This is a genomic window from Burkholderia sp. BC1 (assembly GCF_052683555.1).
The window spans coordinates 1-57671 of the sequence record NZ_JBQYLP010000008.1 but is presented as its reverse complement, the minus strand read 5'-3'; the positions used below and the strand labels follow the sequence as shown (position 1 = coordinate 57671).

Genomic DNA, 57671 nt, shown 5'->3' with positions numbered 1-57671 from the left:
GCGAAAGCGCGCCGTCTGCGCGACGAGCGCCGGCAGATCGGCGACGGTCGCCGCGGTGAAGCGCTCGAACGTCAACGCTTCGCCGAGCGCCTGCTGCGCATCGCCGGCAAGTTCCGCGAAGATCGCCTTGCCGATCGAGTTCGCATGCAGCGGACGCAATTCGCCGGGCTGGCTCGTATAGCGGATCGCCTGCTCCGATTCGACGACGTCGAGATAGGCGATCGACGCGCGCTGAATCTTGCCGAGCACGGCCGTTTCGCGGCTCGCGTCGCGCAGCGCGACGAGATACGGATGGACGATGTCGACGACGGGATCGGTCGCGTCGATCGCGGCCGCGATCGTCTGCAGACGCCGCGTCGGATAGTAGCCGCCGCGCTTGCGCACTTCGTACAGATAGCCGCGGCTCACGAGCGTGCGCGCCATCGCGAGACAGCTCGACGCCGGCACGTTCAGCAGGCGCGCGAGTTCGGTAAGCGACAGCGGCCGCCGTTCGGCGGCGAACAGTTCGAACAGGTCGAGCGTGCGGGCAACGAGTTTGACGTCCATGACGAGCGCTTGAAACGGAACGGGAAAACGCGCGCCGGACGGCCGCCGCGCATCAGTACGATTTCGGCAGCCCGAGCACCTTCTCCGCGATGTAGCACAGGATCAGTTGCGGACTCACGGGCGCGAGCCTCGGAATCATACACTCGCGCAGGTAGCGCTCGACGTGGTATTCCTTGGCGTAACCCATCCCGCCGTGCGTCGCCACCGCCGTCTGGCACGCGTGGAACGCGGCTTCCGCGCCGAGATATTTCGCGGCGTTGGCCTCCGCGCCGCACGGCTGCCCCGCGTCGTAGCGCGTCGCGGCCTTCATCACCATCAGCCACGCGGCCTCGAGCTGCATCCACGCGAGCGCGAGCGGATGCTGGATCGCCTGGTTCTGCCCGATCGGCCGGCCGAACACCACGCGTTCGTTCGCATACTGCGTCGCGCGGCGCAGCGCCGCCTGCCCGAGGCCGATCGCTTCGGCCGCAATCAGGATGCGCTCGGGATTGAGCCCGTGCAGCAGATAGCGGAAGCCTTCGCCTTCGGCGCCGATCAGGTCGTCGCGCGGCACGCGCAAGTTGTCGATGAACAGCATGTTCGAGTCGACCGCCTTGCGGCCCATCTTGTCGATCTCGCGCACTTCGACGCGCGAACGGTCGAGATCGGTATAGAACAGGCTGAGCCCGTCGGTCGGCTTCGCGATCTGTTCGAGCGGTGTCGTGCGCGCGATGATCAACATCTTGTTCGCGACCTGCGCGGTCGAGATCCAGATCTTGCGGCCGCTCAGCACGTAATGATCGCCGTCGCGACGCGCCTGCGTGGTCAGATGCGTGGTGTCGAGCCCGGCGTCGGGCTCGGTCACCGCGAAGCAGGCCTTGTCGCGGCCCGCGATCAGCGGCGGCAGGAAGCGCGCCTTCTGCGCGTCGCTGCCGAACACCTGCACGGGATTCAGCCCGAAGATGTTCATGTGCACGGCCGACGCGCCCGACAATCCTGCGCCCGACGCGCTGATCGCGCGCATCATCAGCGCCGCTTCCGTCATTCCGAGGCCGGCGCCGCCGTAGGCCGGATCCATCGCGATGCCGAGCCAGCCGGCCTCCGCAAGCGCCGCGTGAAAATCGTGCGGGAAGCCGCCGGCGCGATCGCGTTCGAGCCAGTAGTCGTCGCCGAAGCGCGCGCAGATTTTGTCGATCGCGCGCTCGATCGCGCGCTGGTCGTCGGTCAGGTCGAACTGCATGGACTGCTCTCCCGGAAAACGTGAACGGCCGCGCCGCTCATAACGGAAACACGCCCGTCGCGACCGCGGCGAACACCATCAGCACGGTGGCGGCGAACAGGAACGGAATCGTGAATTTCTGATGCTCGGCAAGGTCGACGCCGGTCAGGCCGACGATCAGGAATGTCGCGGGCGTAAGCGGACTGACCGGGAAACCGGTCGTCATCTGGCCGAGCAGCGCGGCCTGCGCCATCTGGATCGGCGGCACGCCGAGCAGCTTGCCGCTTTCGGCGAGCACCGGCAGCACGCCGAAATAGAACGAATCGGGATCGAATAGCAGGCTGAGCGGCATTGACAGCAGCCCGAGCACGAACGGCATGTGCCGCGCATGCTCGACCGGCACGTGCGCGACGACGACCTCCGCCATCGCCTTCAGCATTCCGGTGCCGGTCATGATCCCCGTGAACGCGCCCGCCGCGAGCAGCACGCTCGCCATCATCAGCGCGGCCTTCGCATGCGCGTCGATGCGCTCGCGCTGCGCACGGACGTCCGGATAGTTGATCACGAGCGCGGCGACGGTGCCGAGCATGAACATCGCCATCGGATCGACGATGCCCGACACGAGCGTGCCGAGCACGACGAGCGTCAGCACGAGATTGACGGCGAACCGGTCGGGCCGGCGCAGCGCACGCTCGGCGTCGGTCAGCTCGCGCGGTGCGACGGCGATCGCCGCTGCGCCGGCGCGGTCGAGCCCGAGCCGCTTCGCCTCGCGCACGCCGAGCACCCAGGCGGTGCCGAACACGAACGCGAGCCCGACGAGCTGCACCGGAATCATCGGCATGAAGATCGCCGTGCCGGGAATGTGCAGCGCGGCCGAGGCGCGCAGCATCGGGCCGACCCACGGCAGGAAGTTGACGCCGGCCGCCATCGACGCGACGCACGCGAGAATCCGGCGATCCATGCCGAGCCGCGTATAGAGCGGCATCATCGCGGGCAGCGTGACGAGAAACGTCACCGCGCCCGATCCGTCCAGATGAATCAGCAGCGCGAGCAGCGCGGAGCCGACGACGATGCGCGGCGGATGACAGCCGATCACGCGCAGCACGCCGGCGATGATCGGATCGAGCATGCCGGCGTCGGTCAACACGCCGAAGAAGAGGATCGCGAACACGAACATGCCGGCGATCGGCCCGATGTTCTGCACGCCGTGCACGATGAACTTGCCGGTCGTCAAGCCGAACCCGGCAGCAAGCGATGCGGCGACCGGCACGACGATCAGCGCGACGAGCGGCGACAGCCGCTTCGTGATGATCAGGCCGAACAGCGCGACGATGGCGATCGCGCCGATCCATGCAAGCATGATGTGTCTCCTGTCGATGCGGCGCATCGCGGGTGCGCCGTTCTGGTCGAATGCGATGGGCGGCCTCGCCCGTGCGGGATGCGCGCGTCAGTCGGTGCGGTCGTCGTCGGCGCCGAACAGCTGCGCCGCATGCTCGTTCAGCGCGGGCGGCGCGCGCCGGTACGTGGCCGGCGTGCGGCCGAGCTTGATCGGCGAGGCAATGCCGCGATGCGCGCCGAGCGCCACTTTCATCGCGCGATGCGCGACGTGCGGATGCGCGAGCGCCGCATCGAGCCCGAGCACCGGCGCGCACGGCACGCCGCTGCGCATCAGCCGCTCGGCGAGCGCCGCGCCGTCGTGGGCCGCAAGCGCCGTTTCGAGCAGCGCGCGCAGCGCCGTGCGGTTCGCGCTGCGCGCGCGGTTGTCCGCGAAGCGCGGATCGTCGAGCCAGTCGCGCGTGCCCAGCACGTCGCAGAGCGCCGCGAACTGGCCGTTGTTGCCGACGGCCAGAAAGATGTCGACGGTCGCCGTCGGAAAGCTGTCGTACGGCGTGATGTTCGGATGCGCGTTGCCGGTGCGCACCGGCGCGCGGCCGGAATGGAAGAAGTTCGGCGTATGCGGATGCAGGATCGACAGCGCGCAGTCGAACAGCGTCGTCTCGACGAACTGCCCGCGGCCGCTCGCGTCGCGTTCGCGCAGCGCCATCAGCACACCGAGCGCCGCGTTCAGCCCCGTGACGAGATCGACGATCGGCACGCCGACGCGCAGCGGCGCACCGCCCGCTTCGCCGTTTACGCTCATCAGCCCCGTCATCGCCTGCACGGCCGCGTCGTAGCCGGGCAGCCCGCCGAGCGGGCCGTCCGCGCCGAAACCCGACACGCGGCAATAGACGAGCCGCGGGTACCGCGCATGCAGCGCGTCGAAGCCGAGCCCCCAACGTTCCATCGTGCCGATCCGGAAGTTCTCGACGAGCGCGTCGGCCTCGTCGAGCAGCCCGAGCAGCCGTTCGCGGTCGTCCGGCTTGGTCAGGTCGAGCGCGATGCCGAGCTTGTTGCGGTTCACGCCGAGGAAGTACGACGCGGTGTCGCCGTCGAACGGCGGGCCCCAGGTGCGCGTCTCGTCGCCGGACGGCGGTTCGACCTTGATGACCTCCGCGCCGTGATCGGCGAGCACCTGCGTCGCGTACGGGCCGCCCAGCACCCGCGACAGATCGATGATGCGCAATCCCGCCAGCGCGCCCGGCCGTTCGTGTTCCGTCATGCGTCTCGCTCCTGCTTCCGGTGGATCGGATCGCCGGTGATGCCGGGCGGCGGCGCTGCGGGATGCCGTTCCGGTCTCGACGAATAATTCGTGTATGTGAATTTATATTCATGTACAAGAATTTGATTGTCAAGCCCGGAGGTGCCCGCCCCCGATGGCGCGAGTCGCGCCGGGTGCCGACCGTCCTGCATCCGCGACGTGCCGGTTGCCGCGACGTCCCGCCGTTCGTTAAGCTGGCGAACAAACGTTCCCCCCGAGACAAGCGGAGATTTCATGAAACGCATGCTGCTGGCCGCCGTCATGCTGGCTTCGACGCTGGGCGTCGCACAGGCACAGACCCAGACTTTCCACTTCGGCGAAGGACAGGCCACGCCGGCCGGCGCGACGACGGCTCGCCGCGCGCCTGCACGTCGGCATGTGGCGCCGCCTGCGCCACATCGCAGGCATGCGGTTCACAAACGTCGCCATGCGCGGCACGTGAAATCGACGCGCGGCGGGCTGTACACGCGGTCGTGACGACGCGCGATTCGCCACACGCACGGAACCGGGATGAAATGAGGGATGAGATCGGCGCGGCGGCCTGCATGCAGTGTCGGCGCTTATGCCGATCGGCTGTCGGTCATCGGGGCGGCGACGTCCCGCCGATGCGCATTTTTTTTCACGCTTGAGCACCTGTCTTACCGAACATGAGCATCGCGCCGGGCACCTTCAAGGAAAGAGCCACGATCGTTTGTCGCCAGCGCGGCAGCGTGCTGCTGGTCGCCCGCACCGCGTCGCGATGGGCGTTACCGGGCGGCACGATCCGCCGCGGCGAGACGCCGCTGCAGGCCGCGCAGCGCGAACTGGCGGAGGAAACGCGGCTCGAAGGACTCGCGCTGAACTATGCGGTGCAGTTCGGCGGGCTGAGGAAAGTGCACCACGTGTTCGTCACCGACGTGCCGAAGCGGTTGGTCCCGCGCGCGAGCAACGAGATCGTGCGCTGCAAGTGGTTTGCGATCGAGCGGCTCGAGACGCTGCATACGAGCGTGCCGACGCGCAAGATCGTCGAGCTGCTGCGGCTCGACCTGCTCAGCGGGTTACCGGAGGATTAGACGGGTTGGGCGTGTGGGCGCAGCGGCGCGACGGGCCGCGTGCGGTCAATCGAAAGGACCGACGTTGTCGACGACGAAGCCTTTGCATGTCATTTTTGCCATATAACGATGATTGTCGACGCGGTAAGGAATCTTCCATTGCTGAAGATCGGCCAGATACTCGGCAGCCTCGTCGAACGTCAAATTCGAAAAATTGTTGTGCCGGGCATATTTTTCCAGATAGCCACGCATCTGCGACGTGGAGAGATTCGGGCAGGCTGCGTCACCACCATCGTCCCGGATGTACGCCATCACACCTATCAGCAATGCAGCCAGAAGCACAATTAAAAGGATGGCTGCAAGCGTGAATTTAAAGAAGCCGGAGAATTGCACTTTCGACATCGCGTCTCCAATGTCGGCAATGAGTCGAAACGGCGAACGATTCCTGCCCGCCGTTCGCGATTGAGCGCGGCGAACATCCCCTTGCCGATCGAGTTCTCATGCAGCAAGCGAAACTCACGCGGTGAGCGCATGCAGCGTATCGCCCGCCCCCATCGCCCGCGTCAGCACCGCTGCATCGCCCGCCGCCGCACCTCAACCCTGCGGAATCGTGCCCGGCCGCACGTAGGCGAGCATGTGCGGCACGTAATCGGCCTTGCCGAGATCGACGCCGTGATGGCGCAGGATCGCGTAAGCCGTGATCGCGTGGAAGTAGAACTGCGGCAGCGCCCAGTCGCGCGCGTATTGCTCGCCCGTCATGTCGAACGCAGTGCCGTTCGGCAGTTCGAGCGCGATGGGCAACGCGGCGCCGCCGTCGAGCGCATCGGGCGCGAGTTCGCCGAGAAACGCGAGCGTGCCCGCGAGGATCCCCTGCGCATCGCCGAGCGAGCCCGGCTGCGCATCGGCATGCCAGCCGGCCTGCCGCAATGCGAGCAGCGGTTCCGGCAGCGGCTCGCCGCGCAGCCGGTGCACGGGTTCCATCGCCTGAAAACACGAGAACCGGACCTGCGCGGCAAGCGGATACATGTCCGGCGCGAGCTTCAGCGTCATCAGCGCATCGGGATCGTCGCCGGCCGCGCGCCAGTGCCCGGCCGCCTTGTCGAGCCACGCGGATTGCGCGCGCAGCAACTGGCTGAAGGTCGGAACGAGAAGTTGAGTCGGTGACACGCGCGCCCTCCAATGGATGATCGATCGCATCACGATAGCAGCGTCGACGCGATGGTGCATCGTCGCGGTGCCGGCATCAGCCCAAGAAAATATCGCGCCACAACGGCGACAGCGACGCCGACGGCGCTCGGCGCGCGCCCGGCACCGCGGCGTTAGGGCCCGCGACGCCGTGCGAGAAACCGGTCGAGCTGCGCCGCGAACGCGTTGCCGTCGCGTGCGCTGAACGGCGCCGGGCCGCCGGTATCGATGCCCGCGCTGCGCAGCTGATCCATCATCGCGCGCGTCGACAGACGTTCTTCGATGTTGTCGCGGCTGAACCAGTTTCCTCGCGGATCGAGCGCGAATGCACCCTTGTCGAGCACGGCTGCCGCGAGCGGAATGTCGGCCGTGATCACGAGGTCGCCCGCCGCGGCCAGCTCGACGATCCGCGCATCCGCGGCATCGAAGCCGGCCGGCACCTGCAGCGCGCGAATGAACGGCGACGGCGGCGTACGCAGAAACTGGTTCGCGACCAGCGTCACGCAGATCTCGGTGCGCCGCGCGGCGCGAAACAGCATCTCCTTGATGACGGCGGGACACGCGTCGGCATCGACGAGCACTTGCATGGCGGAATTTCCATTGGAGACGAGTGGCGATCATAGCGTACGCCGCGCGTCGGCCTCGCGCACACGAACCGATCCGCTCGCCACCGCGTTCGCCGCGTTCAGCCGCCCACCTCCGCGCAAAGCGCATCGGCCGTCACCCACTGCGCGCCCCACGCGCGTGCGAGCCGTGCACCCTGCCCGAGCCGCACCGGCGCATCGTCGAAGTCGACGAACACGACGTGATCGGCTGCGGCGGGCTTCGCCGGTGTCTCGCGCGTGCGGCCGTCCGACAGCACCCACAGCCAGCGCTGCTTGTCCGCGTGGCGTCGCGCGTCGCGCGCGAGCAGCTGCGCCGCGGCGCCGATGCCGTCCGCGAGCGGCGTCCCGCCGCCGCCATCGACCGGCTCGACCCAGCGCGCATTCCACCAGCGCGGCACGGCCGGTCCGAAGCGCCGCGCGGCGCCGTTGCCGCCGAAGCAGATCAGCGCGGCCTCTATCCGGTCGCGCGCGGCGCGATCGAAATACGCGACGATCAGCCCCTTCGCGAGCGCGAGCCGATCGTGCGACAGCATCGACGCCGAGCAGTCGAGCAGGAAGCAATGGAGCGCGCGCGGCGCGTCCGCGCGTTGGCGAAAGCGCAGATGCGCGGCGTGCAGCGGTCGCCCGCGCTTGGCCGCGAGCGTGGCCGCCCATGCGACGGCCGTACCCGCGCGCGCGAGGCCCGGCACGCGCTCGGCGGCACCCTGCTGCCATCGAGGACCGCGAACGGCGTTCGCGGCGGCGCCGTCTCGATGGCTCAGCGTTTTTTTAGCGGCAGCGGCACGACGGCCTTCACGTCGCGCAGCCCCGCGGACTCCGGCGGCAGGTAGCCCCAGTCGCCGTGCGATGCGGCCGCGTCGTCGGGCGACGGCGCCGTGTCGCGCGGCAGGCGCTCGCGTGTGTCGCGATGCGTCGCATCGTCGTGCCCCGTGCGCGAATCGGGCGCGCGCGCAGCCGACGGCGGCGATGCGTCCGCGCGGCGCCGATGCCGCAGCACCGCTTCCGCGACGCGGTCGACCTGCGCGACCGTCACGGCGTCGGCTGCTTCCAGCGCGGCAAGCGCACGCGCCGCGCGCAACATCACGAGATCGGCGCGCAATCCGTCGACGGCCGCCTCGATGCAGAGCGCACTCACGCGCGCATGCACGGCATCGTCGAATTGCAGTGCCGGCAGCCGTGCACGCGCCGCGCGGATCCGCTCGGCGAGCGTTCGCTGCGCATCCGCGTGCCGGGCGCGAAACGCGTCGGGATCGAGATCGAACGCGAGGCGCGCCTTCACGATCCGTTCGCGCTGCGCGGCATCGAAGCAGTTCTCGAGCTCGACCATCAGCCCGAAGCGGTCGAGCAGCTGCGGACGCAGCTCGCCCTCTTCCGGATTCATCGTGCCGACCAGCACGAAGCGCGCATCATGCGCGTGCGACACGCCATCGCGCTCGACGACGTTCACGCCGCTCGCCGCGACGTCGAGCAGCGTATCGACGAGGCCGTCGGCGAGCAGGTTCACCTCGTCGACGTAGAGCACGCCGCGATGCGCACGCGCAAGCAGGCCGCCGCGAAAGCGCACGCCGTTCTCCGCGAGCGCATGCGCGAGATCGAGCGTGCCGGTGACCTGCTCGTCGGTGGCCGACAGCGGCAACGTGACGAACGCGCCTTCCGGCAGCAGCTCGGCGAGCGCCCGCGCGGCGGTGGATTTCGCGGTGCCGCGCGGCCCGCTGACGAGCACGCCGCCGATCGACGGATCGATCGCGGCGAGCAGCAGCGCCTGCTGCAGCGCGTCCTGCGCGACCAGCGCCGTAAACGGAAAAACCGCGCGTGCGCGGGGCGTGGTCGGATCGTTCATCGCCGTGTTCCTTCCTGAAGTTGTTCGGTCGCGAGCCAGATCGCTTCGATGCGCTCGCGATAGTCGCCCGGCTGCTGCCACAGCCCGCGTTGCATCGCCTCGACGAAGCGCTCGCAGATCGCGTGCAGCGCGTGCGGATTGTGACGTTCGAGGAACGCACGCGTCGCATCGTCGAACAGGTACGCGTCGGCGACGAGCGCGTACTGGTGATCGGACAGCACGCGCGCGGTCGCATCGTAGCCGTACAGATAGTCGACGGTCGCCGCCATTTCGGCCGCGCCCTTGTAGCCGTGCCGCTTCACGCCGTCGAGCCATTTCGGATTCACGACGCGCGAGCGGATCACGCGCGCGATCTCCTCGCGCAGCGTGCGCATCTTCGGCGCGGCGGGGTTCGCGTGGTCGCCGTGATAGACGCTCGGCTGCTGCCCCGACAGATGGCGCACGGCCGCCGTCATCCCGCCCTGGAACTGGTAGTAGTCGTTCGAATCGAGGATGTCGTGTTCGCGGCTGTCCTGGTTCTGCACGACGACGTCGATCGCGGCGAGCCGTTCGCCGAACACGTCGGGCGCGGCATCGCCCGCGCTGTTCTGCGCGTACGCATAGCCGCCCCACCGGCGGTATGCGTCGGCGAGATCGGCGTCGGTCTGCCAACCGCGCCGGTCGATCAGATCCTGCAGCCCCGCGCCGTAGCTGCCGGGCCGCGCGCCGAATACGCGCCAGCCGGCCCGGCGCCGCGCTTCGTCGGGCGCGACGCCTTGCGCGATCCACTGCGCGCGTTCGCGTTCGATGCGCGCACGGATCGGGTTCAGCGCCTCCGGTTCGTCGAGCGCGGCGACGGCCTGCACGGCCGCGTCGAACAGATGTATCAGGTTCGGGAACGCGTCGCGGAAAAAGCCCGACACGCGCAGCGTCACGTCGATGCGCGGCCGGTCGAAGATTTCGATCGGCAGAATCTCGAAGTCGGTCACGCGATGGCTGCCGTGCGCCCATTTCGGCCGCACGCCGAGCAGCGCGAACGCCTGCGCGATGTCGTCGCCGCCGGTGCGCATCGTCGCGGTGCCCCACACCGACAGGCCGATCGCGCGCGGATAGTCGCCGTGCTCCTGCAGATGGCGCTCGATCAGCTGCTGCGCGGATTTGAGCCCGAGCGACCACGCGGCCTGCGTCGGCACCGCGCGCGTGTCGACCGAGTAGAAGTTGCGGCCGGTCGGCAACACGTCCGGACGGCCGCGCGACGGCGAGCCGCTCGGCCCCGGCGGCACGAAGCGGCCGTCGAGCCCGCGCAGCAGCTGACGCATTTCGTCGCGGCCGCACGCGTCGAGTGCGGGCAGCAGCGTCGTTCGCACACGCTCGATCACGGCGAGCGTATGCGGCCATTCGCCGGGCGGCGGGATGGCGATGCCGCGCTCGTCCGGCGCGACCGCGCAGATGCGGTCCAGCCAGTGCTGCGCGAGCCGTTCGAGCCGCTCGCGCGTGTCGCCCGCATGCCGCCACGGCGACGCGTCGAGCGCCTGCAGCACGGCCGGCCGCGGGCCCGTCCACGGCGCGGCCCAGTCGGCCGCGAGCGGATCGAAATCGTCGCCGAGCGCGAGATCGTGCGCGAGTGCCGCGATCAGTCCGGCGTTCATGCCTTTGCCGTCGCCGACCGGAAAGCGCGCGAGCGCGAGCAGCGTATCGCGCCGCTGCCGCTCGGCCGGCGACACGCCGAACACGTGCAGCCCGTCGCGAATCTGCGCTTCCTTCAGCTCGCAGAGCCATGCATCGACGCGCGTGAGCAGCGCGTCCTCGTCGTTCGCGTCGCGCGGCGGCGATACGCTGAGCTCGTCATGCAACCGATGTTCGGCGATCGTCGCGAGGATCGTCTTGCGCAGCAGCTTCGCGCGTCGCGCGTCGACCATCAGTGCGTCGTAGTATTCGTCGACGAGCCGCTCGAGGTCCTGCATCGGGCCGTAGTTTTCGGCGCGCGTGAGCGGCGGCATCAGATGATCGACGATCACGGCCTGCGCCCGCCGCTTCGCCTGGCTGCCTTCGCCCGGATCGTTGACGATGAACGGATACAGATGCGGCAGCGGGCCGAGCGTCAGATCGGGCCAGCACGCGTCGGACAGCGCGACGCTCTTGCCCGGCAGCCATTCGAGGTTGCCGTGCTTGCCGAGATGGATGACCGCGTCGATGCGGAACACGTCGCGCAGCCAGAAATAGAACGCGAGATACGCGTGCGGCGGCACGAGCTCCGCGTCGTGATAGCTCGCGTAATCGTTGTCGTCGCGCGAGCGCGACGGCTGGATGCCGACGAACACGTGCCCCGCGCGCCAGCCCGCGATCGTGAAGCGTCCGCGGCGCAGCGTCGGATCGGCTTCGGGCGGCCCCCAGCGCGCGTTCAGCGCGTCGCGCACCGCGGCCGGCAGCCGCGCGAAGCGCGCGCGGTAATCGTCGAGCGCATAGCTCTGGAACGCCGGGCGCAGCGCATGCATCGCCGCATCGTTGGTCACGCCTTCGGTCAGGCGCGCGATCAGCGCGTCGCCGTCAGCCGGCAGCTCGGCGAGCGTGTAGCCGGCGTCGCGCAGCGCGGCGAGCACATGCAGCGCGGACGCCGGCGTATCGAGCCCGACGCCGTTGCCGATGCGCCCGTCGCTTTGCGGGTAGTTCGCGAGGATCAGTGCGACGCGCTTGTCCGCGTTGTCGAGCGTGCGCAGCCGGCACCAGCCGCGCGCGAGCGCCGCGACGAACGCGATCCGCTCCGCATCGGGCTGATAGCGAACGACGTCGACCTCCGTGTGCGGGCAGCGATACGCGAGCCCCTTGAAGCTGACCGCACGCGTGACGATGCGCCCGTCGACCTCGGGCAACGCGACGTGCATCGCGATGTCGCGCGCGTGCAGCCCCTGGTTGTCCGCGATCCACGCATCGCGGTTGCCGCCCGACAAGATCACCTGCAGCACGGGCGCGTCGCCGGCGAGCACGTCGGGCGCGTGCGCGTCGATCGCGCCGGCCGCGAACGCGGTCGTGTTCAGCACGAGCGCGACGTCGTGCGCCTCGCAGAGCTGCGCGATCACCTCGCGGCTCACCGCATCCTTCAGCGACGTCACGGCGATCGGCAGCGGGTTCAGTCCTTCGTCGACGAGCGCGTCGGCGAGCGCGTCGAACACGGCCGTATTCGCGGCCTGCCAGTGCGCGCGATAGAACACGATCGCGACGACCGGCGCGCCCGGCGTCCAGCGCGGCCGCCAGTCGTCGACGCTCGCCGGATCGCGCGCCGGGTGATACAGCGCGGCGGCCGGCAGCGGACGCGGCGGCGCCGGCTCGTCGCCGAAGCCGAGCATGTGAAACGCGATGCTGCGCAGCAGCGCTTCGGCGTTGTGCACGCCGCCCTCGCGCAGATAGCGCCACCACAGCCGGCACAGCGCGGGCGCGACCGTGCTCTTCGCGACGAGGTTCGGATCTTCCTGCAGATCGCCGGAGAACATCGCGAGCTGCTGCCCGTGCTTCGACGCGACCGAGACGGCCTGCTCGATGCCGTACGGCCAGTACGCCTCGCCGCCGAGATGGTCGATCACGACCGTCTTGGCATGGCGCAGCACGTCGTCGACGTAGAAGTCGACCGAGGCCGGCTGCCGCAGGAACGTGACGTTCGCGAGCCGCACGCTCGGAAAGCCGGCCGGCAGCCGCGGTACGACGCTCGCGAGCAGCGACAGCGTCGTGTCGGCCGAGCTCAGGATCACGATGTCGGCCGGGCGCTGATCGATGCGCACGACACCCTGTGTGTCGTCGACGAAGCCGCCCGGCGTGGTGCGCAGCAGATGCATCGCGCGTTACGCCTGCTGCGGCTCGGCCGCGCACGCGGCGTCGAACGCGCGTTGCAGCTCGGCCGCGTCGAGCCGTTCACCGATCAGCACGAAGCGGCTCGCGCGCGCTTCGCCGTCCTGCCAGCGGCGGTCGAAATAGCTGTCGAAGCGGCGGCCGACGCCCTGGATCACGAGCCGCATCGGCGCGTCGGGCAGCGCCGCGAATCCCTTCGCGCGATAGATCGTGTGCGTTTCGACGAGCCGCTGCAGCGCGGCGATCGTCGCCTCGCGCGTGCCCGCGTCGCCGCTCACGACGACCGAATCGAAATCGTCGTGATGGTGGTCGTGCTGTTCGTCGTCGGCCGCACCTACGCCGGTCGCACCTACGCCGGCCGCACCGTGATGGTCGTGACGCAAATGGATCGTGTCTTCGGACGCCGATTCGAGCCCGATCAGCATCGCGAGATCGAGCCCGCCGCGCGTCGCGCGCACGATCTTCACCTGCGGCGGGATCTCGTCGCGGATCGCGGCTTCGATCTGCGCGAACTGCGCATCGTCGACGAGCTCGGCCTTGTTCACGATCACGAGATCCGCCGCCGACAGCTGATCGGCGAACAGCTCGTGCAGCGGCGATTCGTGATCGAGGTTCGGATCCGCGCGCCGCTGCGCGTCGACGGCCTGCGGGTTTTCCGCGAACTGGCCGCTTGCGGCCGCGGGCCCGTCGACGACCGTCACGACCGCATCGACCGTGAACGCATGGCGGATCGTCGGCCAGTTGAACGCCTGCACGAGCGGCTTCGGCAGCGCGAGGCCCGAGGTTTCGATCAGCACGTGATCGATGTCCGCGCGCCGTTCAAGCAGCGCTTCCATCACCGGATAGAACTCCTCCTGCACGGTGCAGCAGAGGCAGCCGTTCGCGAGCTCGTACAGCTGCCCCGACACCTCGCCGGCCGCGTCGTCGCAGCCGATGCCGCAGCCTTTCAGGATTTCGCCGTCGATGCCGAGTTCGCCGAACTCGTTGACGATGACCGCGATGCGACGGCCGTTCGCGTGCTGCAGGATGTGGCGCATCAGCGTGGTCTTGCCGCTGCCGAGAAAGCCCGTGACGATCGTGACGGGCAGCTTGCGTAGGGTCATGGTAGGTCCTCGGTCGAAAAAGGCATCACGCGGAGATCGTCACGTCGATCTCGTCGTAGCGTTTGAAGCGGTAGATCGCGGCCGACACGGCCCAGCACGCGACGAACAGGCCGATCACGACGTAGCCGAGCATCCCGAAATGCGACGCGACCATCGTCGCGAAATCCCAGACGGGCCCCTGCAGCGACAGCTTGTCCGCGAGCAGCGCGAGCACCTCGATGCCGCCGATCAGCGCGGCGACCAGCACCGACACGAACGTGATCGTCATGTTGTAGTAGATCTTGCGAATCGGCCGCACGTACGCCCAGCGATACGCGCCCATCATGAGGATGCCGTCGGTCGTGTCGACGAGCGTCATGCCGGCGGTAAACAGCACCGGCAGCGCCATCACCGACCAGAACGACAGCCCGCCCTGCACCTGCGTCGCGGAAATGCCGAACAGCGCGATCTCGGTCGCGGTATCGAAGCCGAAGCCGAACAGGAAGCCGACCGGGTACAGGTGCCAGCTGCGCGACACGAGCCGGAACAGCGGCCGGAACAGGCGCGCGAGCACGCCGCGCCGGTTCAGCAGCATGTCGAGATCGGCGTCGACGATCGCGTCGCCGCGCCGTGCCGCGCGAAACGTCCGGTACACGGAGATCAGGATCAGCAGGTTCGCGGCCGCGAGCACGAGCAGGAAGAACGCGGACACGCTCGTGCTGATCACGCCGCCCCACGTCTTCATGCTCTCGAAGCGCGCGAGCGACGCGGCGGTCAGCGCAACCGCGACCGACATCACGATCACGACCGTCGAATGCCCGAGCGAGAAGAACAGCCCCGCGCCGAGCGGGCTGCGCCCTTCCTGCATCAGCTTGCGCGTGCCGTTGTCGATGGCGGCGATATGATCCGCGTCGACGGCGTGACGCAGCCCGAAGACATACGCGAGCAGCGCGGTGCCGAGCAGCACCGGCTGCCCGTGAAACGCGATGAACGCCCAGATCCACGCGCCGACGTTGAACGCGACGAGCAGCGAATAGATGGCGACAATCTTGCCGCGCAGCCCCGACGGGCTGTCGTTGAACAGACGTAAGAAAGAATCGAGCATGGTGCTCCGCGATGAACGGTCGACATGTGACTGCCAACACGGTCCGCACCGTGCCTGCCGGCGCCGCTTGCCTGCCGGTTCGCACCGCGCGCGCGGCCTGACGACGGGAAATCGGAAACGCTCGGGCGTCGGGCGCGCTGCGGCCGTGGACGATGCGCCGCCTCCCCGCGGCGCTGTACCCCCCGTCTCGGCCGGTATCCGGGCTGACGAACACGCCGCTTCGCCTTCCCGGATACGCGAGGCATCCAGTGGCGTCGTCCGCACGCGCGTGGCGTGCGGCGAAGCGGCGCTGCATCGCGGAGCGATGCGTTCGCTTACCGTTGCGGGGGCAGCACAGGTTGGCTCGACTGCGGGGCAGCCGCACTCCCTGTTTCCCGTTTAACTGCGCGTGCAGGAACGCACGCGCGAGCACCGAAACGCGTGCGAGTGTAGGCTCCGGCGCCGGGCCGCGTCAAGGCGAACGGCGGCCGCGATCGCTGTGCTATCGTATGCGCCGCGTTCGGTGCTCGCATGCGCAATCCGCGCATGCAGTTAAACGGGAAACAGGAGGCGGAGCATCGCCCGGCCTGTGCTGTCCCCGCAACGGTACGCCGCCCGCGCGATGCGCCTTGCGCACGCGCCCATGCCGCCCACGATGCCACTGCCCTTCAGCGGGCGGGAAGGCTGCGGCCTGGCAAGCGGCCAGCCCGGATACCGGCCGACGCAAGGGGCGAGCGCCGCGCTCGCCGAACGCCCGATCCGCGGGGGACGGAGAGTGTGCGCGTTGTCATCCGCCCGCTACGGGCGCTTCGTTTCGCTCCGTCATGTCACGCCATTTCGCAGGCCGTCCGCGCGCGGCCGTTTCGTCGCCCCGTCCCGTCTCGTCACGGCGCGCGCCGTGCTGCGCGCGATGAGCCGCGCATGGCTCGTCGGCGCCGGTCCCGGCGACGCCGACCTGCTGACCCTGAAGGCCGTCCGCGCGATCGCGGCCGCCGACGTGCTGCTCGTCGACGATCTCGTCAACCGCGAGGTGCTGCGCCATGCGCGCGCGGACGCGCGGATCGAGCACGTCGGCAAGCGCGGCGGTCATGCGTCGACGCCGCAGGCCGAGATCGTCTCGACGATGCTCGCGCATCTACGCGCGGGCCGCAGCGTCGCGCGGCTGAAAGGCGGCGATCCGTTCGTGTTCGGCCGCGGCGGCGAGGAACTGCTCGCGCTCGGTGCGGCAGGCATTGAGGTCGAGGTCGTGAGCGGGATCACGGCCGGCATCGCGGCACCGGCCGCGCTCGGCATTCCGGTCACGCATCGCGGCGACGCACAGGGCGTGATCTTCGTCACCGGACACGGCGCGGGCGCCGACGAGCCGGACTGGCGCGCGCTCGCCGCGACGCGCATGACGATCGTCGTCTACATGGGGATGCGCCGGCTCGAAGCGATCGCCGCCGCGCTGCGCGACGGCGGCCTGCCCGGCGACACGCCGTGCGCGGCGATCGCGAACGCGACGCGCGACACGCAACGGCACGTGCTCGCGACGCTCGACCGGATCGTCGAACGTACGGGCGCCGCCGGCATCGGCTCGCCGGCGATCGTCGTGATCGGCCGCGTCGCCGCGCTGGCCGCCGATCCGGCCGTGCAAGCCGCACTGGCCGGCGGCCGCCGCGCGGAGCGCGCGTGATGCGCGTCGCGCTCGGCATCGGCTTTCGTGCGGGCGTGCGCGCCGCGCAGCTCGACGCGGCCGTGCGTGCGGCGCTCGCGGCGTATCCCGATGCACAGCCGGCGGTCGTCGCGACGCTCGCCGCGAAGTCGCGCGCCCGCGCGCTGCGCACGTTCTGCGCGCGACGCGGCTGGCCGCTCGTCGCGTTCGAGCCCGCGCAACTGGCCGCGTGTGCGCAGCGGGCGGCCAGCGCGCCGTCGGCCGCCGCGCTCGCGCGCTTCGGCGTCGCGGGTGTCGCCGAGCCGTGCGCGCAGCTGGCCGCGCCGCACGGCCGGCTGCTTGCACCGAAAACCATCCGGGACGGCGTGACGGTCGCGCTCGCCGGCCCGCTCTGAACCTTTGCTATCGACAGGACGATTCCGATGAGGACCGATCCCGAATCCCATCAGCGGATGGCCGAGCGCCGCCGCGCCGGCCACGAGAAGAAGCAGGCCGCCGCCGTCAACGAAAAGGGCCTGCTGATCATCCATACGGGCAACGGCAAGGGCAAGAGTACCGCCGCATTCGGCATGGCGGTGCGCGTGCTCGGCCACGGCATGCGGCTCGGCGTCGTGCAGTTCATCAAGGGCGCGCTGCATACGTCGGAGCGCGATTTCCTCGGCGCGGTCGCCGAGTGCGATTTCGTGACGATGGGCGACGGCTATACGTGGAACACGCAGAACCGCGACGCGGACATCGCGACCGCGCGCAAAGGCTGGAACGAGGCGCGCCGGATGATCGAAAGCGGCGAGTACCGGATGGTGATTCTCGACGAGCTGAACACGGTGCTGAAGTACGACTACCTGCCGCTCGACGAAGTGCTCGCGACGCTGGCCGCGCGGCCCGCCGACCTGCACGTCGTCGTGACCGGCCGGCATGCGCCCGACGCGCTGATCGACGCGGCCGACCTCGTCACCGAAATGCGGCTCGTCAAGCATCCGTACAAGGAGCAAGGCGTGAAGGCGCAGCGCGGCGTGGAGTTCTGAGCGATGCCGGCCTGTCCCGCACTGTTCGTCAGCGCACCGGCGTCCGGCCAGGGCAAGACGTCGGTGACGGCCGGTCTCGCGCGGCTGCATCGGCGGCTCGGCCGCCGCGTGCGCGTGTTCAAGACGGGGCCGGATTTTCTCGATCCGATGCTGCTCGAGCGAGCGAGCGGCGCGCCCGTGCATGCGCTCGATCTCGGCATGGTCGGCGAGGCCGGCTGTCGCGCGCTGCTCGCCGACGCCGCGCGCGACGCGGACCTGATCCTGATCGAAGGCGTGATGGGCCTGTTCGACGGCACGCCGAGCAGTGCCGATCTCGCGGCCGCGTTCGGCGTGCCGATCGTCGCGGTGATCTCCGCGAAATCGGTCGCGCAGACGTTCGCGGCCATCGCGTTCGGACTTGCGCGCTTCCGCCCCGGCCTGCCGTTTCACGGCGTGTTCGCGAACCACGTCGGCTCCGACCGGCACGCGGCGCTGCTGCGGCAGGCGCTGCCCGACGATCTGCGCTGGCTCGGGCATTTGCCGGCCGATGCGGCGCTCGCGTTGCCGGAACGGCATCTCGGCCTGCACCAGCCGGACGATATCGCCGATCTCGACGCGCGGCTCGATCGCGCGGCCGATGCGCTCGCGCACACGGCGCTCGCGGCGTTGCCGCCCGCGATCGGCTTCGCGCCGCCGGCCGTGGCCGCGCCGCTGCCGCACATGCTCACCGGCAAGCGGGTCGCGATCGCGCGCGATGCCGCGTTCTCGTTCATCTACCCGGCCAATCTCGCGCTGCTCGACGCGCTCGGCGCGCAGGTGCGGTACTTTTCGCCGCTCGCCGACGAGCCGGTGCCCGATGAATGCGACGCGCTGTTTCTGCCGGGCGGCTATCCGGAATTGCATGCGCGTACGCTCGCCGCGAATCGGACGAGCGCGGCGACGATCCGCGCCCATGCGGCGGCCGGGCGGCCGATCGTCGCCGAATGCGGCGGAATGCTCTATCTATGCGAATCGTTGACCGACGTCGACGGCACGACGACGCCGATGCTCGGGCTGCTGCCCGGCCATGCGACGATGCAGCGCCGCTTCGCGGCGCTCGGCATGCAGCAGCTCGACACGCGGGCCGGCACGCTTCGCGGCCACACGTTCCACTATTCGCGGCTCGCGACGCCGCTGGCGCCGGCCGCGATCGCGCAGCGCCCGGGCGACGACGCGCGCAGCGGCGAAGCCGTCTATCGCGTCGGCGCGATCGTCGCGACCTACATGCACCTGTACTGGCCGTCGAATCCGCACGCGACGGCCGCGCTGTTCACCGGCGACGCATTCTGACGATGCGCGAGCCGGCGCGGCGATGCCGGTGCGCGGTCCGGCCGGCGCATCAGACGAGAAACGCCTCGGTCAGCTTGACCCAGTACGACGCGCCGGTCGGCAGCGCCGCGTCGTTGAAGTCGTAGCCGGGGTTGTGCACCATGCAGCCGCCCTCGCCGTCTCCGTTGCCGATGATCAGATAGCAGCCCGGACGCCGTTCGAGCAGGAACGCGAAATCCTCGCTGCCGGTGAGCGGCACCATCGCGTCGATCAGGTTCGCTTCGCCGACCCACTCGCGCGCGACGCCTTGCGCGAACGCGGTCATCTCCGCATCGTTGACGAGCACCGGATAGCGGCGCTGATAGTCGATCGTCGCGGTTGCGCCGAACACCGCGGCCTGCGCGTGCACGACTTCCTTGATCCGCGTCTCGAGCAGATCGCGCACCTCGGGCTTCAGCGCGCGCACCGACAGCCGCATCTGCGCGCGGTCGGGAATGACGTTCGGCGCTTCGCCCGCATGGATCGCGCCGACCGTGACGATCGCCATGTCGAGCGGCGGCACGTTGCGCGACACGATCGTCTGCAGCGCGATCACGATCTGCGCGCAGACGACGACCGGATCGATCGCGCGATGCGGCACCGCGCCGTGGCCGCCGCGCCCCTGCACGTCGATGATCACCGTGTCCGACGACGCCATGAACGGCCCCGGCAGGAAGCCGAAGTGTCCGGTCGGAAAGCCCGGCATGTTGTGCATCGCGAAGATCGCATCGCACGGGAACAGCTCGAACAACCCGTCGTCGAGCATTTTCTTCGCGCCGCCGAGCCCTTCCTCGGCCGGCTGGAAGATCAGGTTCAGCGTGCCGGAGAAGCAGCGTTCGCGCGCGAGATGCTTCGCGGCCGCGAGCAGCATCGCGGTGTGGCCGTCGTGCCCGCATGCGTGCATCTTGCCGGCGATCGTGCTCTGGTACGGCAGCCCCGTCGCCTCGAGGATCGGCAGCGCGTCCATGTCGGCGCGCAACCCGAGACGCCGCGTGCCCTGGCCGACCGTCAGCTGCGCGACGACGCCCGTGCCGCCGAGCCCGCGATGCACGGTGTAGCCCCATGCGCGCAGTTGCTCGGCGACGAGGTCGCTCGTCGCGAATTCCTCGAAGCCCAGCTCGGGGTGCGCGTGGATGCGATGCCGAATCTCGATCATTTCGTCGGCGAGGCCGGCGGGAATCACGCTGTGCGTCACGGTGTCGTCTCCTTGTATGCGGGGAAAGATGCACGCAAGGATAGTCCGTTCGGCGGCAACCCGGCAGCCGGAAAGTCGTCACGGCGGCAACCGTCGGTTGCCGGCTTCAAGAGCGCGCGCGGTCGCCCGGCAGGAAGACGGCATGGTTGAGTAAAGTACTTTTCTGTCAACGACATAGTGTCAGGATGTTCATTTTTTGACGAATGTACATTTTTTGTGTACGCTCTTCGAAAAGTGAACAACCGCGTGCCGACATGCCGACTCCCGCGCCTCTTTCCGCCCCCGCGCAGCAGCTGCTGGCCGACGCCTGCGCCGCGTTCGCGCGCGCCACGCGGGGCTTTCGCGCGACGCCGATGCGCGTGCCGCCCGCGTACCGCGCGCATGCCGATGCGATGATCCGCTTCGACGTCGGCGCGCAGGTGTTCGAGATGCCGGCTGCGGTGTGCGTGCGCGCCGATTCGCTGCAGGCCGCGCATGCGGCGCTGCACGGCCGCAGCGCGCCGCGCGCGCGCGGCCAGCGCCCGCTCCTGCTCGTCGCGCCGCATGTGCCGGACGAACTCGCGGCGCAGCTGATCGACGCAGGCATCCCGTTTCTCGACACGGCCGGCAATACGTTCCTGGCCGAACCGGAAGCGACCGTGATGATCGCGGGCCGCCCGAAGCCCGCGCGCACGCGGCAGGCGCCGACGTCGCGCGCGACCACGCCGAAAGGCATGACCGTGATGTTCGCGCTCGCGGCCACGCCGGGCCTCGCGCAGGCGCCGTATCGCGCGATCGCGGCCGCCTCGGGCGTCGCACTCGGCACCGTGAACCTCGTGATGGACGATCTGCTCGCGCGCGGCCTGCTCGGCCGCCGCCGCGACGGCACGCGCGTGTTTCCCGACTGGCCGCGCTTCGTGCAGGAATGGGTCGCGCTCTACCCGAGCCGCCTGCGTGCGAAGCTGCCGGTGCGGCGGTTTTCCGGTCTGGCGCCCGACTGGTGGCGCGCGGTCGATTTCGCGGCCGTCGATGCGCGGCTCGGCGGCGAACCGGCCGCCGATCTGCTGACGCACGACCTGAAGCCGGCCGCGATCACCGTCTATACGCACGGGCCCGTGTCGAACCGCCTGCTGCTCGACGCGCGGCTGCGCGCGGACGAACGCGGCGACGTCGAAATACTCGAAGCATTCTGGCCGCCGTCCGCGGCGCTCGACTGGCGCGATCCGGCGCTGCCGCTCGTGCCGCCGCTGCTGATCTACGCCGATCTCGTCTCGACCGGAGACAGCCGCAATCTTGCCGCCGCCGAACAGATCCATGACCGATACCTCGCCCATCCGCCCGCTTGAGGTCGACGCAGAGCGTCCGCTCGAGCCTGCGACCGTCGCCCTGCTGCGCGCCGTGCGCGACGCGTGCGCAGATGTCGACGCGGCGTTCGTCGTCGCCGGCGCGACCGCGCGCGACATCCTGATGTGGCACGTATACGGGATCCGGCCGGTCCGCGCCACGCGCGACGTCGACGTGGCCGTCTGCGCGGTCAGCTGGCCGTTCCACGACCGGCTCGTCGACACGCTCGTTGCGACCGGGCAATTCGCGCGCGCCCCGAAGCATCAGCAGAAGCTGCTGTTTGCCGCCGACACGGGCGGCTGGCGCACCGAACTCGATCTCGTGCCGTTCGGTCCGCTCGAGGCGCCGCCCGGTGAAATCGCGTGGCCGCCCGGCGGCGAGTTCGTGCTCAACGTGCTCGGTTTCCAGGAGGCCGTCGACCATGCGCTGCCCGTCGCCATCGATACGCATACGGTCGTGCCGGTCGCAAGCTTGCCGGCGCTGTCGCTGCTGAAACTGCTCGCGTGGAAGGATCGCCGCGCGCGTCAGAACAACGACGCGTACGACCTGCTGTTCCTGCTCACGCATGCACACGACGCAGGCGATCGCACGCGCATCTGGGACGTCGCGCCCGACCTGCTCGCCGCGCACGACTTCGATCCGACGCGCGCGGCCGCCGCGCTGCTTGCGCGCGACGCGAAACGGATCGCGTCGCCGGCGACGCGCGATGCGGTGCGCGCACTGCTGTCCGACCGCGCGACCTACGCGACGCTCGGCCAGGATTTGCTCGCGCGCGCATTCGCGTGGCAGCCGGGCGACTTCACCGACGACGCCGAACGCTATCTGCACGCATTCCGCGACGCATTTCTCGCGGACGAGCCCGACGCCGGCGCCGAGGAGCACGCACGGCGCACGTAGCGCCCGCCGCCGCGTCCATGCCTGTCCGCCATGCGCCCCACGCGCATCACGGCAGCCGGAACGTATCGAAGAACGTATCGCGTTCGATCACGGTCAGCGCCGCGCGCTTGTGCGGGAAATCGAACTCCTTGAGCGTGTAGAAACCGAGCCGGTGCATATACGCGATGTGCCGCACGTGATCGACGCGCGGCTCGCCGACGAGCCGCTGCGTGCGCGGTTCGTCGACGAACATGTAGTGCAGCACGCCGCTCCACCACGCATGCAGCTTGCCCGCGCTCTGGAACCGCGAATCGCCGATCAGCAGATGCAGCCCGCGGTCGTAGTCGTGCGCGTCGTAGAACGGCGCGAGCCGATCCTCCTTCGCCCAGTAGAACTCGAAATAGCCGAACGGCGTGTCGTCGAAATAGCCGATCATCGGATGCATGTGCGGATCGGCGAGCCGCTCCGCGAGATACGCGGCATGCTCGTCGCGCGTGCCGCGCTGATCCCAGAAATGCGCGACGCGATCGAGATTCATCCAGCCGCTGAAGAGGTCCGCATGCGCGTCGACGTCGACGGTGCGCAGGCTGAACGTCATCCCGACCTGCGGCATGTAGCGCGCATAGATCTCGCCGGCCGGCGTCGGCGGCCGCACCGGATGACGGTGGCCGTTCGTGATCGTGTAGCGCAGCGGCATCCCGCCCGACGCGGGCGCCTTCAGCCACGGCTGCGGATGCTGCCAGAACGTCGCGCGCGACGTGGTCACGTCAAGGCGGTCGCCCGCGCGTTGCGCCGCGTCGATCACGCCTTCGCGCACCGCGCGCGCGACGTACGCGGCGACGGCGTCCGGGTCGGTGCCTGCGATCGGCAGCGCGATCGTCGCCGCATCGCGCCGTGCGTCGGTATTGAACAGCGCGACGAGCTCGGCGAGCAGCGCACCCGGCGGATCGTCGGGCCGCCATGCGTCGAGCACGCGATCGGCGGCGGGCGCCGTATCGGCGCCGTGATCGCGCAAGGCGGCGACGTCGCCGTCGGCCGTCTCGATCGCTTCTTCGGGTTGCGTCAGCGTCGGTGCCATCACAGTGCTCCCGCGTCGTGGCGATCGGCGAGGAGATGCAGCCCGCGCTCGAGCGCCGGAAACAGGCTGCGTTGGAAGTTGTTCCAGCGCAGTTCGAGGATCGTGTCGTCCGGCGCGATCGGCGTGTCGAGCACGTCGCAGATCACCTCGCCGGAATCGATGCCGTTGTCGACATGGTGGAACGAGGCGCCCGTCATCGTCACGGGCGCGACCGGCGTCGTCGTGCCGGTTGCCCAATCGACGCGCTCGCCGCGCGCGCCGTGCAGCGCATCGAGCGTCGCCCATGCGCCGCGCCGCTGGTACGGCGAACCGTCGGCCGTGATGCCCGGATGAATGTTGGCGATGCGCCGGTGAAAGCGCGCGCCGGGCCGCACCAGCTCGTCGAGGATCACGAGCAGCCCGTCGAGCACGACGATGTCGGCGTTCAGCTCGAGCAGCCGTTCGAGCAGCCGCCGCTCGAACGCCTGCTTGCCGGCCACGCGCTCGCGCGCGTCGCGCGGCAGCCGCCGGTACGTCGACGGTACCGAGCAGAACAGTGCATCGACCGGCGTGCCCTGCACCGTCAGCCCGTCCGGCAGAATCCACGGACGGCCCGGCGTGCGTACGAAGCCGTAGTCGGCGAGCTTCGCGCGATCGGCGGCCGAGCCTTCGTCGTCGTCGACGATTACGCCCGCGAGCGTGTAGCGCTCGCCGAGCGGCGAGTCGTTCAGCCGCTCGACGAGAAATTCGAGCGGCGCCTTCATGTAGCGCGTGCCGCCCTTGTAGGCGACCGGCTGACCGGCGCGATCGGCCGCGCCGTTGCGCAGCGACTGGATATAGACGAGATTTTTCTTCGGCATGAATGCGTCGTGTTGAACGGACGCCCGCGCCGCGGGCGGCGGCCCGCGGCGCGCGGCGTCACCAGTTGTATTTCGCGGTGGCGATCACCGTGCGGTCGTTGCCGAACATGCAGACCGAGGTCGACTGGCAACCGCTGATGTAATGACGGTTGAACAGGTTCGTCGCGTTCACCGCGAAGCGCCAGTTGCGCACGTCGTAATGCACGGCCGCGTCGATCAGCGTGTAGCTCGATACCGTCAGCGAGTTGTCGGCCGCGCCGGCGGACGCGCTCTGGTAGCGCACGCCGCCGCCGAGCCCGAAGCCCGCGAGCGGCCCCGTGTGCCACGTCCAGTCGGCCCACAGCGACGCCATCTGGCGCGGCCGCGGAATGTCGACCGGCCAATTGTTCAGCGTCGCGTCGTTGGCCTGCACGACCTTCACGTCCTGATACGCGTACGACGCGATCAGCGACAGGTTCGGCGTGACCTTGCCGGTTGCGCTCAGCTCGATCCCGCGCGCGCGCACTTCACCGGTCTGCACGGATTTCGTGCCGCTCGGATCCTGCGTCAGCAGCGCCGGCGTAACGCCGTTGGTCTGGTTGATCTGATAGATCGCGGCATTCAGCATCAGGTTCTTGCCGGGCGGCTGCCAGCGCAGGCCCGCTTCGATCTGCCTGCCGCGCGTCGGCTTCGGCACCCCGCCGTCGAGCAGGCTCACGCCGATGATCGGATTGAACGACGTCGAATAGCTGATATACGGCGACAGCCCGTAGCCGGCCTGATACGTGAGGCCGACGCGGCCCGTAAACGCCGACACGTCGGCCTTCGACTGCGTGCCGGCCGCGCGATCGTCCATCCGCATGTTGACCCAGTCCTCGCGGCCGCCGAGCGTCAGCGTCCAGCGGTTCCACTTGATCTGGTCCTGCGCGTACAGGCCGAACGTGTTCATCGTCGTGTACGTGTTGGTGCGGTACGTGGTGTCCGGATTGGAAAACACGGCCGTCGTGACCGGCGTGTACACCGGGTTGTAGAGGTTCAGCGTCGGCGCGGCGGCGAGCCATTCGCTATCGGTCGCCGTCTGGCGGTTGTACTGGAAGCCGAGCAGCAGCGTGTGCTGGAGCGGACCCGTCGCAAAACGGCCCTCGAGGTTGTTGTCGATGTCGAAGCGGCTGTAGTTCATCTGGAACACGCCGGCCCAGCGGTTGATTTCGGTCAGCGTTTCGTCGGCGAAGCCCGCTCCCCACACCGAGCCGTTGTCGAGCGACAGATGCATCCATCGCGTGTTCTGCCGGAACGTCCACATCGAGTTCAGGTTGTGCTCGAACTGATAGCCGAGCGACCACTGCTTCTTGCGGTAGTAGTTGAAGTTGCCGTCGCCTTCGTAGATGTCCTTCGTGATCTGCCCGTTCGGATTCGGCAGCACCGTGCCGGCCGCGGGCAGGAAGTTCGACGAGATGTCGCCCCAGTCCTGCAGATACGTGGCCGACAGCGTCAGCGACGTGTCGGCGTTCGGGCGCCAGCGGAACGACGGTGCGAGGGCGACGCGCTGATCGTTGTTCGGGCCGGTCACCGCGTTGCCGTCGCGCGCGACGCCGACGAACCGGTACGCGTACTTGCCGTCCGGATCGAGCTTGTCGCCGACGTCGATCATGAACTGCTTGCGTGCGTAGTTGCCGATTTCGACGCCCGCTTCGCGTACGCGCTCGCCGTCGGCGAGCTTCGTCTTCACGTCGACGATCGCACCCGGGTCACCCGCGCCGTACAGCACCGACGTCGGGCCGCGCAGCACGGTGATGCTGTCGATCATGTACGGATCGACGCGCCAGCTCGCGAGGTTCAGCGTGTTGGGCACCTGCAGGCCGTTCACGTACGCGGTCGGCGTGAAGCCGCGCAGCGCCGCGTACCAGTCGGAGCGGTTGTCCGAGCCGTACGACGAAAAGCCCGGCACGTAGCGCAGCGCGGTGTTCACGTCAGTTGCGCCCGTCATCTCGATCTGCTGCGCGGTCACGACGTTGATCGTCTGCGGGATCTCCTCGATCGGCGTGTCGGTCTTCGTGCCGGTCCGGCTGCGTTTCGCGACGAGCCCCACCGTGCCGTCGCCTTCCGACGCCGCGTTCACGGTGATCGCCGGCAGCGTGCCGGCCGACGCAGCGTTCGGTGCAGCGGCCTGCGCATTCGCCGCCGGCGCGGTCTGCGCGAACGCCTGTCCGGCGGCCGCCGCACCGAATGCCACGCTCGCCGCGGCCGCGATCGCACGCAGCCGCGTGCCTGTTGCCCAATCCATCTTCTTTTGCTCCACTTGTCATGCGGTCTCCCGACCGCGCCTCTCAAAGAGCGAAAGCCATGCGGCCCGCGCTCACCCCGTTTTCTTGTCGTGCGCGGGCCGCGGCATCGTCGTGCGCGCCCGGCATGCCGCTTTCGAGCGACGCGCAGATTTCGTCCGCACGTCGTGCCAGCACCGACAGCAGCGTGTCGGACAGCCCGTGGCTGTCTTCGCAACACCCTTGCAGATAGATGCGCGGTGCGAAGTGCGCGGGCGTCGCGAGCCGGTAATCGCGCCCGACGTCGCCGCGCGCCAGCGCATCGCCGAGCTCCGGCGCGAGGCCCGCGAGCAGCGCGGCGTGCGTGTCGCGGCGGTAGCCCGTCGCGAGCACGAGCGCATCGAAACGTTCGACCTGCGTGGCGCCGCTCATCCGGTCGCGCGTCGCGAGCTCGATGCGGCCGTCCGCCGTGCGCGTCGCGGCTTCGATCGCGCGGTTCGCGAGCAGCGCGTGGCGCGGCGTGCCGTCGATGCGCTGCAGGTACAGCATTTCGTAGATCTGTTCGATCAGCGGCCGATCGACGACCGCGTAGTTCGTGTCGCGATAGCGCTCGAGCAGCGCGCGGCGCGCGTCGTGCGGCTGCGCGTAGACGACGTCGGTGAACGCCGGGCTGAAGATCTCGTTGACGAACGGACTGTCGTCGGCCGGCTTCAGCGCGCCGGCGCGCATCACGAGGCTCGCGTCGACATGCGGGAAGCGGCGCGCGAGATCGACGAATACTTCGGCCGCGCTCTGCCCGGCGCCGATCACGGCGACGCGGCGACGTTCGCCGTCCGGTGCGGCGACGAGCCGCGCGATGTCGGCCAGATACGACGACGAATGGATCACGCGGTCGGTGCCGAGTGCCGCGAACGCGTCGGGAATCGCCGGCGCGCCGCCGATGCCGACCGACAGCGCGCGCGTCACGCGCCGATGCGTCTGTCCGTCTGCATCGCGCGACACGACGCGCAGCGCATCGACGCGCGCCCCGCTGCCGTGCACGGGCTCGATCGCGGTGACCGTTTCGCCGTAGTGCACGCGATCGTCGAAGGCGTCGGCGACCCAGCTCAGGTAGTCGTGGAATTCGACACGCGTCGGATAAAAGTTCTTCAGGTTGATGAATTCGTTCAGCCGGCCGCGTTCGAACAGATAGTTGATGAACGTGTAGCGGCTCTTCGGATCGCGCATCGTGACGAGATCCTTCAGAAACGAGATCTGCATCCGGCAGTCGTCGAGCAGCATCCCGCGATGCCAGCCGAACGCCGGCTGCCGCTCGACGAAGCAATGCGCAAGCGCGCGCGGGCCGCCGCGCTCGGCGAGGCGCACGGCCAGCGCCAGATTCGACGGCCCGAAGCCGACGCCGATCAGGTCGAATACGGTTTCTCTCTGCATGTCTCAGCTCCCTTGTCGATGAACCGGCCCGTCAGACGTGACGGCCGGAGAAGAACGTGTCGCGCCGCGTGCACATCCACAGCGGCTGTCCGTCGGCGAGCGCGAGACGGCGCCGCCGCGCGAAGCCGTGCCGCGCGAGCAGGTCGGCGATCCGCGCGTGTCCGGCCGGTACGGCGCAGCCGATCGCTTCGGTACGCGGATCGTCGAGAAACAGGTAATGGACGACGCTCGGCAGCCACGCGGCGATGCAGTGCGCGCCGCGCCAGCGCGACTCGCCGACCAGCATCCGCAGCGCGCGGTCGTAGTCGCGCGCGGCGACGTGCGGCGCGAGCGCATCCTCTTTCAGCCATACCGCTTCGAAATACGCGAACGGCTCGCCGTCGAAGCAGCCGACGAGCGGCGTCACGTGCGGCTCGAAGTCGGCCGCCGTACCGGGCTGCGCGCCGGGCCAGCCGTCGCGCACGCGCGGCGTGTCGAACCAGCGCGCGATGCGCGCGGGATCATCGGCCGGCTGCCAGCCGCGCAGCGTGAAACGCACGCCGAGCGCCGGCACGTCGCGCGCATAGACCTCGGCGCGCGGCGCGGGCGGACGGCGCGGATGGCGCCGCCCGTCGGTCAGCGTCGGCAGCGTCGCGCACGGCGGCCGTGCCTCGACGAGCCAGAGATCGGCCTGCTGCGCCCACCCTTCGCGCATGCATTGGCCGCCGTCGCCGAGCACGCCGCTCGCGCGCAGCGCATCGAGCGCGACCGCGGGCCATGCGGCCGCGTCGAGACGGACCGACGTGCGCGCGACGTCGACCGCGAACGCCGCCGCGAGCGCGGCGAGCACCGCCCGCCGCTGCTCGGCCGGCGCCGCGCGATGGTTGTATGCGACGAGGCGCAGCGCGCCGTCGTCCGTCAGCTGGGCGCGCAGCAGCTGCGCGCCGATGCCGTCGCCGTGCGAGACGCGAATCTCGGCACCGTCGCGTGCCGCACACAGTTCGTTCGCGAACGTCAGTCGGCAGGTATCGGGCACCGTGTATCCGTCCGCGCGCACTTCAGCCAGCATGGCGAGCCTCCCGATATGCGTCGGCGTGCGCGCGTGCGTCGAGCCGCGCGCCGAGCGCGGCGAGCGTCGGCACGGCGAACACGTCGTCGATCGTCAGCGCGTGGCCCGCGCGGCACGCGGCATCGACGAAGCGCACGACGTCGAACGACGTCGCGCCCGCCTCGAACAGGTCCGCGTCGGGCGCCGGCGCGGCGGTCGCGAACGTGTCGGACCACAGCGCGGCGAGCGCGGCGGCCGTGCGCGACGCGCGCGCCCGTGCATCGGCGTCGTCGCCTCTCGCGGCGCGCACGGGCGCCGCAGCGACGTGCGCGTCGGGCGCGCCGAGTACCGTGTCGGCCGCATGCGCGAAACGTGCGACTTCGTCGTGATAGCGCGCGACGAGTGCCTCGACGAAGCGGCCGTCGAGCAATTCGTCGGCATACGAGAACGCCGCGCCGACGCGCCCGTCCGGATGCTCGACGACGTCCAGTTCGAGCGTGAACACGACGCGATGCCGCACGTCGTCGAACGCGGCGACCGACAGCCCGGCCCAGTCGCGTGCGGCCGCACCGGTCGGGCGCAGATAGTTGAACATCACCTGGAACAGCGGATTCGCATCGGCCGCGCGCGGTGCGCGCAGCGCGGCGACCACGTCGGCAAACGGCACGTCGGCACGCGCATAGGCGGCCAGCGCGGTGTCGCGCACCTGCGCGAGCACGTCCGCGCGGCGCGCGGTCGCATCAAGCCGCGTCCGCACGACGACCGCATTGATGAACAGCCCGAGCGCGTCGCGCGCCGCGTCGCCCGTCAGCTCGCGCGTCGATGCGAGCACGCCGACCGGCTGGTCGCCCGCGCCCGTCACGCGGAACAGCGCGGCGTTCAGCGCCGCGTGCAGCAGCATCGGCAGCGTCGCGTGCGCGGCCGATGCCGCGTCGCGCGCCGCGCGGATCAGCGCGCCATCGAATTCGAATGCGAGGCGCGCGGCGCGCCATTGCGGAACCGCCGGCGCGTCCGCACGCTGCGGCAGGATGCGTGCCGGCAGGCCGGCGAGCGCGTGGCGCCAGTCGTCGACGCGCCCCGCCGCAGCCGGCGCCGGCAACACGAACGGTGCCGGCTTGCCGGTCGGCGCAGCGTTGCCGCGCACGTGCGCGACGTAGCGCGTGCGCACCGCGTCGAGCCACAGCTCGATCGATTCGCCGTCGGACACGATGTGGTGAATCGCGATCGACAAGACGTGATCGTCGGCGCCGAGCCGCAACAGGCGCGCGCGCCAGAGCGGCGCATCGGCCGCGAGATCGAACGGCGCGAGCGCATCGTCGTCGGTCAGCGCCACCGCGCGCGCATGTGCGTCGTCGTGCCCGGACAGATCGACGACCGGCAGCGCGAACGGCGTCGCGTCGACGATCCGCTGCCCCGGCAGCGCGTGCGCGCGCGGCACGATGCGCACGCGCAGCGCCGGATGAACGGCTGCCGCGTCGGACAACGCCGCGCGCAGCGCGTCGACGTCGAGCGGGCCGCGCACGCGCAGCGCGACCGGAATGTTGTAGGCGGCGCTCTCCGGCTGCGCGCGCCAGAGGAACCACAGCGCGAGCTGTGCGGGCGACAGCGGCCATACGCCGCACGCATCGGCTTGTGCGACCGCGACGCGCGGGGCCGCGGCGTCCGCGTGCGCGGCACGCGGCGCGGCCGCGACCTGCCGTGCGTATTGCGCGAGCAGCGGCGCCTCGAACAGCGCTCGCACCGGCACGTCGCGACCGAGCCGTTCGGCCACGCGCGTCGCGACGCGCACGGCCGCGAGCGAATGTCCGCCGAGCTCGAAGAAATGATCGCCGCGGCCGACGCGTTCGACGTTGAGCACGTCGCGCCAGATCGCCGCAAGCGCGGCTTCGTCGCCGTCGTGCGGCGCTTCGTACGCACGCTCGACGCGCACCGGCGCCGGCAGCCGCGCGCGGTCGACCTTGCTGTTCGCGTTGCGCGGCAGTGCGTCGAGTACGATCAGCTGCGCGGGCACCATGTAATCGGGCAGCGTGCGGCGCAGATGCGCGTCGAGCGTCGCGGCGTCGACGGGCTGTGCGGCCGCGCGCGCCTCGGCCGTCAGTTCGACGTAAGCGACGAGCTGCGCCTGCGCGCCCTGCCCGTGCACGATCGCGCACGCTTCGCGGACCGCGTCGTGTGCGGCCAGCTGCGCCTCGATCTCGCCGAGTTCGATCCGCAGCCCGCGCAGCTTCACCTGATGGTCGACGCGGCCGATGAAGTCGAACACGCCGTCCGCGCGGCGCCGCACGAGGTCGCCCGTACGATACAGCCGCGCGCCCGGCGCGCCGTACGGATCGGGCACGAAGCGCTCGGCCGTCAGCGCGGGCCGGTCGAGATAGCCGCGCGCGACGCCGATTCCTTCGCCGCCGAGATAGAGCTCGCCGATCACGCCGACGGGCAGCGGATGCAACCGCGCGTCGAGCACGTGCGCGGTGCGCGCGCCGACCAGCGTGCCGATCGGCAGATAGGCGGCGTCACCGAGCTTCGCGAGATCGTCGCCGGGGCGGAACATCCAGAGCGTCGGCGTGATCACCGTCTCGGTCGGCCCGTAGCCGTTCACGACGCGCACGTTCGGCAGCGCGCGGCGCAGCATCGCGAATGCTTCGCGCGAGGTCGCCTCGCCGCCGACCGTCAGCGAACGCAGTGTGGGCGGCGCACCGTGCGCGAGCGCCCATTCGGCGAGCTGCGCCGCGCAGCCGGGCGGCACGTAGGTCATCGTCACGCCGTCGCGGTTCATCATCGCGCAGGTCTGCGCGGGCGGCCACAGCACGTCGGCCGTCACCGACACCGCCGCGCCCGACATGTACTGCGAAAACCAGCCTTCATGCGCGCCGTCGAAGTTGACCGACTGAAACAGCAGGAACACGTCGTCCTCGCCGGCGCCGTAGCGCTCGGCGATCGCCACGCAATGGCGCGCGAACGACGCGTGATCGACGATCACACCCTTCGGCTTGCCCGTCGACCCCGACGTGTAGATCGCGTACGCCGCGTGGCCGGGCAGCACGTCGGGCAGCGCGACGTCGGCCGCTTCGTCGAGCGTGTCGATGCGATCCGCGCGCCATACGCGCAACGCAGGCGCCTCGGGCAACGACGCGACGCTCGCGCCGTCGGTCAGCACGTGCGCGATGCGCGCATCGTCGACGATCTGCGCAAGCCGTTCGCGCGGATGCGCCGGATCGAGCGGCACGAACGCGGCGCCCGACTTCAGCACCGCGATCAGCGCGACGAGCAGATCGACCGAGCGCTGCAGCGCGACGCCGACACGCATTTCGGGCCGCACGCCGGCCGCGACGAGGCGCCGCGCGAGCCGTGCGGCGCGTGCGTCGACCTCACCGCGCGTCAGCGCACGATCGATGTCGGCGACGCCGCGCGCGTGCGGCCGCGCCCGTGCATGGGCGGCGATGCGCGCGTGCACGGGCACGAACGGTTCGGCCTCGGCCGCACCGGCCGGCGCATTCCACGCGGCAAGCTGCGCGCGCTCGTCGGCCGGCAGCCAGTCCAGATCGCCGACCGGCGTGTCGGGCCGCGCGAGCGCATCGCGCAGCAGCGTGACGAAACGGCCGGCGAGCCGCGCGATCGCATCGGCCTCGAACAGGTCGAGTGCATAGACAAATGCGGCGTCGAACGTGCCGTCGGGCGTCGCTTCAATCGCGAGCGTCAGGTCGAATTTCGCCGACGGCGTGCCGGACGGCAGCAGCGCGGCCGACGCGGCGCCGAACGCCGGCAGCGCGCGGCGCTCGCCGTACGCGGCCATCACCTGGAACAGCGGATGATGGCTCGCGCTGCGCGGCACGCCGAGTGCGTCGACGACCTGCTCGAACGGCACGTCCTGATGCATTTGCGCGTCGACGAGCGCGCGTTGCGTGCGCGCGACCAGCGACGCGAAATCGCGATGGGCCGGCACGTCGACGTCGATCGCGAGCGTGTTGACGAAAAAACCGATCAGCCCGGCCGTCTCCGCCCGTTCGCGATTCGCGGCCGGCACGCCGACGCAGATCCGCGCCTCGCCGGTCGCGCGCGCGAGCAGCGTGTCGAGTGCGGCGAGCAGCACCGCGAACGGCGTCGCTCCCGACGCGGCCGCGAACGCGCGCAGCTGCGCGCCGAGCTGCGCGTCGAGCGAGAACGCATGCCGCGCACCGAGCGCGCTGCGGCGCGCCGGCCGTGCACGCGCGCCGGGCAATGTGAGCACGCCGCGCTGCGCGTCGAGCCGCTCACGCCAGAACGCGAGCTGACGATCGCGCTCGCCGGCGTCGAGCCAGCGGCGCTGCCACAGCGCGTAGTCGGCATACTGGATCGGCAGCGGTGCGAGCGACACCGGCCGGTCGTCCGCATAGGCGCGATAGAACGCCGCGAGTTCGTCGAGCATGACGCCCGAGGACCAGCCGTCGGACACGATGTGATGGACGGTCAGCGCGAGCCAGTGCCGCGTCGCGTCGAAACGCAGCAGATGCGCGCGCACGAGCGGTGCCGCGCCGAGATCGAACGGTTCGGCTTCGTCGGCCGCCGCGACGTCGTGCGCACGGGCGTCGCGCTGCGCGGGCGGCAGCGCCTCGAGATCGGTTTCGCGCCACGGGCAACGCAATGGCGGATGAATCGTCTGCGCGACGCCGTCGGCCGTTTCGTCGAACGTCGTGCGCAGCGCCTCGTGACGTGCGATCAGCGCATCGCATGCCGCACGCAGCGCGTGGGGATCGAGCGGCCCCGTCAGCGCGAGCCGCTCGGTGATGTGATACGCCTGCGGCGCATCGATCAGCCGTGCGTGCAGCCACAACCGCGTTTGCGCGAACGACGCCGGCACGCGGTCGCTGCGCGGCGTGCGCGGCGGAATCGGCAGCACGCGAAAATCGATGCCGGCCGCGCCGAGCTTGTCGATGAACACCGCGCGCTGCGCGTCCGGCAATTGCGCGAACCGCGTCGCGAGCGCGAGCCAGTCGGGTTGAACCTTCGTCATCCGTCGTCCTTATTGGGTTTCGAGTTCGCCGAGCAGCGCGTTGATCGTGCTCGCCGCGTCGGTCGCGCCGCGCGCCGCGCAGGCCTCGTCGATCGCCGCGGCGCAGCGCGCGAGCGTGCGCGCGTCGAACAGCGTGCGCAGCGGCAGCGCGATGCCCCAGTGCAGATTGGCCTGCGCATGCGCGTGCGTCGCGAGCAGCGAGTGGCCGCCGAGCAGGAAGAAGTCGTCGTCGCGGCCGATCGCGTCCACGTGCAGCACGCGCTGCCAGATCTCGGCGAGCGCGCGCTCGGTATCGGTCGCGAGCGCGACCGCGGCGGCCGGCGCACGCACCGGCGCCGGCAACGCGTGGCGATCGCACTTGCCGTTCGGCGTGACCGGCAGCGCGTCCAGTTCGATCAGCTGGGCGGGCACCATGTAGGCGGGCAACTGCGCGCGCAGCGTCTCGAGCAGCGCCGCGCGATCGAGCGCGGCGCCGTCGCCGCGCGCGACGTAGCCGATCAGCTGCTCGTCGCGCACGACCACGACCGCGTCGTGCACGCCGGGCGCCGCACGCAGCAGCGCCTCGATCTCGCCCGGTTCGATCCGCTGGCCGCGCAGCTTCACCTGCGTGTCGACGCGGCCCAGGTAGTCGAGTGCGCCGTCCGCGCGGCGCCGTGCGAGGTCGCCCGTGCGGTACATGCGCTCGCCCGGCACGAACGGATCGGGCACGAAACGCTCGGCGGTCAGCGCGGGCCGGCCGAGATAGCCGCGCGCGAGCCCCGCGCCGGACAGATACAGCTCGCCGATCGCCCCGGGCGGCACCGGCTGCCATGCGGCGTCGAGTACGTGCAGCCGCAGGTTCGCGATCGGATGCCCGATCGGCACGGCGGCCGCGCGCGCGTCGACCGCGCCGCAGGTCCAGTGCGAGACGTCGATCGCGGCTTCGGTCGGCCCGTACAGATTGACGAGCGTCGCGTTCGGCAGCAGCCGCGCCATGCGCGCGACGAGCTCCGGTGCGAGCGCCTCGCCGCTCGCCACGATCAGCCGCACGCTCGCGCACTGCGCGGCGGCCGAAAAATCGTCGAGATAGGCGGCGAAGGCGGCGAGCATCGACGGCACGAAGTGCAGCACCGTCACGCGATGCGCGGCGATCGCGGCACAGAGCCGCGCCGGATCGCGATGGTCTCCGGGCGCCGCGATCGCGAGCTTCGCGCCCACCGCGAGCGGCCACACGAACTCCCATACCGACACGTCGAAGCCGAACGGCGTCTTGTGCAGCACGACGTCGTCGCGCGTGAGCCCATAGGCGTGCTGCATCCACGCGATCCGGTTGGCGAGCGCGCCGTGCGTGTTGCCCGCGCCTTTCGGACGGCCGGTCGAACCCGACGTGTAGATCAGATACGCGAGCTGCGCGTCGTCGACGTCCGCCGCCCGCTCGTCGGTGTCGGCGACCGCGTCGTCGTCGAGCAGATCGGCGAGCGTCAGCCATTGCGTCGAGGCGCGCTCGCCGAGCGCGGCGTCGACCTGCGCGCGCAGATGCGGCTGCGTGATCGCGACGGTCGGCTGCGCATCGCGCAGCAGATACGCGATGCGCTCGGCCGGATAGTCGGGGTCGATCGGCAGATAGGCGGCGCCCGCCTTCAGCACGCCGACGAGCGCGATCACCATGTCGAACGAGCGCTCGACGCACAGCGCGACCGGCGTATCGGGCCGCACGCCGCGCCGGCGCAGCGCGGCCGCGACACGCGAGGTGCGGCGATCGAGTTCGCGATAGCCGATCTGCCGGATCGTGCCGTGCGCGTCCGCCAGTTCGAGTGCGACCGCATCGGGCGTCGCGCGTGCGGCGTCGGCGAACTGCCGGTGCAGCGGCTGTCGTTGCGCGTCGGGCCAGGTGCGCGCGGTGTCGTGCATGCGCGTCAGCGCGTCGCGCGCGGCCTCGTCGGCAATCGACAGCATGCCGAGCGGCGCGTCCGGCATGCGTGCGAGTGCGTCGAGCGCGCACGCGAAGGCGCGATGCCAGGTTTCGACCTGCGATGCGTCGATGCGCGCGGTGTCGTAGCCGTAGTCGATCGTCAGCGTGCTGCCGGTTTCGATGACGAGCGTCAGCGCGAAATCGGTCGCCTCGATGCTGCGCACGTCGGTCAGCGCAAGCGCACGCGGATCGGCATCGCCGGCGCGCTCGTCGACCGGGTAGTTTTCGAAGACGACGAGCGTATCGAACAGTGCGCCGCCCGCACCGCGCGCCCAGCGCTGAATGTCGGCAAGCGGCGTGTGCGCGTGCTCGGCGGCCGCCGCGTTGTCGCGTTGCAGCGCCTGCAGCCAATCCGACGCGCGCCGCTGCGGCGCCGGCGCCGTGATGACCGGCACCGTATTGATGAAGAGACCGAGTACCGCGTCGACGTCCGGCAATGCGTCCGGACGGCCGGCCACCGTCGCGCCGAACGCGACGGCAGGCTGATGCGTCATGCGCTGCAGCGCGAGCGCCCATGCGCCCTGCACCAGCGTGTTGACCGTCAGCTTCAGTGCGCGTGCCGTCTGCGCGACGCGCGCGAAGGCCGGCGCGTCGATCGTCGCGCGCCACGTGACGACGCGCGCATCCGCACGGTCGGCCGTGCGTTCGGCGATCAGCGTCGGCGCATCGAGCCGCGCGAGCCGTTCGGTCCAGAAGCGTTCGTCGGCGTCGCGGTCGCGCGTGCCGAGCCACGCGATGAAGTCGCGATAGCGCAGCGCCGGACGCGGCGCGAACGGCGACACCGCATCGGGGTCGCGATAGTCGCGCAGCACATCGGCGAGCAGACGCGCCGTGCTCCAGCCGTCGAGCAGCACGTGATGGCGCGTCCATACGATGCGCCACGCGTCGTCCGTCACGCGAATCAGCGTGAGCCGCATCAGCGGCGGCTCGCGCCAGTCGAAGCCGCGTGCGCGATCGGCCGCGAGCCACGCGTCGAAATCCGCGTCGAGCGTCACGCCGCGCGCGCGCCAGTCGAGCTGTTCGACCGGCATCTGCGCATGACGATGCACGCATTGCAGCGGCGCCGCTTCGTCCGGCATCACGCTCGTGCGCAGGATGTCGTGCCGCTCGATCGACGCATCGAAGGCGCGCACGAGCCGCGCCGGATCGAGCGCGGTGGCCGTCGCGACGAGCTGGTTCACGTAGCTCGCGTGGCCGGGCGCGAACAGCGCATGAAACAGGATGCCCTGCTGCATCGGCGAGAGCGGATAGACGTCGTCGATCGTGCGCCAGTCGAGCGGCGTGCGCTCGATCGCGGCCTGCGTGAGACCGGCTGCGCGCGCCAGCGGAAAATCGCCCGGCGTCGCACCGCCGCCGCGTCGGGCGATGCGTGCCGCGCATGCGTCGACGAGCTCGCGCAGCGCGGCCGCAAAGCGCTCGGCCAGCGCATCGATCGTCGCGCGCTCGAACTGTGGTGCGCCATAAACCCAATGCAGCTTCAGCGTGCGCGCGCCGTCCGGCTGCGCGTCGAGGTACGCGTGGATCGCGAGCAGATTGCCGAGCGGGCCGTGCGGATCGCGCTCGATACCGGCGCCGCCGACGCGCGGCACGAGCGTCGCATCGCGCGGTGCGTCGAACTGCCCGAGATAGTTGAACGTGACGCGCGGCCGCGGCACCGCGGCCAGCGCCGCGCGCGTGCGCGGATCGCCGTAGTGCGCGAGCACGCCGAAGCCGAGCCCCTTGTGCGGCACCGCGCGCAGCGTGTCCTTCACCGCGCAGAGCGTGTCGCGCGCGCTCGCCGCGACGGGAAGCGCGACCGGATAGTGGCTCGTCAGCCAGCCGACCGTGCGGCTCGCGTCCGCATCGTCGAACAGCGCCTCGCGCCCGTGCCCTTCGAGTTCGACGCGACACGACGACGCGCCGCGCGAGCCGGCCAGCGCGATCGCAAGCGCCGCGCACAGCAGCTCGATCGTCTGCGTGCGGTAAGCCGCGTGCGCGTCGGTGAGCGCGGCGCGCGTCAGCGCCGCGTCGATCGTCTGCACGACGACGGCCGCGTCGGCATTCGTCGCACGCGCGTCGGGCCGGTCGGGCTCGAGTTCGTCGCCTTGCGCGGCGGCGGCCCAGTAGGCGGTTTCAGCCGCGAACGGCGACGCCGGATCGGTCGCGGCACGCGCGAGGCGCGCGGCCCAGGCACCGGCGCACAGGCCCGGCGCCGACAGCCGCGCCGGCATGCGCTCGCAGGCGGCACGGTAGGCGGCATCGAGATCGTCGAGCACGATGCGCCACGACACGCCGTCGACGATCAGATGATGAATCGCCAGATACAGCCGCGTCGCCCCGTCCGGCAACCGCGCCGCGCAGGCGCAGGCGAGCGGGCCGCGCGCGAGATCGAGGCGGCGCTGCAGCGCATCGAAGCGCGCGAGCGCGTCGGCTTCGTCGTGCGCGACGACCTCGACGAACGGCAGCGCCTCGTACGGCTTCGCCGCGTCGGTCGCATGCCACGTGCCGTCCGCGCCGCGCGCGAAACGCTGGCGAAACGCCGCGTGGTGCGTGAGCACCGTATCGAACGCGCGCGCGAATGCGTCGGCATCGAACGGCCCGCGCACGTCGAACGCGACCGACTGGTTCCAGTGGCCGCGATTCGGCACGTCGAGCGCGAAAAAGCGGTGCTGCGCGGGCGTGAGCGTCCGGATCTCGGCGCCGACGGACGACGCAGGCTCGGCGGCCGGCTGCGACGTCGCGGCGTCGTCGATCTTCGCAACGCGCGCGAGTTCGGCGACCGTCGGGCCGTCGAACAGCTGTTTCGGCGTGAAGCGCACGCCGCGCTTGCGTGCGCGCGCAATCACCTGCAGCACGAGAATCGAATCGCCGCCGAGCTCGAAGAAGTTGTCGTGGCGGCCGACGCGCGGCGCTTTCAGCACGGCCTGCCATACCTCGGCGAGCACCGTTTCGGCGAGCCCTTGCGGCGCATCGCCCGCTGCGCTCTCGACCGGTCGCGCCGCCAGCTCGCGCAGCGCCGCGCGGTCGATCTTGCCGTTCGCGGTGACGGGCAGACGCGCAAGCGCGATGCACTGCGCAGGCACCATGTAGTCGGGCAGCGTCGCGGCGAGCGCCGTGCGCAGCGCCGCTTCGTCGAATGCGGCACCGTCGCGCGGGACGACGAAGGTCGCGAGCCGCAGCCGGCCGTCGTGTTCGATCGCGAGCGTTTCGGCCTGCGCGATCGGGCCGGCCGCACGCACGGCCGCGCTGACTTCGCCGGGCTCGACGCGGTAGCCGCGAATCTTCACCTGGTCGTCGATCCGGCCGAGGAACACGATGCGGCCGTCGGTGCCGAGCCGCACGCGGTCGCCCGTGCGATAGAGCCGCGCACCGGCTGTGAACGGATCGGGCACGAAGCGCTCGGCCGTCTGCGCGGGCCGGTTCAGATAGCCGCGCGCGACGCCCGGCCCGCCGAGATGGAGTTCGCCCGTCGCACCGGGCGGCACGCAGGCGCCGAACGCATCGAGCACGAGCGCGCGTGCATTCGGCAGCGGCATGCCGAGCGGTACGCCGGCCGCCGGATCGCGCGCGTCGGCGGCGATCGACGCCGTGTCGCACGCGAGCGCGCCGACCGTCGCTTCGGTCGGCCCGTAATGGTTGATCACGCGGCATGCGGGCGCGAGCGCCGCGACGCGCGCGACGAGCGCCCACGTGAGCGTCTCGCCGCCCGTGACGAGCGCGTGGCGCGGCAGCACGTCGGCCGGTACGCGCGCGTCGAGCAGCGCCTGCAGATGGCTCGGCACGATCTTCAGCACGCCGACCTCGCGGCGGCGCATTTCGTCCGCGAACGCGTCGGGATCGAACGCGCACGATGCGGGCAGCAGATGCAGCGTCCTGCCGCTGCAGAGCGCGCCGAACAGCGTCGTATGACCGAGATCGGCTGCAACCGTCGAGACCATCGCGAACGACGCCTCGGGCGCGAACGCGAGCTCGTCGAGCAGCCCCTGCACGTAATCGGCGAGCGCGCGATGCGATACGACGACGCCCTTCGGCGTGCCGGTCGAACCCGACGTATAAATCAGATACGCGCCCTGCTCCGGATGCGGCGCGACGCGCACGCCGGCTGCCGTCGCAAGCGCTACGTCGTGCGCGAGCGCGTCGACGTCGAGCGGCTGTGCACGCGTCTCGAGCGGCCATGCCGATGTGTTTGCGACGAGCGCGCAGCGCGCACCGCAGTCGGCCGCCGCCGCGGCGAGGCGCGCGGCCGGTTGGGCGGGATCGAGCAGCACGGCGAGCGCGCCGGCCTTCAGCGCGCCGAGCAGCCCGACGACGAAGCGCACCGAGCGCTCGATACAGACGATGACGGGCGCTTCGGCGCACACACCGCGCTGCTGCAACGCGCGGGCGACACGGTTCGACGCATCGTCGAGTTCGGCAAAGCTCAGCGACGACACGGCGTCCGCCACGGCGAGCCGGTGCGGATACGCGGCCGCCTGACGTGCGAACGCGGCGACGACGTCCGCATGCTCGACATGCAGCGCACGGCCGTCGCGCGGCTGCCGCGACGCGGGCGCGCCGTCGCCCGGCAGCGCGGCCGTCGCACATTGCGGATCGCGCACGGCCGACGCAAGCAGCGCCGCATAGCTGTCGAGCCATGCGCGCGCGGTATCCGCGTCGATGCAGTCGGTCGCATAGGCGGCGACGAGTTCGATGCCGCTCGCGTCATCGGTGAAGTCGACCGCGAAATCGAAGCGCGCGGCGAGGTCCGGCCCCGGCGTCGCGACCGCCGTCGCGCCCGGCAGCACGCTGTCGTGCCGCGCGTCGAACTGCTGGGCGAATTTCACACGCAGCCATTCGTCGCCGCGCCGGACCGGCGGCTTCACTGCATCGACGACACGCTCGAACGGCACGTCCTGATGCGCGACCGCTTCGAGCGCGGCGCTGCGCGCGGCGTCGACGAGCGCGCGGAACGGCTGCGCCGGCGCCACGCGTACACGCAGGGCGACGGTGTTCAGGAACAGCCCGAGCAGCGCGCGCGTTTCCGCACGCTGGCGATGCGCGACCGGTACCGCGACGACGACGTCGGTTTCGCCGGTGAGCCGCGCGAGCCATGCGTCGAACGCCGCGAGCAGCACGACGAACACGCTCGCGTGCGCGTCGCGCGCAAGTTGGCGCACGTCGGCCGCGACCGCATCGGGCATACGCACGCTGAGGCGCGCGCCGCGCAGCGTGCGCGTCGCCGGCGGCAGACGGTCGAGCGGCAGCGCGATCGGACCCGGCGCATCGCGCAATGCGCCGCGCCAGTAGTCGAGCTGGCGCTCGGCCTCGCCGTTCGCGAGCATCTCGCGCTGCCACTCCGCGTAGTCGGCGTACTGGATCGGCAGCGCGGGCAGCGACGGCGCGCGGCCCGCTGCATACGCGCGATAGGCGGCCGACAGCTCGTCGAACGCGCAGCGCGAGCTCCAGCCGTCGCTGACCGCGTGATGCGCGGTCAGCAGCAGCCGATGGCGATCGTCGGCGAGCGCGACGAGCGTCGCGCGCACGAGCGGCCCGCGCGCGAGATCGAACGGTGTGCCGGCGTCGCGCTCCGCGAGCCGCGCGGCCTGGGCGTCGCGCGCGGCCGGCGGCAAGCCGCGCAGATCGACGTCGACGATCGTCACGGGCAGCCGCGCATGAATGCGCTGCATCACGATGCCGTCGTCGTTGTCGACGAGCGTCGTGCGCCACGCTTCGTGCCGCTCGATCAGATGGTCGAGCGCGCGCTGCAGCGCGGCACGGTCGAGCGTGCCGTCGATCGTCCAGTGCGCGGCGATGTGGTACGCGGCGCTCGCGTCGCGCGTCTGCGCGAGCACCCAGAAACGTTGCTGCGCGAGCGACGCCGCGCGCTCGACGTGCGCTGCACCGGCACTCGGCGTCGTGCCGCGCGCGGCAATCGCGGCGAGCGGCGCGCCCGTCTCGCGCTCCGCGCCGTCGATCGTGGCGGCGAGCTCCGCGAGCGAGGGATCGGCAAACAGCGTATCGAGCCGCAGGTTCACGCGCATCGACGCGCGAATCGCGGCCTGCAACTGCATCACGGCAAGCGAATCGGCGCCGAGCGACACGAAACGATCGTCGCGCGACGGCGCGGCATCGAGCGCGAGCAGCGTCTGCCACAGCGCGGCGAGCTGCTGCTCGGTCGGCGTGCGCGGCGCGTCGCCGCCCTGCTGCGCGGCACGCGCAGCGGCGATGCGCTCGCGCAGCGCGGCGCGGTCGAGCTTGCCGTTCAGCGTGTACGGCAGTGCGTCGCAGCGCACGAAACGGTGCGGCTGCCACGCGGCCGGCAACTGCGCGGCGACGTGCGCGCCGAGCGCCGCATCGTCGATTGCCGCGCGCAGCGCGATGCATGCGATCAGCCGCGTCGGGCCTGCGCCGGTTTCGGCGATTACCGCGGCATCGGCCACCGCCGGATGCGCGCGCAGGCAGGCGGCGATTTCCGCCGGTTCGACACGTACGCCGCGCACCTGGACCTGATCGTCGACGCGGCCGATGTAGTCGAAGGCGCCGTCGTCGCGAAGACGCACGAGATCGCCGGTGCGGTATACGCGCGCGCCGGGCGCGCCGTCCGCGTCCGGCACGAAGCGCTCGGCGGTCAGCGCAGGCCGCCCGTGGTAGCCGCGCGCGACGCACAGGCCGCCGAGCAGCAGCTCGCCGGCGTCGGCCGCGGCGTCGCTGCGGTCGATGCGCGCGACGCGCGGGCCGATCGGGCGCCCGATCGGCAGCGCTGCATACGCATCGTCCGCGTTCAGCACCGGCGTCTCGCCCGGCTCGACCGGCCACAGCATCGGCGAAATCACGGCCTCGGTCGGCCCGTAGCCGTTCACGAGCCGCACCGCAGGAAACGTGCGGCGCACGAATTCGAATGCCTGCTGCGGCAGCGCTTCGCCGCCGAACGCGAGCACGCGCAGCGCGGGCGGCACGCCGTCGCGCGCGGCGACGTTCGCGAATTCGCGCAGATACGCAGGCGGAAACGCAGCAACGCTGATCGCGTCGCGCACCATCAGGGCATGCGCGGCGTCCGGCGCGAACGGCTGCGGCGCCGCGATCGTCACGCTGGCGCCGAGCGCGAGCGGCGCGAGCCAGCATTCGTGCGCGGCGTCGAAATTGACCGACGCGAAATGCAGCAGCCGATCGTCCGCGCGGATCGGCAGCGCGGCCGCGAGCGCGTCGCAGTGCGCGGCAAGTGGCCCGTGTTCGACGACGACCGCCTTCGGCGTGCCGGTCGAACCGGACGTATAGATCATGTACGCGGCCGAGCGCGCATGCACGGCCACGCACGGGCCTTCCGATACGCCCGCTGCGCCGGCGTGTGCGGCGGCGGCCATCGCGTCGGCGACGTCGAACGCGTGCTCGAACGGCGTGCGCAGCGCCGCGCGCCCGGCTGCATCGACGATCCCGTAGCGCAGCTGCGCGTCGCCGACGATCCAGTCGAGCCGGGCGGCCGGATGGCGCGGATCGAGCGGCACGAATACGCCGCCCGCCTTCAGCACCGCGAGCAGCGCGACGAACAGCTCGCACGAGCGCTCGACACAGACGCCGACGCGCACTTCGGCGCCGACGCCGGCTGCACGCAGCTGCTGCGCGAGCCGCGATGCGCACGCATCGAGCGCGCCGCGCGACAGGCGCAGATCGTTCTGGAAAGGCGCCGCGAGCGCGGGCGCATCGGGCGCCTGCTGCGCCAGTTCGCGGATTCGGTGGTGCAACGCAGTCGGGAAACTCGTCATGGCGTGAAGTCCTTCGGTCCGGCCGCTTCGGCCAAGTCTCGGGGCCGCTTCGGGCGGCTTCACTGGTGTGACGAACGACGCGCGCGATTTTTTACCTTTTCGTATCGACACCCGTTTCGCATAGGGCAGCGCCGCAGCATTGCTAAAGATTTGCCGCGCTCGTTCGTCTATCAGGAAGGACAGCGCGGACACCGCCCGGCGCGGCCGACGCGTTCGCGCCGGTTTCGACGCCATTGCGTCCGCCGTCCGCCGTCCGCTGTCCGTTTCCCCTGTTTCCCTTGACCGACGTTGCCGATGACCGCCGCCCACGAGCCCACTTCCCCGCCGTCTCCCGATGCCGCGCCCGCCCGCCCCGCGACGCGCCTGATCCTCGCGCTGCTGCGCGAAAGCCGTGCGTCGTTCGCGCTCGCGCTCGTCGCCTGCGTGCTGAACGGCATCGCGAGCGTGCTGCTCGTCGCGACGCTGAACCGTGCGCTCGCGCAGCCCGACGCGGCCGACGCCGCGCTCGCATGGCGTTTCGCGCTGTGCGCGGTGATCGCGCTCGTCACGCGGATCGTGTCGGGCACGCTGTTCGCACGGCTGTCGCAGGACACGATGGCGCGGCTGCGCGTGCATCTGGCGCGCCGCGTCGGCGCGGCCGAGCTGCGCGACATCGAGCGGATCGGCGCGGCACCCGTGCAGTCGGTGCTGACCGACGACGCGACGAACGTGTCGATGCTGTTTTTCGCGCTGCCGAACCTCGTGATGCACGGCTCGATCGTGTTCGGCTGCCTCGGCTACCTCGCCTGGCTGTCGTGGCCCGTCTGTCTGCTCGCGCTCGCGGCGATCGTCGCCGGCTCGCTCGGCTATCACACCGGCGACCGCCGCGCGATCGCGTCGCTCGAAGCGGCCGGTCGTGCGCAGGACCGCCTGTTCGGCTATCTCGGCGCGCTGTTCTCCGGCGCGAAGGAACTGAAGCTGCACGATGCGCGCGCGCGCCAGTTCGTCGACGGCCAGCTCGGCGCCGCGATCGGCGAAGTGCGCGATCATCGGCGCCGCGCGTTCAGCGCGTATGCGGTCGGCGTCGGCTGGATCATCTTCCTGTTCTATGCGTTTCTCGGCGTCGCGTCGTTCTGGCCGGCGCTCGGCGTGCACGCGGACCCGGCCGCCGCGGCCGGCTACGTCGTCGTGTTCCTGTTCATGCTCGTGCCGCTCGACGGGCTGCTGAACAATCTGCCGACCGTCAATGCCGCGCGCGTGTCGCTTGCGCGCATCGAAGGCGTCATGGCGGAATTCGGCGCACTGCGCACGGTGCCGCCGGCGAGCGAGGCGCCCGACGTGCCGCCGGCCGGCGCAATCGCCCTGCGCGGCGTCACGCACGCGTACTTCCACGAACGCGACGAACGGATGTTCCGGATCGGACCGGTCGACCTGACGATCCGCCCCGGCGAGCTCGTATTCATCGTCGGCGGCAACGGCAGCGGCAAGACGACGCTCGCGAAAGTGCTGACGGGCCTGTACGAGCCCGAAGAAGGCATGATCGAAGTCGACGGCCGCACGATCGGCTGGCGCGAGCGCGCGGCCTACCGGCAGCGCTTCAGCGCGGTGTTCAACGATTTCCATCTGTTCGATGCGCTGATCGGCATCGTCGATCCGGACGATCCCGACCGCGCGCAGGCCGACGCGCGCGCGAACGCGCTGATCGCGAAGCTCGCGCTCGACCACAAGGTGCAGGTCGTCGACGGCGCGTTTTCGACGCGCGCGCTGTCGACCGGCCAGCGCAAGCGGCTCGCGCTCGTCGTCGCCTATCTCGAGGATCGGCCGTTCTACCTGTTCGACGAATGGGCGGCCGATCAGGATCCGGCCTTCAAGGCCGTGTTCTACGAGCAACTGCTGCCCGAGCTGCGTGCGCGCGGCAAGGCCGTGATCGTCATCACGCACGACGATCGCTATTTCGGGCTCGCCGACCGCTTGCTGAAGCTCGAGAACGGACGGATCGTCAGCGATACGTCGCCGGCACGCACGCGCGCGCACGACGGCGTCGATGCGCTGAGCACGTAAACGCAAGGCGCCGGCCTGTCGCGATCGCGACGGCCGGCGCCTCTGTCAACGACCGATGAAAGAGAACGACGCGACGAAACGCGCTCAGCGCACGGCCGGCAGCGTCAGCATCGTATCGGTCATCACGTCGGCGAGTTTCAGCGCCGACATCGGGCCGCCGAAGCCCCAGATATTGCGCTCGATCATCGCGATCCGATGCTCGCGCCATGCCGGCACGAAACGCCACACCGGCGAATCGAGCTTCGCGGACAGCGGCACGTCGAGCGCGGTCGCGGTCACGAACAGGATCGCCAGATCGCGCTGCGTGAGCAGATCGGCCGACGTCACGTAGATCGTCCCGTCGCGTGTCGGCTTTTTCGGCCACGGGACGAGACCGAGCGCACGCGCGAGCCCGGCCGCGGTACTGTTGCCGGTATAGGCCCAGTAGCGGTCCGGCAGGCCGAGCTCCTGCAGCAGCGCGATCCGCTCGCCCGCGCGGCCGGCCGCCGACAGACGTGCCGCGTTGCGCGCGAGTCCTGCGTCGAGTTGCGCTTCGACCGCGCGCGCACGCGCGTCGCGACCTGTCACCGTGCCGATCGTCCTGAAGATCTGCCGCATCCAGTCGAGCTGCGTGACCGGCACGCCGCCTTCCGACACGTTCGGGCTGAACTGGAACAGGATCGTCGGCGCGATGCGGTCGAGCGCGTCGAAGATCGGCGCATGCCGGAAGCCGACGCCGATGATCAGGTCGGGCCTGACGGCCGCGATCGCCTCGAGGCCGGGCTCCTGCCGCGACCCGATGTCGGTCACGTGCGCGATACGCGCGCTCTCGTAGCCGAGCCAGCCCGGATAGAACGCCGTGTCGGCCATTCCGACCGGGATCAGATCGAGCGCGACGACGCTTTCCGCGAACATGAAGTCGAGCGCGACCACGCGCTGCGGCCGCACGGGCATCGTCGCGCTCGCCTGCGACACGACCGGATTGCCGGCGAGCGACAGCGCGCGGCGCGATGCGGGCGGCGCATCGGCCGCCATCGCAGGCGCACCGAAAACGCCGAATCCACCGAACGCAGCGAACGCGCCGCAGCACGCGCTGGCGGCGAGTTGCGCGAGCGCGCGTCGGCGCCCCGCGTCCGTCACCGGATCGCGTCCTGCTCGGCCAGCGCCGCGTCGTCCATCGTCAGCAGCAGAGGACAGCTTCCACACAGTTGCGTTTCTCCAGGAATCTCATAGCGCAGGCAGCACACGCGGCGCGCGCGAAACGGCGTCGGCAGCAACGGCGAGCGCGGCACCACGTCGCGCACCGGCAGCCGCAGCGGATTCGGTTCGCCGTCGACACACGTCGCGCCGAACAGCCATTCGGCATCGCGCGCGCGATCGACCGCGCACGGCAGCGTCCGGTAACGATCGAACAGGAAGTCGAGCAGATTGCCCGCGTTGCTCCAGAGCACGCGCTGCGTGACGCCGCCGATGCCGGCGAGCAGCGCGATCGTGGCACGCAGATGCGCGACGAGCCCCGCATGCCGGCGCGCCGGTTCGTCGCACGGCGCACCGAGCGCGTCCGCTGCGAAATACAGCGCGGCGGGCATCCCGTCGTCGAGCGCGACGAAGGTGCGCTCGGGCGTCATGTCGAGCGGCCGGCCGAGCGTCAGCGCGGCAACGACGCCGGCCGGCACCGCGCGGCCGAAATAGTATTTGCTCCACTGCGACACGAGCGCGCGCGTATGGCGCGCCGGGTCGCCGCCGTAATGACGGACCATCGCGTCGACGATCGCGTCGCGGTGTTCGGGCAGCGCGGTGACCGGTACGATCCGGCGGCCGCCGCACTGCGCGTCGTCCGGCATGCCGAGCCACACGACGTCGAGATGCGCTGCGAACGGCTCGGGCGCGAAGGTCGAGAAGCGCGTCGCGCGTGCGCCGTCGCGCTGCCCGGTCATCGCGCCGCGCGCCGCGCGCGGCGCGCCTCGAGAATCAGCAGCCCGAGCAGGTACGGCGCGCCGATCAGGGCGGTCAGCACGCCGGCCGGCACTTCGCGCGGCGCGACGAGCGTGCGCGCCGCGAGATCGGCGGCGGCGAGAATCAGCGCACCGCACGCGGCCGCGAGCCACAGCCGCGTGCGATGACGGCGCGCGCCGAGCATCGTCGCGACGTGCGGCGCCATCAGTCCGATGAAGCCGATCGGCCCGACCGCCGCGACGGCCGCACACGCGGCGAGCGTCGCAATCGTCAGCGCGAGCGGCCGCAGCATCGCGACCGGCAGGCCGAGCGCGGCAGCCTGGTCGTCGCCGAGCGCAAGCATGTCGAGCGGCTTCGCGAGCCACGCGAAGACAGGCACCGCGAGCACGCACCACGGCACGAGCATCGACACCTCGCCCCAGCTACGGCCGTACGTGCCGCCGACGAGCCAGACGACGAAGCGCGCCGGCTGCACGCTTTCCTGTGTGATCAGCCATTGCGCGAGCGTGGTCCACAGCGCGCCCGTCACGATGCCGGTCAGCGCGACCGCGAGCGGCGCATAGCGATGGCGATGATTGAGCGCGAGCGTGATCGCGAGCGACAGGCCGCCGCCGATCAGCGCGGCGGCCGCGAGCCCGACGTGGCCGATCAGCGGCCACGCGGACAGCGCGAACAGCGTGACGAGCCCCGCGCCCTGCGTGACGCCGAGCACTTCCGGCCCCGCGAGGGGATTGCGCACGACGCTCTGCATCGCGACGCCGCTCACCGCGAGCAGCGCGCCGGCGAGCAGCGCGCACAGCAGCCGCGGCATGCGCAGATCGAGCAGCATGCGCGCGAGCGGATCGTGCCCGGACAACGCGGCGAACCAGCGCGCGGGCGCCAGCCATTCGGGCCCGGACGACACGCCGACGTATACGACGACGAGCGCGACCGCGGCGAACAGCGCGGAGCGCAGCGGCCAGCCGAGCCGTTCGAGCCAGCCGACGATGCGCGTCGACCGGCCGCCGGCCGCGCGCTCGGGCTGCCCATGCAGCACGCCCGACCACGCGGCGCCGCGCCGGATCATCATCAGCATCAGCGGCGTGCCGACCAGCGCGATCGCGACGCCGGTCGACAGCGTCGCATCGAGTCCCGACGCGAGCACCGCGCTGTCGGTGACGAGCACGAGCGCTGCGCCGGCGAGTGCGGACAGCGGGACGAGCGCACCGAGCCGCGCCGCGCGCGCACCGCGGATCTGGCGAATCAGGTTCGGCGCGACGAGGCCGACATACGACAGCGGCCCCGCGATGCTGACCGCGACGCTCGTGAACGCGACTGCCACGACCGTCGCGGCGAGCCGCGTCGCGTCGACGCGCACGCCGGCCGCGGCCGCCGCGTCGTCGCCGAGCGCGAGCGGATCGAGCGGCCGCATCACGAACGGCAAGGCGACGAGCGGTGCGACGAGCCAGCGCGCCGCGAGCGCGAGCCCCGCCGCACCGGGCTGATACAGGCTGCCGTTCGCCCACAGCGCGGCGCCCGCGATGTTCTGCTCGAAAAACGCGAGCACGAGCGTCGACAACGCGGCGAACAGCAGCATGCAGACGCTGCCCGCGAGCACGAGGCGTAGCGGCGTCGCGCGCCAGCCGCCGGCCGCCGCGATCGCGCAGGCCGCCGCCGCGAGTCCGCAGACGAACAGCAGCGGCACCGGCGCGATGCCCGCGAGCGCGGGCACGAGCATCGACGCGAGCAGCCCGAGCTGCGCGCCGCCCGTCACGCCGAGCAGGTCCGGCGACGCGAGCGGATTGCGCGTCAGCGATTGGAACAGCGCGCCGGCGATGCCGAGGCAGCCGCCGGCGACGAGCGCGGCCGCGATACGCGGCAAACCGAGATCGAACAGGAACACGTGCGCGAGCGCGGCCGCGTCGCTGCCGGGCGCGGCGCGCCACCAGGTGAGCAGATCGGGTGCGACGCGCATCGCCGCGACGAGCGCGATCAACAGGATCGCGCCGATCGCGATCCGGCCGGCGCTGCGACCGGTTCCGGCGGGCGCGGCAGGCGCGCGCTTGCGTATCGCGACCGTCGTCGTCATGCGAGATCCCGGTCCGACGCGTGCGCGGCCTCGGGCGTGGCGGTCGCCGGGCCGTACGCCGGCACGCACATCGGCGCGCCCGTCTGTGGATGCGCGAGCTTCAGCATGTCGACGCCGAACGCGGCGCGCAGACGTGCGGGCTCGAGCATCGCGTCGGGTGCGCCGTGCGCGACGACGCGGCCTGCGCGCATCAGCACGATCTCGTCGCTGTACGCGGCCGCCTGGTTCAGGTCATGCAGCACCCAGACGATCGTCAGGCCGCGCGTGCGGTTCAGCGTACGCAATGCGTCGAGGATGTCGAGCTGATGATGGATGTCGAGATAGGTCGTCGGCTCGTCGAGCAGCACGATCGACGCCTGCTGCGCGAGCGCCATCGCGATCCACGCGCGCTGCCGCTCGCCGCCGGACAGTGCGCCGACGTCGCGCTCGGCGTCGTCGGCGAGGCCGCTCGTATCGAGCGCCTCGTCGATCGCCGCGTGGTCCGCGCGCGTGAGCCCGCGCAGGAAGCCGCCGTACGCATAGCGTCCGTACGCGACGAGTTCGCGCACCGTGAGCCCCGAAGGAATCTGGTTGAACTGCGCGAGCATCGTCAGCTCGCGCGCGAGCGCGCGGCGGCGAAACGATGCGAGCGGCCGGCCGTTGACTTCGACGTGGCCCGTGCGCGCCGGCTGCAGGCCGGCAAGCGTGCGCAGCAGCGTGCTCTTGCCGCAGCCGTTCGGACCGCACAGCGCGGTCACGCGACCGGCCGCGATCGACAGGTCGAGCCCGTCGATCACGACATGGTCGCGATAGCCGACCGTCAGGCCGCGCGCGGCAAGCGCGGCAGGACGTCCCGTCATCGAGCCTCCGTTCGGTCGCGCGGGACCGTATGGCTTTGCGCCATCGCGACGACGACCTTGCGCGGCCCTTCGAACGGATCGCGCGCATGCGCCGTCAGCATGTTGTCGAGCATCAGCACGTCGCCCGTCTGCCACGGGAACACGATGCGCTGACGATCGAGCACGGCGCGGATCTCGGCGAGCGCATCGGCTTCGAGCGGCGCACCGTCGCCGTAGTACACGTTGCGCGGCACGTTCTCGAGGCCGACCGCATCGACGAGCGCTTCCTGCATGTCGTCGTCGAGCGCGGACAGATGAAACAGGTTCGCCTGGTTGAACCACACGCGATCGCCCGTGCGCGGATGCTGCGCGACGGCCTGACAGCGCTCGCGCGTGCGCAGCAGCCATTCGCCGTCGTCGTCGGTGCGCCAGGCGCATTCGATGCCGCGCGCCGCGCACATCCGCTCGACCGTCGCGCGATCGTCGGTGCCGAACGCCTGCTGCCAGGGCAGATCGAGGCCCTGCCCGAAATTGCGCACGTACAGCAGCTCGCGCCGCTCGAAGCGCGCGACGAGCGCCGGATCGAGCGCGCGGTACACCGCGCGGCTGTCCGCGATCGGCGTGGCCCCGCCCTTCGGCGCGGCGAGCGCGCAATGAAACCAGATCCGCATCGGCCATTCGCACGTATACGACTGCTCGTTGTGCAGCGGAATCGCGCGATGCGGCGGATACTCGGTCGAGGTATAGACGGCGCCCTCGACCTGGCTGCGCGGCGTCGACGCATATTCATAGCCGATCAGCGGATCGCCGAACGACGCCGCAAACCGCTGGAACGCGTCGATCGACGGTACGCGAAACCCCGTGAACAGCACGCCGCCGGCGCGTTCGAGCGTGTCGGCCGCGATGGCGCGCGCGAGCGGCGCGACGTCGTCGATCGACATGCCGTCGTCGCCGCGCGGCGACACGACGGTGGGCAGCCCCGGCTCGATACGCAGATCGTCGAGCGTCGGCAACGAAAGCAAGCTCATGCAACGTCCTCTTCAGATGGCGCGCCGCGTCGCGGCGCCGCGGATCACGATGCGTTCGGCGCGCGCTCGCCGTCCATCGCGCGGCGCAGGCTCGCGGGGCGCATGTCGGTCCAGACGGTTTCGATGTGCGCGAGACAGTCGGCCTTCGCGCCGCGCACGCCGACCTCGCGCCAGCCGGCCGGCACGGGCCGGAACGTCGGCCAGATCGAATACTGTTCTTCGTCGTTGATGACGACCGTATAGACGAGATCGTCGGAGTCGGCGGAAGGCGTCGTGGCTTGCGTCATGATCGGAAATCGCTTGAGACGGTTGAAGGTGCGAAGCGGCGATGCGGCCGCTCCTGTATCGAAGACGAACGGGCCGCGCAATTTTTTACCGGCGGCGCGTGCGGCCGCCGAGAAATACCGGGCACGCGACGCCGCGCTGACAGGCGTCGAGGCACGCCGCGCAGTGGCGCTCGGCGTCGCGCACCATGAAGTGCACGAGCGTCTGCGACACGTTCAGCGCGCGCGCCGCCGTCTGCAAGGTTTCCTCGCGCAGTCGCACCATTTCGAATGCCGCGCGGCTGCGCGCGGGCAGATCGTCGAGCGCGGCCGATACGCGGCGCAGCGTGTCGCGCGTGATCAGCGCGGCTTCGGGCGTCGGCTCCGGCGACGGCACGTCGAAGCCGTCGTCTTCGTCCGCATGATGGATGTTTTCGAGATTCTGGCGACGGCACGCGTCGATCGATGCATTGCGCACCATCCGCGTCACGTACGCGACCGGCTGGCGCACGGCATCCTGGTTCGGAAAGTCGACGAGCTTCACGAACACGTCGTGCACGACGTCCTCCGCGCGGCTCGCGCAGCCGAGAAAACCGCGCGCGACGTTGACCAGCATGGCGCGATGCGCGATCAGCACGTCGAGCAGTGCGCCTTGCGCACGCGGTTCGGCGCGGCGTCGCGCGCGCACGGCGCCGCTTCCGGGAAACCGATTCGCCGGTGCCGCGACCGGTCGTTCGAGCACGTCCGCCATTGCCATCGATCTGCTCCGTCGTATTCCGAGATAGCGGAATGTAACGTAAACGCAAATCATTCTCAATCCGATTACCAACACCCCTCCCGGGTGTGGGGAATAGTCTGATCAAACTGTGCAGACACTGCGCATGCAGCCGATGCGTGCGGCGAAGCTTACGGCGCGCGGCGCAGTAAGGCGGCGGGCATTCGCGCGCGCCACGTCCGGCGTGCGAGGCTTCGGCCCGCATCGCGTCGCGGGCCACGTGCGGACGACGCCTTTCTGCCGTCTGACGAAACGCCTTCGACCGTTATTTGCGGTAGCAACTTATTACCACGTGAAATTTTCGGGGCTCGTACGATCGGGCTGCGGTTTCCAAGGGAGAACGACATGAAAACCATCGTGTTATCCGCCGTGATGATCGGCGCGTTATCGAGCGTGATGCTGACCGGCTGCGTGGCCTACCCCGCACCGGCGCAGGTCACGGTCGGCTGGCACGGCGATCGTTACTGGGACGGACATCGTTACTGGGAACGCCGTGACTGGGAGGCGCATCATCCGGGCTGGCACGACGACCGTCGCGACGACCGTCGCGATGACCGTCGCGACGAACCGCGCCCGCAGTGGTAACGCCGCGCCGCTTTCCGTAATCGCCAACTTCAACGACAGGACATCAACATGAAAACGCTACTGAAGACCCTCACCGCCGCCGCCGTCGCTGCCGCCGTGCTCGCACCGACGCTCGCGCAAGCGCATCCGCACCGCGTCTGCCATGTCGAGCATCACCATCACAAGGTGTGCCGCTGGGTGCGCTAAACACCGCGACGCGCCGCGCGAGCGGCGCGTCGTCGCATGGCGTCGCGCGCTCGCGCGCGACGCTCAGTAGATGAACAGCCGGATCGTCGCGGTGCCGGTAAACGGCCCGATCTTCGGCGCCCCGAACGACTTCAGCACCGCATCGAGCGTCACGCTCTGATAGTTGACGCTGCCCGGCATCTGCGCGAGCACGAACTGCTGGTTGAACGGAATCGCGGTGCCGTTGCGATCCTCGATGCCGATCCCGAAATTGCTGTCGGCGGCCGGCACGAGCAAGCCGTTGCGCACCGTCTGCGCCGTCTCGAAGTAGCCGTCCACGCGCACCGGCACGCTGCACTGCTTGGTCAGCGCGACGCTGAACGTCTTGCGCGGCACGGCCGGCGAAAAGCCGGTGGCCGTCGCCTGGATCTGCCCGAACTTCACGACGCCCGGCTCGGGCGTGACCTTCACGTCCACCATGCACGGCGTCGGCTTGAGCTTCTGCAGCCCGCTCAGCTTGTAGCGGAAACTCGGATTGATGTAGTTCAGCCCGCCCTTCCCGTCGAACTGGAAGACTGCGTAGACGTCCGACGGCGGCTGCGTCCAGCTGCCGCGCTTGCGCACGACGACCTGATACGTGATGCTCAGCGGAAACTTTTCGCATCGTCCGGCGCGCACGTCGGCATCGCTGAGCCGGCACGGCTGCACGTAGGTGCTCGTCTGCACGCCGTCGCCCGGCTGGCTGCTGCGGCCGAAATAATCCTGGCCGAGATAGCGGATGCCGATCTCGAGCCCCCACGCGGCCGGATTCTGCTGCTCCGGGTTCGCGTAGAAGTAGATCCACTCGCCGAACGTCTTCATGCTGCCGCCGAGATCCTTGTAGCAGTAGCCGGTCGTCGTGCGCGGCGGCGACACCCAGATCACGTAGCCGTCCGGCGCATCGGTCGGATACGACGCGACGTTGCCGATCGATTCGGTCAGCACCGTGCCGCCGCCGTTCGCGACGCAGCGCACGGCCCACGCGGGTTGCGCGAGCGCGATCAGCAGCACGCAGACGCTCCAGCCGAACCACGCGCGCAGCCGGCCGGCAGCACGCGGTCGTCGTGCGCCGCTCATCGCTTCACGCTCTTGCAGGCGCCCGCGCCGCACGCATACTCGACCGCGACCTGGCCGCCGTAGTCGTCGACGTGCGTGACGAACAGCGTCGACGGCGCCGCGCCGTCGAACCGCAGCTCGGCCGTGCTCATCGGGCTCACCATCAGCGGATCCATCGGCACCGGCGTCTTCTGCGCGCCCGCGGCGAGCGCGACGATCGTCACGTGATACGGCGTCGGGTTGTCGAACACGAGCCGATGCGCGGCGGTGTCGACGCGCAGCGTCATCGGCAGCGTCCAGTCCTCGTCGCGCGCGGGCTGCACGCCCTTCGGCCGGTAGAACAGCTTCATCTGCGTATGCAGCGCGATCTGCAGCGTGTTCGGCGTGTCGGTCTTCGGCGGCACTTCGCGGATGTTCAGATAGAACACCGATTCGCGATCGGCCGGCAATTCGGCGCCGGGCAGTTTCGCGATGCGCAGCACGTTGCGCTCGTTCGCCTCGACGCGCTGCAGCGGCGGCACGACCATCAGCGGCGACGTGATGCGCTTGCCGTTCGCGTCCTCGAGCCACGACTGCACGAGATACGGATAGGTCGCGCTCTTGTTCGTGACCGTGACGACCGCGGCCTGCTCGCCTTCGTTGAAGATCACGCGCGTGCGATCGGGCACGATCGACGCGTGCGCGGCGCAGGCGACGAGCGCGCCGGCCGCGGCGAGCAGCGACGACGTGCGGCGCACGCCGGGAAGGGAAAGAAAGTGCTTCATCGCAACATCCGTCAGTGAATCGTTTCGGGTTGGGCGGCCGCGTGCGGCGCGACCGTCAAGTCGCACGCGACCGGAATCGGCGTGCCTTCGAGTTGCAGGCGGTTCGGCAGCGTGTCGATCGTGCAGAGCGTGCGTTCGCCTGCGCGCACGACCAGCGACGACTTCGGCTGCACCTGCGTCAGATACGCGGCGCCGCCCTCGCCGACGATGCCGAGCTCCTTGCCGTTCGCCGCGTCCTGCACCGATGCGCCGAACGGCAGCGGCTTGCCGGCCGCATCGGTCAGCGTCAGATAGAGGTTGCTGCCGCGCGCGGCCGAAAACTGCACGAGGCCGATCGCGCCGTCGGTCAGCACCATGCGCTGGATCGGGTTCGACACCTGCACTTCGAGCGGCAGCTTCTCGACGTTGACCGCCGCGTCGTAGACGTTGTACGGCGAGATGCCGTCGAGCACCGCGTAGCCGCGCGAATCGGTGTGCGTCAGCGTGCCGGACAGCGGCACGTCGCGCACGCCGTCGGTCGACACCAGCAACCGCGTGTCGCCCGCATTGCCGTTCGCATGCGCGGCAATGCCGTACTGCGTCGCGACGAGCGAGCCGTCGACCTCGAGCGATGCGGCCGCGTAACCGTTCGCGACGGTCGACGCCTGCGCGGTCAGCTGATACGCGGACGTGCGCTGGCGGAAGCTCGCGTTCGCCGACGCGCGGCCGTCCGTCGTGCCCGCGCTGATCTGATACGTGCGCCCGGCCGGATCGTCGTACAGGTAGCCGGCATTGACGCTCGTGCTGCCGTTGCCGGTCGTCAGGTTCGACGTGACGGTATGGCGGCCGCCGATCGGCAGCGTCGCAGTCACCGACACCTGGTTGCCGCCCGCGCCCGCGCTCTGCGTGCGAAACGCCGACACGCTGACGTTCAGGTTGCGCAGCGCGCCGACCGAGAAGGCGCGCGTCAACGTCACGCCGACGCGCTGCTCGGACGCGCGTTCCCAGTACGTCGTCTGGTCATACGAGAAATAGGCCGACGTATCGCCGAAGCGCTTCGACATCGTCGCCGAGTAGCGTTGCTTGCTGTTCGCAAGGCCGTATGCGGTCGGGTCGCCGGAGAACTGCGCGAAGTTCGTGTAGTCGCGTTCGGAAAAGCGATAGCCGAAGAAGCGCACGTCCGCGTCGAGCCCGTCGAAATGCTTCGAATAGTTGATGCGGTACGAGTTGCCGTGACGCGTCGCGCCGTTCCACCAGAGCCGGGCGCGTGCATGCGTGACGTCGGCCGATACCGCACCGAACGTGCCGAAATCGCGGCCGACGCCGAGCGCGATCGACGTATAGCCCGACGCGGCGATGAAGCCGCCGTACACGGTGACGTCGAACGGCAGCCCGTACGCGGCCTCGCCGAAGCCGAAGAACGGCGTGATGCCCGCGCCGCCGAAGCGCCGCGGCTTGCCGACCGCGGCCTTGTAGCGGAACTGCCCCGTGCGCGCGAGGAACGGCACGGCCGCGGTCGTCACCTGGAAGCGCTGCACGCTGCCGTCCTCTTCCTCGACCGCGACATCGAGCGTGCCCTGCACGCTCGTGTTGATGTTCTGCAGCGCGAACGCACCGGGCGACACGCGCGTCACGTACAGCACACGCCCCTGCTGCGACACGGTCACGGTCGCGTTGGTGCGCGCAACGCCGGAAATCAGCGGCGCATAGCCGCGCAGCGACGGCGGCAGCATCCGGTCGTCGCTGCGGATCGACGCGCCGGTCAGCGCGAACGTGTCGAAGATGTCGGAGCTCAGATAGTCGTCGCCGAACGTGACGGTCGACTGGATCGACGGCAGCGCGCGGAACGCATAAAGGCGGCTGAAACGGAACGTGCGGTCCGCATAGACGGTATTGCCGACGTTCGACTGCGCCTGGTAGTCGCCGCGAACGCGCCACGCGCCCCAGTTCGCGCCGATCGTCCCGTACGCCTGGACCGCGTTCGTCTGCCGGCCGCCCGAACCGAAGCTGCGGTTCGTGTTCGCGATCACGCGATAGTCGAGCATCGCGCCCGCGATCCCGTCCGACCAGCGTTCGGGCGGCAGATACGTGCCGTCGGTGAACGCGAGCGCGGCCTGCGGAATCGTGATCCTGAGCCGGCCGTCGCCCTTCAGGTAGCGCACGGTCACGCCCTCGATCGCCGCGAGATCGACGCAGCGCCCGCCGTGGAAACGCGGCAGGTCTTTCGCGAGCGACGGCTTCAGGCCGAACTGCGCGACGAGCTCGGCGCGCAGGCAGGGCTTGCCCGCGCCCGACGCGTCGAGCGCGACGAACTCGATCGGCTGCAGCCCGTAGAACAGGTCGTTGACCTGCACCTCGAGCATGTACTCGCCGGGCAGCGTGAAGTCGGCCTGCGAGAACTGCGACAGGTCGACGTCGGTCGTGCCGTCGATGCTGAGACTGTCTCTTATACACATCT

General features: G+C 70.5%; 41 protein-coding genes and 2 riboswitches (1 of these 43 running past the window's edge). Of the genes, 11 read left to right on the top strand and 30 right to left on the bottom strand.

Annotated features, from left to right (window positions below):
* From ACSHSS_RS06015 to ACSHSS_RS06000, 4 genes are all read right to left on the bottom strand, one after another.
* Window positions 1-546: the 5' portion of an IclR family transcriptional regulator gene (locus tag ACSHSS_RS06015; protein ID WP_054316776.1), read on the bottom strand. 198 nt of this gene lie to the left of the window's left edge; the window shows 546 of its 744 coding nt (coding positions 1-546); it begins with the start codon at window positions 544-546; the stop codon falls past the left edge of the window.
* 52 nt (window positions 547-598) lie between these two features.
* On the bottom strand, window positions 599-1765 hold the full coding sequence (locus ACSHSS_RS06010) for an acyl-CoA dehydrogenase family protein (RefSeq protein ID WP_445544704.1): 1167 nt from the start codon (window positions 1763-1765) through the stop codon (window positions 599-601).
* A 37-nt stretch (window positions 1766-1802) separates the two neighbouring features.
* A complete protein-coding gene (locus tag ACSHSS_RS06005) occupies window positions 1803-3104 on the bottom strand; it encodes a CitMHS family transporter (protein WP_445544703.1) in 1302 nt (433 codons plus the stop codon).
* 87 nt (window positions 3105-3191) lie between these two features.
* The gene (locus ACSHSS_RS06000; protein ID WP_060113383.1) at window positions 3192-4343 is read right to left on the bottom strand and encodes a CaiB/BaiF CoA transferase family protein; all 1152 of its coding nucleotides are present in this window, start codon (window positions 4341-4343) and stop codon (window positions 3192-3194) included.
* A 273-nt stretch (window positions 4344-4616) separates the two neighbouring features.
* On the opposite strand from ACSHSS_RS06000, the gene ACSHSS_RS05995 reads away from it, so the two are divergent.
* Together ACSHSS_RS05995 and ACSHSS_RS05990 are read left to right on the top strand one after the other, a co-directional pair.
* Window positions 4617-4859: a hypothetical protein gene (locus tag ACSHSS_RS05995; RefSeq protein WP_012213344.1), complete on the top strand. Its 243-nt coding sequence runs from the start codon at window positions 4617-4619 to the stop codon at window positions 4857-4859.
* Window positions 4860-5029: 170 nt separating this feature from the next.
* The gene (locus ACSHSS_RS05990) at window positions 5030-5434 is read left to right on the top strand and encodes an NUDIX hydrolase (RefSeq protein WP_088925760.1); all 405 of its coding nucleotides are present in this window, start codon (window positions 5030-5032) and stop codon (window positions 5432-5434) included.
* A gap of 45 nt (window positions 5435-5479) precedes the next feature.
* Here ACSHSS_RS05990 and ACSHSS_RS05985 read toward each other — a convergent pair whose 3' ends face one another.
* The 8 genes from ACSHSS_RS05985 to ACSHSS_RS05950 all read right to left on the bottom strand — a co-directional run bounded on the left by ACSHSS_RS05985 (window position 5480) and on the right by ACSHSS_RS05950 (window position 15049).
* Complete coding sequence (locus tag ACSHSS_RS05985; RefSeq protein WP_445544702.1) at window positions 5480-5815, bottom strand: hypothetical protein; 336 nt, start codon at window positions 5813-5815, stop codon at window positions 5480-5482.
* Between the two features lie 192 nt (window positions 5816-6007).
* On the bottom strand, window positions 6008-6640 hold the full coding sequence (locus ACSHSS_RS05980) for a DUF1993 domain-containing protein (protein WP_105778403.1): 633 nt from the start codon (window positions 6638-6640) through the stop codon (window positions 6008-6010).
* A gap of 92 nt (window positions 6641-6732) precedes the next feature.
* On the bottom strand, window positions 6733-7185 hold the full coding sequence (locus tag ACSHSS_RS05975; RefSeq protein ID WP_006400081.1) for a YaiI/YqxD family protein: 453 nt from the start codon (window positions 7183-7185) through the stop codon (window positions 6733-6735).
* A gap of 98 nt (window positions 7186-7283) precedes the next feature.
* Entirely contained in the window at window positions 7284-7892 is a 609-nt protein-coding gene (locus ACSHSS_RS05970; protein WP_445544701.1) for a vWA domain-containing protein, read from the bottom strand.
* Window positions 7893-7960: 68 nt separating this feature from the next.
* Window positions 7961-9043 (bottom strand): ATP-binding protein, encoded by a 1083-nt coding sequence (locus ACSHSS_RS05965; protein ID WP_445544700.1) that lies wholly within the window; start codon window positions 9041-9043, stop codon window positions 7961-7963.
* Complete coding sequence (gene cobN, locus ACSHSS_RS05960) at window positions 9040-12849, bottom strand: cobaltochelatase subunit CobN (RefSeq protein WP_445544699.1); 3810 nt, start codon at window positions 12847-12849, stop codon at window positions 9040-9042. The genes ACSHSS_RS05965 and cobN overlap by 4 nt, the downstream gene beginning before the upstream one ends.
* Before the next feature lie 6 nt (window positions 12850-12855).
* A complete protein-coding gene (cobW, locus tag ACSHSS_RS05955) occupies window positions 12856-13965 on the bottom strand; it encodes a cobalamin biosynthesis protein CobW (protein WP_445544698.1) in 1110 nt (369 codons plus the stop codon).
* Between the two features lie 25 nt (window positions 13966-13990).
* Window positions 13991-15049 (bottom strand): HoxN/HupN/NixA family nickel/cobalt transporter, encoded by a 1059-nt coding sequence (locus tag ACSHSS_RS05950; RefSeq protein ID WP_445544697.1) that lies wholly within the window; start codon window positions 15047-15049, stop codon window positions 13991-13993.
* A 172-nt stretch (window positions 15050-15221) separates the two neighbouring features.
* A riboswitch (cobalamin riboswitch) is annotated at window positions 15222-15480 on the bottom strand.
* A gap of 51 nt (window positions 15481-15531) precedes the next feature.
* Window positions 15532-15765: riboswitch (cobalamin riboswitch) on the top strand.
* Between the two features lie 173 nt (window positions 15766-15938).
* Between ACSHSS_RS05950 and cobA the strand changes: the two genes are divergently transcribed.
* Genes cobA through ACSHSS_RS05930 form a run of 4 tightly spaced genes read left to right on the top strand, consistent with a single transcriptional unit; the run spans window position 15939 to window position 19015 of the window.
* Window positions 15939-16703 carry a uroporphyrinogen-III C-methyltransferase gene (gene cobA / locus ACSHSS_RS05945; RefSeq protein WP_445544696.1) on the top strand — a complete coding sequence of 255 codons (765 nt, stop codon included), beginning with the start codon at window positions 15939-15941 and terminating at the stop codon, window positions 16701-16703.
* Complete coding sequence (locus ACSHSS_RS05940) at window positions 16703-17077, top strand: cobalamin biosynthesis protein (protein ID WP_445544695.1); 375 nt, start codon at window positions 16703-16705, stop codon at window positions 17075-17077. The genes cobA and ACSHSS_RS05940 overlap by 1 nt, the downstream gene beginning before the upstream one ends.
* Before the next feature lie 27 nt (window positions 17078-17104).
* Complete coding sequence (gene cobO / locus ACSHSS_RS05935; RefSeq protein ID WP_445544694.1) at window positions 17105-17707, top strand: cob(I)yrinic acid a,c-diamide adenosyltransferase; 603 nt, start codon at window positions 17105-17107, stop codon at window positions 17705-17707.
* A gap of 3 nt (window positions 17708-17710) precedes the next feature.
* Complete coding sequence (locus ACSHSS_RS05930) at window positions 17711-19015, top strand: cobyrinate a,c-diamide synthase (protein ID WP_445544693.1); 1305 nt, start codon at window positions 17711-17713, stop codon at window positions 19013-19015.
* Between the two features lie 49 nt (window positions 19016-19064).
* Here ACSHSS_RS05930 and ACSHSS_RS05925 read toward each other — a convergent pair whose 3' ends face one another.
* Window positions 19065-20228: a M20 aminoacylase family protein gene (locus tag ACSHSS_RS05925; RefSeq protein ID WP_006412903.1), complete on the bottom strand. Its 1164-nt coding sequence runs from the start codon at window positions 20226-20228 to the stop codon at window positions 19065-19067.
* Window positions 20229-20482: 254 nt separating this feature from the next.
* Here ACSHSS_RS05925 and ACSHSS_RS05920 point away from each other — a divergent pair, with 254 nt between their 5' ends.
* Together ACSHSS_RS05920 and ACSHSS_RS05915 are read left to right on the top strand one after the other, a co-directional pair.
* Window positions 20483-21553, top strand: a complete 1071-nt coding sequence (locus ACSHSS_RS05920; protein WP_445544692.1) for a type IV toxin-antitoxin system AbiEi family antitoxin — start codon at window positions 20483-20485, stop codon at window positions 21551-21553.
* Window positions 21522-22448 (top strand): nucleotidyl transferase AbiEii/AbiGii toxin family protein, encoded by a 927-nt coding sequence (locus tag ACSHSS_RS05915; RefSeq protein WP_445544691.1) that lies wholly within the window; start codon window positions 21522-21524, stop codon window positions 22446-22448. Before ACSHSS_RS05920 ends, ACSHSS_RS05915 begins: the two co-directional genes overlap by 32 nt.
* A 46-nt stretch (window positions 22449-22494) precedes the next feature.
* Here the strand turns inward: ACSHSS_RS05915 and ACSHSS_RS05910 are convergent, their stop codons facing one another.
* Genes ACSHSS_RS05910 through ACSHSS_RS05880 form a run of 7 tightly spaced genes read right to left on the bottom strand, consistent with a single transcriptional unit; the run spans window position 22495 to window position 43698 of the window.
* Window positions 22495-23505, bottom strand: coding sequence for a GNAT family N-acetyltransferase (locus tag ACSHSS_RS05910; protein ID WP_012213358.1), 1011 nt, complete (start codon window positions 23503-23505; stop codon window positions 22495-22497).
* Window positions 23505-24344 carry a N(5)-hydroxyornithine transformylase PvdF gene (locus tag ACSHSS_RS05905; RefSeq protein ID WP_445544690.1) on the bottom strand — a complete coding sequence of 280 codons (840 nt, stop codon included), beginning with the start codon at window positions 24342-24344 and terminating at the stop codon, window positions 23505-23507. The genes ACSHSS_RS05910 and ACSHSS_RS05905 overlap by 1 nt, the downstream gene beginning before the upstream one ends.
* Before the next feature lie 58 nt (window positions 24345-24402).
* Window positions 24403-26607 carry a TonB-dependent siderophore receptor gene (locus ACSHSS_RS05900; RefSeq protein ID WP_445544689.1) on the bottom strand — a complete coding sequence of 735 codons (2205 nt, stop codon included), beginning with the start codon at window positions 26605-26607 and terminating at the stop codon, window positions 24403-24405.
* A gap of 43 nt (window positions 26608-26650) precedes the next feature.
* A complete protein-coding gene (locus tag ACSHSS_RS05895) occupies window positions 26651-28015 on the bottom strand; it encodes a lysine N(6)-hydroxylase/L-ornithine N(5)-oxygenase family protein (protein WP_006412899.1) in 1365 nt (454 codons plus the stop codon).
* A gap of 31 nt (window positions 28016-28046) precedes the next feature.
* A complete protein-coding gene (locus tag ACSHSS_RS05890) occupies window positions 28047-29063 on the bottom strand; it encodes a GNAT family N-acetyltransferase (RefSeq protein ID WP_445544688.1) in 1017 nt (338 codons plus the stop codon).
* Window positions 29053-34029 carry an amino acid adenylation domain-containing protein gene (locus ACSHSS_RS05885; RefSeq protein ID WP_445544687.1) on the bottom strand — a complete coding sequence of 1659 codons (4977 nt, stop codon included), beginning with the start codon at window positions 34027-34029 and terminating at the stop codon, window positions 29053-29055. The genes ACSHSS_RS05890 and ACSHSS_RS05885 overlap by 11 nt, the downstream gene beginning before the upstream one ends.
* 9 nt (window positions 34030-34038) lie before the next feature.
* Window positions 34039-43698, bottom strand: a complete 9660-nt coding sequence (locus tag ACSHSS_RS05880) for an amino acid adenylation domain-containing protein (RefSeq protein WP_445544686.1) — start codon at window positions 43696-43698, stop codon at window positions 34039-34041.
* A 294-nt stretch (window positions 43699-43992) separates the two neighbouring features.
* Here ACSHSS_RS05880 and ACSHSS_RS05875 point away from each other — a divergent pair, with 294 nt between their 5' ends.
* On the top strand, window positions 43993-45738 hold the full coding sequence (locus ACSHSS_RS05875) for a cyclic peptide export ABC transporter (protein WP_445544685.1): 1746 nt from the start codon (window positions 43993-43995) through the stop codon (window positions 45736-45738).
* Between the two features lie 84 nt (window positions 45739-45822).
* Here the strand turns inward: ACSHSS_RS05875 and ACSHSS_RS05870 are convergent, their stop codons facing one another.
* The 7 genes from ACSHSS_RS05870 to ACSHSS_RS05840 form a co-directional block, all read right to left on the bottom strand.
* Window positions 45823-46857 carry an ABC transporter substrate-binding protein gene (locus ACSHSS_RS05870; protein WP_445544684.1) on the bottom strand — a complete coding sequence of 345 codons (1035 nt, stop codon included), beginning with the start codon at window positions 46855-46857 and terminating at the stop codon, window positions 45823-45825.
* Entirely contained in the window at window positions 46854-47654 is an 801-nt protein-coding gene (fhuF, locus tag ACSHSS_RS05865; RefSeq protein WP_060098690.1) for a siderophore-iron reductase FhuF, read from the bottom strand. Before fhuF ends, ACSHSS_RS05870 begins: the two co-directional genes overlap by 4 nt.
* On the bottom strand, window positions 47651-49741 hold the full coding sequence (fhuB, locus tag ACSHSS_RS05860) for a Fe(3+)-hydroxamate ABC transporter permease FhuB (protein ID WP_445544683.1): 2091 nt from the start codon (window positions 49739-49741) through the stop codon (window positions 47651-47653). The genes fhuF and fhuB overlap by 4 nt, the downstream gene beginning before the upstream one ends.
* Window positions 49738-50580: an ABC transporter ATP-binding protein gene (locus ACSHSS_RS05855; protein WP_039221880.1), complete on the bottom strand. Its 843-nt coding sequence runs from the start codon at window positions 50578-50580 to the stop codon at window positions 49738-49740. The genes fhuB and ACSHSS_RS05855 overlap by 4 nt, the downstream gene beginning before the upstream one ends.
* Window positions 50577-51587, bottom strand: a complete 1011-nt coding sequence (locus tag ACSHSS_RS05850; protein ID WP_445544682.1) for a TauD/TfdA family dioxygenase — start codon at window positions 51585-51587, stop codon at window positions 50577-50579. The genes ACSHSS_RS05855 and ACSHSS_RS05850 overlap by 4 nt, the downstream gene beginning before the upstream one ends.
* Before the next feature lie 44 nt (window positions 51588-51631).
* Window positions 51632-51874 carry an MbtH family protein gene (locus ACSHSS_RS05845; RefSeq protein WP_006404845.1) on the bottom strand — a complete coding sequence of 81 codons (243 nt, stop codon included), beginning with the start codon at window positions 51872-51874 and terminating at the stop codon, window positions 51632-51634.
* A gap of 85 nt (window positions 51875-51959) precedes the next feature.
* Complete coding sequence (locus tag ACSHSS_RS05840) at window positions 51960-52607, bottom strand: RNA polymerase factor sigma-70 (protein ID WP_035950604.1); 648 nt, start codon at window positions 52605-52607, stop codon at window positions 51960-51962.
* 363 nt (window positions 52608-52970) lie between these two features.
* Here ACSHSS_RS05840 and ACSHSS_RS05835 point away from each other — a divergent pair, with 363 nt between their 5' ends.
* On the top strand, window positions 52971-53210 hold the full coding sequence (locus tag ACSHSS_RS05835; RefSeq protein ID WP_445544681.1) for a hypothetical protein: 240 nt from the start codon (window positions 52971-52973) through the stop codon (window positions 53208-53210).
* Between the two features lie 48 nt (window positions 53211-53258).
* Window positions 53259-53396 (top strand): HHHH-motif protein, encoded by a 138-nt coding sequence (locus ACSHSS_RS05830; RefSeq protein ID WP_006400112.1) that lies wholly within the window; start codon window positions 53259-53261, stop codon window positions 53394-53396.
* A gap of 63 nt (window positions 53397-53459) precedes the next feature.
* Here the strand turns inward: ACSHSS_RS05830 and ACSHSS_RS05825 are convergent, their stop codons facing one another.
* The 3 genes from ACSHSS_RS05825 to ACSHSS_RS05815 are packed head-to-tail and all read right to left on the bottom strand — an operon-like array spanning window position 53460 to window position 57669.
* Complete coding sequence (locus ACSHSS_RS05825; RefSeq protein WP_006414160.1) at window positions 53460-54491, bottom strand: fimbrial protein; 1032 nt, start codon at window positions 54489-54491, stop codon at window positions 53460-53462.
* Entirely contained in the window at window positions 54488-55234 is a 747-nt protein-coding gene (locus ACSHSS_RS05820) for a fimbrial biogenesis chaperone (RefSeq protein ID WP_253604323.1), read from the bottom strand. Before ACSHSS_RS05820 ends, ACSHSS_RS05825 begins: the two co-directional genes overlap by 4 nt.
* An 11-nt stretch (window positions 55235-55245) precedes the next feature.
* Entirely contained in the window at window positions 55246-57669 is a 2424-nt protein-coding gene (locus ACSHSS_RS05815) for a fimbria/pilus outer membrane usher protein (protein WP_445544680.1), read from the bottom strand.
* Between the last annotated feature and the right edge of the window lie 2 nt (window positions 57670-57671).

Excerpts from the sequence above, each read along its gene's own strand:
- ACSHSS_RS06010 (WP_445544704.1), bottom strand. The coding sequence starts at position 1,765 with ATGCAGTTCGACCTGACCGACGACCAGCGCGCGATCGAGCGCGCGATC.
- ACSHSS_RS06005 (WP_445544703.1), bottom strand. The coding sequence starts at position 3,104 with ATGCTTGCATGGATCGGCGCGATCGCCATCGTCGCGCTGTTCGGCCTG.
- ACSHSS_RS06000 (WP_060113383.1), bottom strand. The coding sequence starts at position 4,343 with ATGACGGAACACGAACGGCCGGGCGCGCTGGCGGGATTGCGCATCATC.
- ACSHSS_RS05995 (WP_012213344.1), top strand. The coding sequence starts at position 4,617 with ATGAAACGCATGCTGCTGGCCGCCGTCATGCTGGCTTCGACGCTGGGC.
- ACSHSS_RS05990 (WP_088925760.1), top strand. The coding sequence starts at position 5,030 with ATGAGCATCGCGCCGGGCACCTTCAAGGAAAGAGCCACGATCGTTTGT.
- ACSHSS_RS05985 (WP_445544702.1), bottom strand. The coding sequence starts at position 5,815 with ATGTCGAAAGTGCAATTCTCCGGCTTCTTTAAATTCACGCTTGCAGCC.
- ACSHSS_RS05980 (WP_105778403.1), bottom strand. The coding sequence starts at position 6,640 with ATGCACCATCGCGTCGACGCTGCTATCGTGATGCGATCGATCATCCAT.
- ACSHSS_RS05975 (WP_006400081.1), bottom strand. The coding sequence starts at position 7,185 with ATGCAAGTGCTCGTCGATGCCGACGCGTGTCCCGCCGTCATCAAGGAG.
- ACSHSS_RS05965 (WP_445544700.1), bottom strand. The coding sequence starts at position 9,043 with ATGAACGATCCGACCACGCCCCGCGCACGCGCGGTTTTTCCGTTTACG.
- cobN (WP_445544699.1), bottom strand. The coding sequence starts at position 12,849 with ATGCATCTGCTGCGCACCACGCCGGGCGGCTTCGTCGACGACACACAG.
- cobW (WP_445544698.1), bottom strand. The coding sequence starts at position 13,965 with ATGACCCTACGCAAGCTGCCCGTCACGATCGTCACGGGCTTTCTCGGC.
- ACSHSS_RS05950 (WP_445544697.1), bottom strand. The coding sequence starts at position 15,049 with ATGCTCGATTCTTTCTTACGTCTGTTCAACGACAGCCCGTCGGGGCTG.
- cobA (WP_445544696.1), top strand. The coding sequence starts at position 15,939 with ATGAGCCGCGCATGGCTCGTCGGCGCCGGTCCCGGCGACGCCGACCTG.
- ACSHSS_RS05940 (WP_445544695.1), top strand. The coding sequence starts at position 16,703 with ATGCGCGTCGCGCTCGGCATCGGCTTTCGTGCGGGCGTGCGCGCCGCG.
- cobO (WP_445544694.1), top strand. The coding sequence starts at position 17,105 with ATGAGGACCGATCCCGAATCCCATCAGCGGATGGCCGAGCGCCGCCGC.
- ACSHSS_RS05930 (WP_445544693.1), top strand. The coding sequence starts at position 17,711 with ATGCCGGCCTGTCCCGCACTGTTCGTCAGCGCACCGGCGTCCGGCCAG.
- ACSHSS_RS05920 (WP_445544692.1), top strand. The coding sequence starts at position 20,483 with ATGCCGACTCCCGCGCCTCTTTCCGCCCCCGCGCAGCAGCTGCTGGCC.
- ACSHSS_RS05915 (WP_445544691.1), top strand. The coding sequence starts at position 21,522 with ATGACCGATACCTCGCCCATCCGCCCGCTTGAGGTCGACGCAGAGCGT.
- ACSHSS_RS05910 (WP_012213358.1), bottom strand. The coding sequence starts at position 23,505 with ATGGCACCGACGCTGACGCAACCCGAAGAAGCGATCGAGACGGCCGAC.
- ACSHSS_RS05905 (WP_445544690.1), bottom strand. The coding sequence starts at position 24,344 with ATGCCGAAGAAAAATCTCGTCTATATCCAGTCGCTGCGCAACGGCGCG.
- ACSHSS_RS05900 (WP_445544689.1), bottom strand. The coding sequence starts at position 26,607 with ATGGATTGGGCAACAGGCACGCGGCTGCGTGCGATCGCGGCCGCGGCG.
- ACSHSS_RS05895 (WP_006412899.1), bottom strand. The coding sequence starts at position 28,015 with ATGCAGAGAGAAACCGTATTCGACCTGATCGGCGTCGGCTTCGGGCCG.
- ACSHSS_RS05890 (WP_445544688.1), bottom strand. The coding sequence starts at position 29,063 with ATGCTGGCTGAAGTGCGCGCGGACGGATACACGGTGCCCGATACCTGC.
- ACSHSS_RS05885 (WP_445544687.1), bottom strand. The coding sequence starts at position 34,029 with ATGACGAAGGTTCAACCCGACTGGCTCGCGCTCGCGACGCGGTTCGCG.
- ACSHSS_RS05880 (WP_445544686.1), bottom strand. The coding sequence starts at position 43,698 with ATGACGAGTTTCCCGACTGCGTTGCACCACCGAATCCGCGAACTGGCG.
- ACSHSS_RS05875 (WP_445544685.1), top strand. The coding sequence starts at position 43,993 with ATGACCGCCGCCCACGAGCCCACTTCCCCGCCGTCTCCCGATGCCGCG.
- fhuF (WP_060098690.1), bottom strand. The coding sequence starts at position 47,654 with ATGACCGGGCAGCGCGACGGCGCACGCGCGACGCGCTTCTCGACCTTC.
- fhuB (WP_445544683.1), bottom strand. The coding sequence starts at position 49,741 with ATGACGACGACGGTCGCGATACGCAAGCGCGCGCCTGCCGCGCCCGCC.
- ACSHSS_RS05855 (WP_039221880.1), bottom strand. The coding sequence starts at position 50,580 with ATGACGGGACGTCCTGCCGCGCTTGCCGCGCGCGGCCTGACGGTCGGC.
- ACSHSS_RS05850 (WP_445544682.1), bottom strand. The coding sequence starts at position 51,587 with ATGAGCTTGCTTTCGTTGCCGACGCTCGACGATCTGCGTATCGAGCCG.
- ACSHSS_RS05845 (WP_006404845.1), bottom strand. The coding sequence starts at position 51,874 with ATGACGCAAGCCACGACGCCTTCCGCCGACTCCGACGATCTCGTCTAT.
- ACSHSS_RS05840 (WP_035950604.1), bottom strand. The coding sequence starts at position 52,607 with ATGGCAATGGCGGACGTGCTCGAACGACCGGTCGCGGCACCGGCGAAT.
- ACSHSS_RS05835 (WP_445544681.1), top strand. The coding sequence starts at position 52,971 with ATGAAAACCATCGTGTTATCCGCCGTGATGATCGGCGCGTTATCGAGC.
- ACSHSS_RS05830 (WP_006400112.1), top strand. The coding sequence starts at position 53,259 with ATGAAAACGCTACTGAAGACCCTCACCGCCGCCGCCGTCGCTGCCGCC.
- ACSHSS_RS05825 (WP_006414160.1), bottom strand. The coding sequence starts at position 54,491 with ATGAGCGGCGCACGACGACCGCGTGCTGCCGGCCGGCTGCGCGCGTGG.
- ACSHSS_RS05820 (WP_253604323.1), bottom strand. The coding sequence starts at position 55,234 with ATGAAGCACTTTCTTTCCCTTCCCGGCGTGCGCCGCACGTCGTCGCTG.
- ACSHSS_RS05815 (WP_445544680.1), bottom strand. The coding sequence starts at position 57,669 with ATGTGTATAAGAGACAGTCTCAGCATCGACGGCACGACCGACGTCGAC.